Below are 57,671 nucleotides of genomic sequence, written 5' to 3'. Positions count from 1 at the left end.
CTTCTCCAGACATTTGCTTTCGCCCAAACTCAGGATTTGACTAAGCTGGCTGCCGGCGATCATGTGGGGATGAATGCCTTATTCGACGATAAAGACAATCTTTACGGTTACGTTTCATTATATTCTTACGGAAAGTCAGGGGATAAAACCAAGAAATTTGAATATGTTATCCTTGACAAAAATCTCAACCCTGTTGCCAATAAAGAGTTTGAAGGAGACATCACAGCAGCTTCTTACAGAGGCTATGTAGACTTCAAGGGGCAGATCATTCTAAAGCCTTCCTACATAGATTATTCTCTGATAAAAAGTAGAGAAGTGTTCACTCCGGTGTCAATGGTCATTGATCCCAAAACAAATACCATTAAAAGGAAAATATATTACGATTATCTGGAAGATGGCACTTTCAAGGAAATCAATGAGCCTAAAAGCTGGAAAGAACAGCGCAAGGAAAACCGTGATGAGAAAAAAGATAAAGGCTATAATTATGTTTCTGCTGTAGGAGAACTGAAGGAGGGAGGTTACTTTGCCGTGGAATACAAAGATTACGGAAAGTATGAAAACAACAACAGCCTTATGAGGTTTGATGAGAACAAAAAGGAACTGTGGAGATATAAATACAATACGGATGGCAGCAAGAAGGCATATACAACTTTATCTGTGCTGGAAAGGGATGCCAATTATATGTACTGTATCATGAAGAAAGTGAATGACAAGCAGAAACTATTCAGCCTTGTTGCCATTGATATGAAAACCGGAAAAGAAGCATCCAATAAAAAAATTGAAGGAACTTTATCTGATGAAACCCTCGATAATATTGAATCTTTTTATTCCGATTACAAAAAGCTTGATAATGATAAAACATTTGATGATAAAGTAGTTCTGCTGGGAAGAAACTATGACCGTTTCGAGTCTATAGGCTTTGCGAGAATGATGGTCAACAAATCAAACTTTACCGTAGATACCAAAGTAATTAATTATGAACCGAATATTTCAGCTTTTCTTCCAAAACTTGATAAAAAAGGGAATGTAGAAAGCGGCTATATGCTTCAGATCAAAGATATGTACTTCATGAACGACGGAAGTGTAGGTATTTTATCTGAAAAGTATAAACCGGCAGGTCAATATTCCGCTCCGAAAACCACAGACCTCGTCTATATCTATACTGATAAAGATTTTAAAGTGAAAAACGTACAGGTTTTTGAAAAAGAAAAATCAAAATGGGTCAATAGCGATTATTTGTTCTCACAATACCTCAACGGTGGAAAAGATGTGGTATTCTTCTATCGTGATTATCAAAAAGATGAAGTAACGAGACAGAAAAGATGGAACCTATTCATCAATACAGTCATTGACGGGAAATTCAAACAGGAAATCATCCCTATTTCTGAAAAAGATAACTACACTGTTATCCCTTACGTAGGAAAAGAAGGTTATATTCTTCTACGGGAATATAATGAAAAAGAGAAGTTCAATAAAATCCGTTTAGAGAAACTCAACTATTAAGTATAAACAAAGAATCCTGATGAGTCATCAGGATTCTTCTATTTTGGGGTATTAAGCAAAGTTTGGGCTTTGATTTCCCCACGGTCTTATCATGTACTGCAAATACCTTTTACTCTGTAAAACCTGCAAGTGATGAAAAAATCAATTCACTTTTGCAACAGTCTCACTTGCTTTATAATAGTCTGCAATATTTTTAATTTCATCCAGACTTAGATTCCACATAAAGTTCAGAAACTGCTGATAACTTTCACTTTGATTTTTAGGCTCTATCCTATCCAGATATCGGTTCAGGTTATAATTTTTCCTTGCTTCATATATTTTAGAGAAGCATTTTCCAAGCCAGCTTTTATAATATTTTTCTTCCTCTCCATCCTGCAGAAACTGCATCGCGGAATAGATGCCCAATCCATAATCCTCAGAGTGGAAATAGTTGGGTAAAGCTTCCATTCGTGCCGTTTTCTTTAAAGCGATAAATAAATCGGAAGGTTTCTCCGGAGTCATCGGAGTTTTAAGCTCCGGAAACGTTTTTTTTAGCATCTCCAATCTTCGGGAAACTTCAGGATGTGAGGCAAGAGAGTCTTTGTTCAGCTTTTCTTTATAAAAATTATAGTTGTAAAGTGAAAAATCTTCCTTTTTCATCCATTTATCATTAAAAGCCTGTTTAGGAAGATCAAAAAGTTTTTTATACGTTTCTGGCTTCAGCTCTCTGGGTGAAATCGTATCAAAATCCTTCAGTTTTTGAAGGGCATTTATATATTCTCCTTTCTTAAAATCACTATTCTTAAAGAGCACATATCCCAGAGAGTCCGCCTGCATTTCAGCCTGTCTTCTTTCCTCCCCTTTTTTATAAATAGTATTTTTAAATATATCAAAAGCTTTCTGATTCTGGCTCTGGCTTCTATTTTCCGTTGTAGATTTTATGTCCTGAACTCTAATTTTATCCAGATTATCCTGCTCTATGATTTTTAAAAATGTTTTCATAGAGTGCTCTTCTATTTTATGTCCCAGCTCATGTGAAATAACAGCAGCAATCTCCTCTTCATTGTTCAGCCAGCCATAGAGCCCCATATTAATCACGAAAGTTCCGTCTGCAAGACAGTATGCATTAGGTGTATTATCCTTGGCCACTAAAATTTTAAGGTCCTGGGGCACTTTTGGATTATTCTTTTTAAGGCGCTGAATCAGAGACTGTATACTCATTTCAAAATCAGACTTGAAGATAAAGTCCTTATTTTTCACCTGCTTTTCAAAATCAGCACCGAATTCTTTGTAAATTTTAGATAATTCCGAACCTGTTTTCCCGGAATATTGCGACTTTATCTTCTTAACAGTCGCTTCATTATTTCCGACAAATTTTGTCAAAAATACTTTTCTCTGTGTATAATCTGCCGTGTCCATTGGTTTATAAATCTGTGCAATTCCCATCACAGAAAGAAAAAGACACCATAATGCGATCAGTTTTCTGGTCATGTTTTTCATCAATAAAAGCAAAATTAACGTATTTGCCGATTCATTTTAATTTTTATAATCAAATTATTCTAAATTTGTTAGACACCGATTCATAAAACATGAGAATATTAAAATATATGATAGGCGGAGCTGTAGCAGGTGCAGCAGCTGCTTACTTTCTGGGATATGATTATTTGTTTAATGGTATTTCCAAAACCTATCTTAGAGGAAAATCCAGCGCCTATATTGATGATGGATATCTTTTCCCCAGCAATCCTATTGCTACAGAGGAACCTGTACTCTGGGAAGAAGATGCGGGTTACAACAAGACCGAACTACCTAAACATTTAGTTGAAGACTTAATACACTCCAAAACAGCTGCTTTTGTGGTGATAAAAAATGGTAAAATCTTGCATGAACAGTATTGGGAAGGCTATAATCAGCTTTCACAAACTAATTCTTTCTCTATGGCCAAAGCTGTAACGGTTATGCTTTTAGGAAAAGCTTTAGAAGAAGGGATTATTACATCTATTGATAAAAAACTTTCCGATTTCTATTCGGAGTTTAAAGAGAAACCTTTTGGCAATAAGACTACGCTTAAAAATCTCGCCCAAATGGAAGCCGGACTGGACTGGGATGAAAATTACAACAATCCGTTTTTACCTAACGCCAAAGCCTATTATGGTAAAAGTCTTGTAAAAGCTGTGTTCTCAAGAAGGTTTAAAGAAGAACCAGGGATACGATTTGAATACCAAAGCGGAGCAACCCAGCTTCTTGGTTTTGCTCTAAAAAAAGCGCTCAATCAGCCCTTAGCAACTTATTTATCTGAAAAATTCTGGATCCCGCTGGGAATGGAACAAAATGCAAAATGGAGCACAGATGACTACGGCATGGAAAAAACTTATTGCTGTATTCATTCCAATGCAAGAGATTTTGCCAAACTGGGACAGCTATTTTTGGATAACGGAAAATCCGGGGATCAGCAAATTCTTAATTCTGATTTTATCGAACAGATGAGAACTCCTACCGGGAAGTCTGAAAACATATATGGAATGGGACTTTGGATCAATCATGACAATCCCATCAAACATTATTATTTTCTGGGATTGCAGGGACAATATATCATTATGGTTCCGGAGTATAACATGGTCATTGTAAAAACCGGAAGTTATTCCAACAACCCTAAAAATGACAGGGGAAGACCTGATCAGGTAAAATTCCTTGTCAATGAGATTGTACAATTATTCCAATAAATACGATGGAGAAATATAGTCCAAAAATTGATGCATACATTGAAAAATCACAGGATTTTGCAAAACCTATTCTGCATTACATCCGTGAAACCGTTCATGAATTCTGTCCTGATGCCGAAGAAACCATGAAGTGGAGCTTTCCCCATTTTATCTATAAAGGAAAAAATCTTTGTGCAATGGCTTCCTTTAAGCAACATTGTACCTTTGGATTCTGGCTGGAAAGGGAGATGAAAACCATGCAGGAGATCACGCAGGATATTGAGAAAAACTCGATGTTCAGTTTAGGAAAAATTTCGCTGATCGGGGATCTTCCACCCAAACCTCAGCTGAAAAAGGCGATTAAAGAAGCCATGGAGCTTACGGATATGGGTGTCACCATGAAAAAAGCAGCTCCTTCCAAAACAGAAATGGAAATTCCTGATGATTTTCAAAATGTTTTAAATGCTAATCAGAATGCCCTTGACATATTTTTAAAGGCTTCTCCATCCTTCCGAAAAGAATATATTACCTGGATTGCAGATGCCAAAACAGAAACTACCCGAAATAAAAGAATGGATCAGGCTCTGGAATGGATCACTGAGGGTAAAGGAAGAAACTGGAAGTATGAAAGGAGATAAAAAAAACAACTCTGATCTATTACACTTTATTTATTTTTCTTTTTTAAAAAATGGAGAAGTAAATAAGACATTATTGAAAGAAATCCTGTAATTCCAATTTTAAAATACGTTTGAAACGGAATTGTATGGCTACTTGTCAATATCATTAACAAATAGAATAAAAAAAATAAGAAACTACTGATATAAATAGATTGTAAAACATTCAATAGAATCTTCATATTCTTATTTCTCATATTAATTTTTCAAAAGTACCAACAAAAAAATTCATTTCAATAATGCGGAAAACATATACTCTATCATAAACTCATCAAATCATTCTTAGCCTTTCCTCTTCCAAATCAATCTGATACAATTGATGACGTATAATCTCTTCATTAATCGAAATATCTTTATTGAGTTCTGATAGAAACTGCCTCTGGCTTTCCAGCATTTCGAAAAGAACAGTTCGTACATTTTCATCCATCCAATCCGTGTTATTGGCATCGTTCTTTTCTTCCCAGTGTTTCAGGATTCTCTCAATGCCGGCATGACTGTGGAGTGCGTTTTCATGTTTGTTTTTAAGAAAATGATAAACATGCTGCTTTAATTTCTGCTTGACCTCCTGTTTAGCCAGCCTTTCTTTTTCATCATCTATAAAATCATCAAATGCATGTCCGTATTTTATAAAATAAGGTAATGTAAGCCCCTGTACCAAAAGAGTGAGCAGAATGACCACAAAAGTAATAAACAGGATCAGGTTTCTATTCGGGAAAGGGGTACCGTTCTCCAGAGTAATCGGAATAGCCAAAGCAGCAGCCAACGAAACAACACCTCTCATCCCTGTCCATCCCAGTAAAAGAGGCATCATCAAACTTCTTCTCATCGAAGATGCCCTTGGCGCCACACTGCGCCGGAAAATCAAAGTAGCGACCATTGCAGCATATGAACTTATGATCCGGGCAGCAATAAGAATCACCGTTACCAATACTCCATATTGAATTGCAGTGCCCAGTGGAATTCCTTCTTCCCGTAACCCTCCTACAATCTCAGGAAGTTCCAGGCCAATAAGTAAAAATACGATCCCGTTCAGAATAAATACAAAACTTTCCCACACACTGTAGCCCCTTATACGGCTGGTACTGTTTAAAAAAAACATCCGCTTATTAGACATATATAACCCACCGCAAACAACCGCCAGAACACCGGAACAATGAATTTGTTCTGCAATCCAATACATCAGGTAAGGCTCAATAAGTGTTAGGGCAATATCTGACGATGCATCTGTAGGAAGACGCTTGTGTGCCTGTACAAAAATCCAGGCTAGCAGCAGCCCTACTCCTGCACCACCGATAACCATCCATAAAAACTCCAATGAAGCTTCCTGCCATATGAATTGCCCTGTTCCCACTGCAATCAGTGCAAAACGGAAAATAATCAGCGAAGAAGCATCATTTAGTAAACTTTCTCCTTCGAGAATAGCAGAAGTGGTGGCCGGTATTTTAACAAACTTCATGATTGCCCCTGTACTCACAGCATCAGGCGGGGATACAATCCCTCCCAAAAGAAACCCCAGCGCAAGAGTAAACCCGGGAATAAAATAATTAGCCGCTACTGCAACCGTAAGTGCGGTAAAAAAGACAACCAGAAAAGCAAAGCTTCCAATAATACGCCACCATTTTTTCATTTCTTTAAAAGAAATAGACCATGCAGCTTCAAATAACAAAGGCGGTAAGAAAATAAAAAAGATAAGATCCGGATTTATCTTCACAACTGGTAAGCCGGGTACAAAACTTACAAGCAGTCCAAATACAACCAGTAAAATCGGATAGGCAATTTTCAATCTGGCAGCCCACATATTCAATAAGACGATGGCCGCAATCATCGCCAGAAAGAAGGGTAAAATCGTATGCATACAGAATTGTGTTTTCTATTAGTCATATTTACTACTTCTATTTGATTTTAAAAAGTTAAAAATCATCTTTTATTATTTTTTGATCGAATACAATAGAATAAACTTTAAAATTTTAATTAAAACACGTCAAGTTTCGTCGCTTTTCAGCCTTACTTTTGTTTTATAAAAATAACATCATGGATAAAGTAACATCAGAACGAATTCAGAAGCTTCACCCCATTGTAAGAGATGAAGTGATACAAATTATTAAAGAATGTAATGAAGCACTCACCGGAAGAGCAAAAGTCAGAATCACTCAGGGATTGAGATCTTTTGAGGAACAGGAAAAGTTATATGCTATAGGAAGAATTACTTCCGGGAAAAAAGTAACGAATGCTAAAGCCGGGCAAAGTATACACAATTATGGTCTGGCAGTAGATATCTGCCTGATGATTGACGGAAAAACAGCAAGCTGGGACACCGCAAAAGACTGGGATAATGATAAGGTTGCAGACTGGTACGAATGCGTGAAGATTTTCGCAAAACACGGATGGGACTGGGGCGGCAACTGGAAAACCTTCAAAGATCTGCCCCACTTTGAAAAAAAGAATATCCCATCCAAAAAAGGACTTATAAAAACAAGCTGGAGAATGCTTTTGAAAATGCCTCGTGATAAACAGAATTATGTCATTTTTTAATGCTCTTTTATTTTAAAATAATTAAAACACGTCAAGTTCTGTCGCTTACGCCATCTATCTTTGCTTTATAAAAGAAACACCACTAGCACTCATTATAACCAGCTAAAACCAATAGCCATTTTTACGGAAATCTATTGGTTTTACTTGTCTAAAGCTGTTACAATATTTCTTTTGAAAAAACAAAACAACATGAAAAAGATAACCATTCTTTCTTTGGACGGGGGTGGAATAAGAGGGATTATTACCTGCATTATTCTACGCTACATAGAAGAGCAGCTTCAGGTTTATGATAAACCAAGTGCCAAACTTGGTGATTATTTTGATCTGGTAGCGGGCAGCAGTACAGGAGGCCTGATTGCATCTATTATTCTATGCCCCGATGAAACCCGAAAAGCAAAATATTCTATCCAGAAAGGATTAGAATTGTATGCAGAAAAGGGCGGCGACATCTTCCAGGTTTCCTTTTGGGAAAAACTGGTTAATCCATTCGGATTATTGAATGAAAGAATTCCCCAGGAAGCCCTTGAAAAAAATTTAAATGACTTTTTTGGGAATTTAGAATTAAAAGAATTAATAAAACCATGTTTAATCACAAGTTACGATATAGGGAACAGAAGAGCAAAACTTTTCAATTCCTGGACAGCCAACCTCAGCACAGATAATTTTTTTGTGAAAGATGTCTGCAGAGCAACTTCAGCAGCACCTACCTACTTCAGTCCTGTACAGGTCAAATCTATGTATGGGCAGATCTTCAGTCTGATAGATGGCGGAATGTTCGCCAATAATCCATCGCTTTGCGCTTATGCAGAAGCCAGAAAAATTCCTTTTGCAGAGGTTTTAAAAACCCATCAGAAGGCCAATCGCCCCAGTGTCAATGATATGATTATTATTTCTATCGGAACCGGAATTGAAGCCAGGCCATATTCTTTCAAAAGATTGGAAAAGGCGGGAAAGATAGGTTGGGTAAGCCCCATTATCGATATCCTGATGTCTGCCAATGCAGAAACAGTGGATTATCAGTTGGGACAAATGTTTCATACCCTGGGATTAAGAAATCAGAAAAATTATTTCCGGTTGAATCCTTCACTGAAAAATGCCTCTCCGGCAATGGATAATGTAAGAAGGTCCAATATTGAAAATCTGATACAGGCCGGATTAAGTTATATTGATGACAACAGGGAAACACTGAATCAAATTGTGCAGAAGCTCATCAAAAACAAAGTATAAGCTTTTCACCTTATAAATAGCAATTATAAGCGCTGAAGATTATATTAAAAAAATAAAAAATATTTTTTTAACACGTCAAGTTTTGACGCATCACTCCACTATCTTTGGAGTATCAAAAAGACACAAAATAACAATCAATAAAAACTTTTAAAAAGCCTTTGAATTCAACATTCACCAATGCTGAACAGCCTAAAATATGTTCAAACTCTAACCAAAACCTCACGACACAAAACATGGAAACACCAGATTACGATACAAATACATTATTCGATAAAGATCTTTATACCATACAATGGAGTGATATCGAAAATGCTGAGATGGATTATGAAAACGATCTCAATGACATAGAAAACTTCTTCAGAGAAGATTTTGAAAAGGATATTCTTGAAGAAGATCAATTATAAAATAATACTTTAAACACGACAAGTTCTGACGCTGTTCATCATTACTTTTGAAGTCTCTATACTTCTATACGATACGTTCAGCAGTCTCATTAAACTTTCCCAACTCCTTTGAATTCACCATTCACAAAAATGCTGAACAGCCAGAACTATGTCTTAAAATTTACATAGAAAATAATAAAATATGATTTTGAAAATCAAGAATAACGGTGGAAATCTTTGTCTGAAACCACCTAAAAAAATAAGGCTAAATCCTGAAGATAATCTAGTAAAAAGACACTTCAAATCTTACCCTTTATAAAACCAACCAAAATTACAAAATGAGCAATTCTGAAAATAAAGCAGCTGGTTCATCAGCTGATAATACACCATCACAAACACTCTTCAGGTTTATAAACCTGAGAAGTCCGCAATTATCTGATGAAACAACAGATGACAAAAGGTTTATTACTTTTCCAAAGGATATGAAAAAAGATAATAACTTTTATGTCCCGGTTGCCACTGGAACAGGTCCTAAAAAAAGACTTTTACAGGCTTGTGCTGCCAACTATGTTAACAATTCAGAGTATATTTCAAAAAAAGCTAATACTCCCAACAACTTAGATTATTTTAAATCTGCTTATAAAGCAATCTATGAATTTGGAACGTGGTTAGCAATAAATAAAAATACATGTACATATAAAGAAGTTGTTGATAAAAAAGAACAGTTATTTGCGACTGGTTTTAATCCTTTCCCTTCAGAAAATCTTCTTTGGAATAATCTAATTTATCAGATTGTAACCCAAAAAGATTTTTACATTAAAGAGATGATTATGCAGTTGTTGTTGGCAAATCATATTCTTTCGGCAGGAACTATTTCAAATCCTACACCTAGTAAAGAAGAAATGAAAGTCTTGCTTAATGCAAGAATAGTTATACCAAAAGAAATTATGTTAGATGAGCCTAATAACCACCCCATTGGTATTGCTTCAAAAATGGCAGAAAAAGAGCTAGGGGAAGAAACCGCACCTTCGGCTTATATGGAAAAGCAACAAAAAATCCAGGAAGCCCAAGCCCTATTGAGCAGATACAATGCATTAACAAAAGAACTTTCTCTTATTGAAACCCAATACAAGAAAGAATATGCAAAACAATATAAATCCGAAGAAAAAGAGTACAATAACGCCAACCAGAATATTATTGATGATTATTATGCTCGTGTAGAAGAAGCAAGAAGAAAATTCTGCGAAATCAGAAAACCTGATCAACCCTATAATCCAGCAGACCCTTGCCAGAGGCCAGAAGAAATTCCTTATCCAAAACTTGATAAATTCGACTTCTCATTCCGTTCTGAAATTGAAGGAAAAACACTGGCAAACACTTTAAAACCAGACAGTGTTGATACCATGCTATCTCTTTTAGAATATGATTTTTCAGGGAGAGATAAAGGAAGAATTGATAATAGCGGAATGATCGACAGCTTATTGGCAGGCAGAAATACCTTCAATGAGGTAAAAGATCTTATCTCAAATGCCTCTGAAAAGGCCAATAGAATCATCCTGGACAATATGATGGATAATTCTGAAACCTACACCAGCATTGGCGGAGTTCTTCTTCCTGTTTCAAGAGTAGAAACCATTCCTTTTACTTATCAGCTATGTCCGAAATTTATCATGAGATTCACCTCTCTGGATTTATCCATTGACGTCCCTGATGCTTCCTGGAATGTAGCCAGCATGAGTTATACTTTTTACACCAATGCAGGCCCTATTTCCGGAACATATTTTGAAAAAAGCCGTGTCGGAAATAAGATCTTTTTAAGTAAACTATTAGCAAGTCCTACAACAGATGGAGTATACATCACTCAGACAGAAAACTTTACAATGGATGTTAAAATTACATTCACCAATGGTAAAGTAACCGCTTTCCAACCAAGGATTATCACCATGAAGTCCTGCTACTCTTCATCTTTTGAATTAGTAAATGAAGTTAAAGACCCTGTTGAGCAGCAGCCAGATGATTCTTACATCCCTTCAGGATTCGGATTCAAGCAGATTGGTATTGCAGATTATCTTAAGGTGGAGCAAACTACCCACGCCTATGTAGAAGGAGAAGTTGCCCACATTGAAAATGTAATGGCACGTGAATATCGTGAAAAAGCGACAAGAAGGCTAAGAAGAAGCGAAAATACAAGCACGACTTCCTCTGATACTGAAAGAGAAAAGCTTACCGATACAACGACTGCAACAAGATTTGAAATGCAGAGTGAAATCGCCAAAATGCTTCAGGAATCCAGAGATACCAATGTACAGGCACACTTTGATGCCAAATGGGAAATGACTGGCGGAGCTTCATTTAGTACTGGAGTTGCGGGAGGATACGCCAATCATTCTTCTAAAGAGGAAAGTACAAGACAGGCAGTAACTCAGGCACAGGATATTACCGCAAGAGCACTAGACAGAGTAGTGACTAAAGTTCATGAAGAAAGAATTGAAAAAATCATTGAAGAATTTGAAGAAAACAATAAACACGGCTTTGACAATACCAAAGGAGACAAACATGTAGTGGGTGTTTTCCGCTGGGTAGACAAGCTTATGAAAAATCAGATCTATAATTACGGAAAACGTCTGATGTTTGAATTTATGATTCCTCAGCCGGCAAAGCTTCATACATTGGGGATGACCCTGGATAATTCAGCTACAAAAAGCGATCTTGTAAAACCTGAAGACCCAAGAAAAGCAAGTACTTTACCTTTGGAAAATTATGCTTCCCTAAGTAATGAAGCTTCACTAAAGTACTGGGTAAGTAAATACAATGCTGAAATTGATGAAAAACCTTCCGAATCTTTTGCGATCAGTAAGTCCTTCAGTGGGCGTGATGGAAACTTTGGAGGAAAAGATGATGACAAGGTTCAGATCGTCAACGGAAACGGAGAAGTAGAAATTCCGGAGGGATATTTATTAAAAACGGTTGATTACACTTTCCAGACCTATCCACATGGTTTCAAGGGGGCTCACCAAGCTTTCATGACTATTGGAGGGCAAGGTACCAGCTGGATTACTTCACCGAACAGCACACAGATGGGCGGAACGACTTCAACACTCAATCTTAAAAACAAACTGGAATTTAGTTTTGCCACCGGGGAAAGTCCAATTATGCAGGGAACCTTAAAACTAAACTTAGAACTTACTGCTGAAGCAAGAAATGCGTGGTTCCAGAAAACATTTAAAGCCATCATTGACAGTTATGAAAAAGCGTTAGCCATTTATGAACAGAAAATAGCTGAAGAAAAAGCTACCGGTATACAGATCAAAGGTTTCAACCCTGGATTCTATCGTCAGATTGAGAATACGGTTCTTCGTAAAAACTGTATCTCCTATATGATCAACAGAGCAGCCAATTCTACCCATGGATATGGTATGGCAGGATTAACTACAGGAAGTACCTTTACAGACTACGAAACGGACCTGTCTTCAACACTTGATAAATATACAGCCTTCCTGAAATTTATGGAACAGGCCTTCGAATGGGAGAACCTTTCTTACTATCTGTATCCTTACTATTGGGCAAACAAAACAGAATGGGCCAACCTTTATCAGGCTGAAGATGTAGATCCTCTGTTCAGAGCCTTCCTTCAAAGTGGAATGGCAAGAGTTGTAGCTACTGTTCGTCCAGGATTTGAAGATGCAGTGCAGTTCTATATGGCCACCGGAAAAATCTGGAATGGCGGAGAAGTTCCTGTAATTGGAGATTCACTTTATCTGTCTATTGTAGATGAAATGAAACAGCCAAAAGGAGAAAAACAAGGGAAAGCATGGATTACAAGACTTCCAACTCCATTAAACATTTTACAGGCAGAGAGCATCGGCTTAAAAGTAGGTCACGCTTTACCTTTCACTGCTGAAGATCCTAACGAATTTGAAGTTCCGGGAGATGTGATCACTGAAAGTAATTTCGTAAAAGATAATTCTTTAATGGGAACTAAATCAAGTACTAAGCAGATCCAGTTTTCACTAAAACAGTTAGATAGTACGGCTTCTTATAAAACCGTTGGTGATCTTGATGATGCAGGTGAATTCCCCAGAAAATATGAATGTATGGGACAAACCATTGAAGTCGTCAGAGATGCAAAATGGTCTAAAACAGATTCTTTGGTGAAGCTTTATGGCGATTTGGCTGGTGGCCTTTCCAGAATAGAGGGTATTGAAGCATTTGCCAATCCTGAAAATGGAGTTACCATTCGAGTGGATATAGACAAAATCAAAAACTTCAAATTTGTAAAACCACCTTATTCTGAAATGTCAGATATATTAGCGTTTACTACCGATGGAACTAATTATCTGAAATTCGCTGATGACTTTTTCACCGGTTCTTCAAACAGACTGTTTGACAAAGACGACAAACTTATTGATTTTCAGGAATATCACGAAAAACTAACTCTATCAAGATTCTTAATTTAATTCTCTAAAAACATAAAACCATGAGTCGAGTAAAACTCGAGGCTATTTGGCAGCACGAAAAAGTGCTGCCTTATATCCTCACAACCTTAAAGGAAAAGATTGATGACATTACTGCTGTTGAAAAGATATTTCTTTTCGGAAGCAGAGGCCGGGTTCCTTTTGAAGAATGGGATACTCTGGAAGGAAAAGATTGGGATGTTCTGGTTCAGGCTAAATGTAAGCTGAAAAACGCTTACGTATTAATAGATGAAGGTTATTATTTAGACCTTCTGGTTTTAGATGAAGCAGCAATAAAAGAGCATTATTCCAAAAATAAACTTACGACGATCTTTCCGGAGAATGACCTCATCAGTAAGCAAAGAACCTTTGAATAAAGCAATCAATTAGGAGCAAGGAGTAAAATCCTTGTCTTTTTTTAACCTAAAAATCACAAAATGAGTTTAGATATATTAAACAATAAAGGGAGCAGCGATCTATCCATATCTAAGCTACTTTCAGAAGAGAATATTCAAAATGGATTACTTGAACAAAACTTCTTTAACAATAAAAAAAATACTTTTGAGGAAATAAGCGCATTTCAAAATAGTCCATTTGGACAATATTGGGAAAAACAATTACCCTCCTGGGCTATTGCAGATTATGGCCCGGCAAGAATTTTAAATGAATCCAATTTCAGTATTATAGACCTTTCCAAAAAATTTAATTATTCAGCAGCAGCACTTCACAACAACACAATCAGCGAGGATTGGGGGGATATAAAATTTAAAGTCTATGCCAACCCTGACGGTCAGGAAGTTTTAAAGCAATATGCAAATCCTGAAGTTAAACCAGATAATAATGAAATTATATTTTTTATTGAAACCGATGATGGAAAATTTGATTTTGGAAAAATTGTCCGGGTGAAACTAGGAGCAGAAGCAATAAAAAAACTTCACTTTCAATATCCTTTTTTCGGGCAAACAGACGAGGAAGAATTAGCTGAAGAATTTCTAAAACGGCCTTTTGAAGTGAAAAGCAACCCAAATCTTGAATTTGTTCAGGCCAGTAAAGAAGTAAAACTTGATACAAAAGAACTAAAAAATCTTTTAGTAAAAGCTATCAAATATGATTTTAATCAAAAGAAATTTGATGATATGTCATGGTTTTTACTCTTTTTACAAGGAGACAAATATTTAGGCTTGAATATTCCTAAAAAAATATTGGAAGTATCTCACTGGATGAGAACTAAAAAATATGAAGAGGAAAAATACTGGAATGCTTTATTGGATAAAGGCTTTACTCCTGCTTTTTTACCCACCGTAATCGTTCCTCAAAATAGAGAAGAAATACTGGAATCTATAAAAAATAAGTTTAAGCAACAGATTGACAACATTTCAAAATTCAATCAAAACGATGCCGTCGTAGAAAAAATATTTAAGGAAATTCTGAACAATGTTTTATTATATTTGTTTGAAAAATTTTCTTCTTTATTAGATGATGGCCTAAAGAAACTAGATGAGTTTTTGCCCGAAGGAGAAATTCTTAACGAGATTTACAATCTCAATGCTTTTTTAGTAGGTCTTTGGAATGGATGTTTAGAATTTGTAGCGGGGCTTATAGATTTGGTCTCTTTAGTCATGATCATCGCAAGAGATGGTATCGGCTTTGTACTTACTGATGCCCTAGGGGAAGCTTTTGAGAACCTTTTAAATGAACTTGTTTTTAACTTTGAAGATTTTATAAAGAAGCTTTGGACAAAGATTATTACAGCATTAAAAGAATTCCCCGATTGGTATTTAAAATATGGCACTAATCAATATTATTGGTATAAAAAATTAGGAGAACTTACCCCTGATATACTTACTTTTCTTGTTCCTGCTTTAAAAGCTGGTAGAGCAGCGAAAGCTACAGAAATAGCAACTAATGTAACAAAAGAAGTATCGGAAGAGGTATCAGAGAAGGTCTTAAAAGAATCAACACAAGAACTCTCTCTAAAGCTAGAACAACAAACCGTTGGAAATGAGATTAAAGAAGTTTTTGATGTCGCAGAAAAAGAACTTAAAGATAAAATACCGGATGTAGAAAAAATTGAAGAGCAAATTGCTAAAAGAAAAAGAATTCCAAAAGAGGAAAAAGTTTTTCTGAAAAAGATTAATTTGGATATTTTCCTCAAGCAATATGCTGATGATGCTCTTATAAAATGGAAAACCCCATACAGCAGACCAGGTGCTGTTGGTGTCCTAGAAGGAGAAATAAACGGTAAAATGTATCAGGTAATTAGTTATAGTTCTAAAGGCTTAACAAAAGAACAGATTATTGGTAGAAGACATACATTAGTACAAGAATGGCTTACAGAAATCGCAGATATAAAGCTTAGAAAAAGACCAACTCATGGAAAATGTGCAGAACCTATTTGCATTTCAGAGTTTTTATTTGAAATTGAAAGACAGCTTGGAATGAAAGCTAATTCCTTAAAAATTGATGAAGCAAGAAAAATATTAAGTAAGTCTAAAAGTAAAGCTCTTAGAATTGATAATGTTAAAGAGCCATTAATCCAAGGATTACGTAAAGAAGCATGTGCCACATGCAATCCGATGCTAAAATATTTTAATATTACAGAAATCCGTTAAAACATATGAAATTTAAAGCAAACATTCAAACCCAATTTGAGAAGGCCGGCTGGGCTGATAACAGAAATATAGAGACGAATCTTAACAAAAAGATCGATAATTTTAATAGTCTACCTAATCACCTTAAAGAGTTTTTAATTTCTTATGGAGATTTAATTATTGAAGATTGTAAACCTTATAAATCAGACGTAATAAATACTTTAAATACGAAATTAGATTTGTTAAAGAATATTATAAATACAGACTTACCCTTTCCTGGAACATATTACAAAGTAGGTTATTTTTATCCTGATCACTATATGGTTTATACAGATTTAAAAGGTAGTATTTATCTTGTTGGAGACGGTTATTTTAAAATAAATACTGTTTTCAGTAATGGAATTGAAAACCTGATTGAAGATAATTGGGACAATTATTTAGAGTGGAATCCTAAAACTGAAAAATGGGTAAAGGACTACTAATCGAATTTTAACAAAAAAAATCTTACGGAAATATTTATCATTTTAATTCTAAGAAATATATTTTAACTGGAGTTTTTAAATATGCATTAATGGGAGGAGGTCCGTTCCTTGTTGAAAAAAAGGTGTAGAGTTGTCAATTTTTGGAACCTCAGGTGAACTGGAAGATCAACTAGAAGCTTATAAAAATAATTCCTTGAGACTATGTATGACAAATTATTGGTATCAAGACAAAGATTGTTTTGATTACGAATAATCACAATGCTTTCAAATATAAAAAATAAAATACGACACCTTTTGTCGCATTAAGCACATATATTTGTCTTACAAAACTTTACTATGAAGAAAGACTTTTATCTGACAAGATATGCCTTAATAATTAAAAGATTAGAAAGTTCTCCGGCTACCTATTCTCAGCTGGAGGACTATCTTTTAAACTCTTTTGAATTCCAGGATGCGGACATCAAGAGCTACTCTATCCGTACTCTGCAAAGGGATATTCGTGAAATTTCTGATCTTTTCAATCTTTCTATTCATAATAAAAAAAAGGGGGACAACAGGTATTATATAGAAAGCCGTCCAATCATGGAGGTGGATGAATACAACCAGAAATTACTGGAATCATTCCAGGTGAGCAATGCCATGAATACCCATCCCAATTTTTCCGATTTTATCTTTTTCGAAAGCCGCAAACCTACTGGTGTGGAAAATTTTTATGACCTCTTTTTCGCCATCCGAAATAAAAGGGTTGTGACTTTTGAACACTATAATTACAAAAACAAACTGATGACCTCCAGAAAGGTACATCCTTTGGCATTGAAAGAATCCAAAGACCGCTGGTACCTCATTGCTATTGATACCAAAGACAAAATTCTGAAGTCATTCGGGCTTGACAGAATCAATTATCTGGATGTGGCTAAGAATCAGTTTAGAGAAAAGTACAAATACAACTTCAGAGAGCATTTCAAAAATGCATTTGGTGTTATGAACCTGACGGAACAAAAACCGGAGAAAATTGTATTAAAATGCAGCCGCCATCAGGGAGAGTATATCAAAAGTTTCCCTCTTCATCAGTCGCAGAAAGAAACCAAAGAAACTCCTGAAGAGATCTATTTTGAGTTCTTCCTCCACCCTACCTATGACTTTATGCAGGAAATTTTATCTTATGGAAAAGAAGTTACCGTACTGGAACCTAAATGTTTAGTTGATGATATTCGTAATCATCTGCAGGAGTCGCTGAACCGATATCTGGAAAGTTGATATATACGATCACATCTCATTTTTTTTGTTATATTTACATAAATATAGCCTATTGAGAACTTTATTCATCTTCCTTGCCTGTTTTATTTCTTCCTTTTGTCTGTCACAGCAAAAAGAAGAATTCCGGCTTGTGAAAAACTATTATAATCAGCATAGAAGTATGCTGAATAAAGAGTTTAAGAAAAAATTTGATGAAGAATCCAATACCTTAAAAAAATCTGCTATAAAAGGTGATTTTCTTTTTTTTATGAAAAAAATGGACAGTATTGAAAACAATGCATTAATCGGAGCGTTGGTGAAAGTCCGAAACTTAGAAGATCTTCGTTCCATTAATAGTCTCAAAGCAATCTCATCTGAAAAGCTTCCCGATATAGAAAAAGTTGCCGATTATCCAGGAGGGCTCAATTCTTTGAGACAGGAAGTCGCCAATCTGCTGTATGTTGACGGAGTATATTCTCAGGAAAAAACAATAAAGACAGATGTTGCTTTTATGGTAGAAAAAGATGGAAGCGTCAGCAATGTTCATGCGCAGGGTGATAACTTCACGTTCAACAGACAAGCGGAAATTGCATTATATTCTCTCGCAGAAAAATTTTCTCCTGCAGTCATAAAAGGTGATCCTGCCATTTATCGCTTTACACTTCCCTTAACTTTAACAGTAACAGATTAAATGTTTACCGACGAATATTATATGAAAATGGCCCTGCAGGAAGCAGAAGCTGCTTTAGAAAAAGATGAGGTCCCTATCGGATGTGTAGTTGTCTCTAACAACCGCATTATTGCAAGAGCCCACAACCTTACCGAAACATTAAATGACGTGACCGCCCATGCAGAAATGCAGGCTATCACTGCTGCTGCCAATTTCCTTGGAGGCAAATACCTAAAAGACTGCACTCTATATGTAACAATGGAACCCTGTGTAATGTGTTCCGGAGCTTTATCCTGGTCTCAAATTTCAAAAGTAGTGATTGGAGCGAGAGATGAACAAAGAGGGTTTATCAACAAACATCTTACTTTACATCCAAAGACCGAAATGATAACCGGAATCATGGAAAAAGAATGTTCCGCGATCGTTAAAGATTTTTTTAAAAGTAAGAGATAAAACGACTCTCATTAGTGGGAATTATTTTTCATAAAAACTTGAAAAATCAATGAAACAAATATGATTTATTGAATAATTAAGTATATTTGATCACAATCAAATTAAAATATTATGAAAAAATTATCAAGAAAAGAAACAGCAAAAATTAACGGAGGTATCCGCCCTGACCAATGTTTTTACACAGACAGCAATGGCGTAAGAAAAATCGGATGCAGAAATCAGCCTTTCCAGGATTCTAATGGTACATGGGTTTATCCATTGGTAGAATGCGATTCTTGTACAGGAGATCTTTAAGAATACATAAAGTCATTTAGATAATAAAAGAGTCAGAGAATGTAGAAATATTCTCTGACTTTTATTTTTATCGCATTGAAATATTTAACGTACTCAGTCTCTATGATTAAAAATAGCATACATGACAAGATCATGATATTCTCCGTCCTTTTTGACATGCTGTCTTAAAACAGCTTCCTGTTCCATTCCTATTTTCTCCATGATTTTTCCAGAGGCAGGATTGTGTGGAAAATGAGTAGCAAAAATTTTATTGATTCCCATCTCTTTAAAACCAAAATCCACAATTGCTTTTGCTGCTTCCGTTACATATCCTTTATTCCAGTAAGGAATTGCCATCCAGTATCCTAATTCCGCTTTATCATCTTCCCTGTCATGAAGGCCGATAGCCCCTATAATCTGACCTTCTTTATTACGGATAGCAAAAGTATATCCTATCTGCTCATCAAAAGCTTCCTGAGATATTGTCAGCCAAAATCTGGCATCATTCTCTGTGTAAGGATAAGGGATATTAGACGTAAGATCGGAATAAATTCTATGCTGAAGATATTCAACAATAAAAGGAATATCTTTCTCCTCCAATTGTGAGAGAATGAGCCTTTCTGTTTCTAAGGTCGGAAATCTGTTCATTATATTACAGTTGAAACTAAGACAACGGATCTGCTTATGCTCAACCCGGATCTTAATATGATAAATTTATAAATCTTTTCCCAGGAAATAAAGTCCTTTTAACGTATGGAGCCTGTCCATTAAATGAATTTTATTCGTCAAAGGCTTATAGACATGAGATACACCCCCTGTTGCAATGACAAAACAATCGTCATTTACCTCATCATTTATTCTGTCAATAAAGCCCTCTACCATTCCTAAAAATCCGTATACCATACCGCTTTGCATACAGCTTACCGTATCCAATCCTAAAACAGTTTTAGGCTTCTTCAGTTCAATTTCCGGAAGCTGGGCAGTCTGGCTGATTAAAGAATTCAGAGAAGTAATAATGCCCGGGGCAATAATAACACCCAAAGATTCTCCGGTTTCCGAAATACAACTTGCCGTAAGTGCTGTTCCGAAGTCTAAAACAATCTTCTTTCTTCCAGGATAAAGCATATGAGCCGCTACAAGATTGGCATAAATATCCGTTCCTCTTGATTTAGATTTTGCCTGAACAATTGAAGGCGTTGTACTGTCAACAATTACAGGACTTACTTTGTGAATCTTTTTTATGGCAGCACTCATCACTTTGGTAAGCTGGGGTACCACAGAACCAATAATTACTTTTTGGATTTCTTTTGGTTCTATTTTATACGTCTGGTAAAGCATCAGCATCTGAACGTATAATTCGTCCGCCGTTCTGTATGGTTTTGTATTGATTACCCAAGAAATATCACAATTATCATCATCAAAAAGACCAAATCTGATATTACTGTTTCCTACGTTGATTACGATTGAATTCATTGACATATTTTTCAAAAGAAATTTCTGGTCATTCTGTAATAGAAAGAGAAGAAATCCTATGTTAATTTTGCAGCCCTAAAATTAATCATTTTAGGAAAAACAACCTTTGGATTATCCACTAAATTATGATGCCCTTCTTATTTCTTTTTTTCAGTTCTGGAACAAATGAGTATATTTAAGCGGAAAACATTTGAACCGCTCTATGAAAAATCTGATTCTGGCTATTTTGTTATGCTTCAGCTTCACCGCTTTTGCACAATCAAGTCTACAAATAAAAGAAACATTTCAGAAAATAAAAAGTCAGTCAAATATTGACTCTAATGATCAAACAGTCTATGATCTTATGGATGAGTTTTATCAGAAGAGCCTTCAGGCTGATGATGATGAGATCACCCCCGAAACCATACATAAGATTGAAAAAGCGGCTTCTGATCCCAATACCAAAAACCTTCATTTGCTTTTTCTTTTCCTGATGTATCAACAGCATATCAGCCAGACTGTAATGGCAGGAAAAGCAGCTAATCCTGAATTCCAGATGGAAACAATGAACCTGCTGGAAAATGAAACCAAAAATGTTTATGGAAAAATCCCGGCTATCATTTATATCTATAAAGCTGAGGCTCTGGACAGCGGTCAAAAGAAAGAAGAAGCAAAAATTACGGTAGCTAACGGATTAAAGGAGTATCCTGATTCCATTCCTTTAAAAGTATACAGCTACTTAAATACCAAAGATGAGGTTCTGAAAAAAGACCTTATTAAAAACCATGCTAATCACTGGATGGTACAGCAGTTTGGTATTCAGTAATCTTTACAAAAAATCATAGAAAAGCCCTTTATATTTCTTCCTTATTCAAAACAACATTGCACGGAACCAGACGAGCTTTATTTCTATTAATCTCACCTCAATAAATCAATACAAATTATTTAAACCTTTTTAATCAGGTGCAATTTTAGAAAATGATGTAGGAAAATCCATCATTAGACTTGTGCCGGAATGGCCAAGTGAATGGAAATATTCTTGAAACAACAAATCCCGCGGAATCATCTGCGGGATTTATTTTTATATGTTGTTATACGTTATTTCACTTCTACAAAGTTGTCTTCCATATTTACATCAGCAAGTCTCTGGCTAAAGTCTATTCCCAGCACAGATAATTGCGATTTTGTGTAAGGAACCGTAATGGTATACTCTTTCTGAGTCCATGGCCAGTAAGGCATTGTTTTGAACTCACCATACGCATCTTTTTCTTTCCAGGTGTGTGTCATATTCAACGGAATCTGGTAAGTAACCACCTTCTTATCTTTTGTCATCACACTAAAGTCTATCGGCATAGGAACCTGACCGTTATTAACTAAGGTAATGGTAGTAGATTTTGCTTCATACTTTACATCCTTAATTCCATAATCAATGGTTTTCGTTGTATTGATCCAATAATTGTGAAACCACTTCAGATCCATTCCGGAAACTTTTTGTGCAATATGAAGGAAGTCCCTGTCTGAAGGATGCTTCATGCTCCACTGATCATAATATTGCTTTAAGGTTTCAGCAAGATTTTGCTCTCCCATAATGTAAGCTAGTTCTACCAGATAAAGCTCGCCTTTCACATAAGAAGCATAGGTATACGCCGTTCCGTTGTCATGATGATCTCCCAGCCATACTGCAGGTTCTTCAATCCCTTTTTTAACAAATTTTCTGTACGCATCCAATCTTTCCACAAAAGGATTAGGCAATTGTTCAGGGAACAGCTGATACATAGTATAGCCTTCTGCATAACTTGTAAATCCTTCGTCCATCCATGGTCTTACAGACTCATTGGTAGCCAGCATCTGCTGATACCAAGAGTGAGATCCTTCGTGAGCCATTAAGCCCATCAGGTCTTTAATACTTTTAGCTTCACCCAGAATCATCGTACACATCCCGTACTCCATTCCACCATCGCCTCCCTGAATGAATGCATAGCTTGGATATACATATTTTCCGAAATGGGAATTCATGATCTGGAAATATTTTGTAAGGTAAGGCTGTGCTTCACCCCATGCTTTCGTTTTATCATTTTTCTGATAAACTAAATAAACTTTTGGACCTTCCGGAACGTTAAAGCTCTCTACTGAATAATCTCTGTCTGCACTCCATGCGAAGTCTAGAATATTCTTAGCAGTCCACCTCCAGCTTACTTTTTTATCTTTTTCTGCTTTTATTTTAGCATTTGCATCATACCCCTTCACATCTGCAGGGTTCTCCAGAATACCTCCTGCCCCGATAACGTAGTCTTTATTGATTTTAATTGTAACATCAAAATCTGAGAACGGTGCATGGAACTCTCTTCCCATATAATCAAATGTTGCCCAGCCGTCATAATCGTACTCTGCAATCTTTGGATACCATTGCGTCATGGTCATATCTACGCCTTCTCTGTTGTTTCTTCCGCTTCTTCTGATCTGCTGAGGAATCACCGAATCCCAATCCATTGTAAAGACTGTTGTAGTATTAGGCTTGATCGGCTCTGCCAGATAGACCTTCATAATGGTTTCCTGAACTTCAAATTTCAGGTCTTTACCATTTTGCTTGATCCAGTGAATATTTTGAACACCTTCCTGATCTTTCGGAATAGAGGCCAGCCTTGAAATTCCATCTTTCTGCAACCTTGAGTCACCGTTTTTACCCTGGGAAGCTACTCTCTGATCCATCATAGAACCAGGCTTAAAAGCATTCCAGTACAGATGAAAATAAACCACATTCAGCTCATCCGGTGAATTGTTGGTATATTCTAACGTCTGTTTTCCCTGATAGGTAAATTTTTCAGCATTGACATCAATATCCATCTTGTACTTTGCAGCCTGCTGATAATAAGCTCCTTGCTGAGCTTGAAATTGTGAAATGATAAACGCAAAAATGATTGCAGCCGATTTTCTCATTTAAAATTTATTTTTTTTTAAAGGTAGGTAATTTAAATAATACCCTCAAAATAGGAGTTATCCGGAGGTTTTATTCTGTTTAATATGGTTTTAGATGAATGGTAATTCAATTTGTTAAAACACTAATATAATCTGACAATTACTTTATTTTAAATTCTTGCAGATTGTGATTTATCATAAAGTACCGGCTTGCTTTGCTAACCTGTGAAAAATAGTATTTGCGACTAGAAAAAAGCCTCAAATGCAAAACACATTTGAGGCTGGTATTATCATTTAAGATTACAATTATTTTTTAGAAGAAGCTTCTTTCTTTCCGCTTCTTAAGATCTTTTCAAGGATTCTTAAAGTGATCAGATAAGTTGGTTTTACTCCTGTAAGACCTAACCCTCCTGAAGATAATGTACTTCCTGTTTCCAAAGGATTATCAGAAGCATAATACGCATAGCATACAAAGAGATCCGGTGAAATGTGATGTCTGATTTTAGAAGCAACCTGAATAGCCTTCTGATAATGTGCCCCTTCCATTTCAAGACCAATAGCCCTCCATGAAGTATTCATAAAATAAGAAAGAATATCTCTGTTTTGAAGCGAAGTTCCTAAAACAGTGATCATCGGGCCTTCAAAAGCTTTTAATTCATCATCTTTAAAATCATCAAGTTTCAATGCATTTTCAAAAGGATAGTTATCTGCTGTTCCTTCAAAAATATGAGAGGTAGGAATCATAATATCCCCTTTCTCTCCTGTAAGAATTCCTGCTTTCCCCATAATGGAAACAGATTTCACATGCATCATATATACTTCTCCCTTATGCTCAAAAGGTTTTAGTAATTCATCCATTACTTCAAAAGCCTGCTCTCCGAATGCATAATCGAATACCATTACCACATCATCTCCGGAAAACTTAATATCACTGAAAGGAGTATTTTTCAAATCTGTTTTGCTCAAATCAATGATCTGAACATCAATATTACTTCCACTCTTATCAGCAATATGAATCATTCCTCCATCTAAAGCATATTTTGATACTTTATCACGAAGTTCCTTTTTATTTGAAATCTCTTCATACAACTTGTAGTCTACTTCATGATGCTGCTTCTTTTTAAGCGCCTCATTCGCATAAAGCATATTCTTAACAGAGTGCATATTGGCAGAGATAATATGCAGCGGACGCATATGAAGATTGTTTTCAAATAAAACCTCCTTTACCTTATCCGCCCACTTTTCTCCAAAGTAATGGTGTCCTACTCTTTCCTTTAATATTGCACTGAAATGAATTTCTCTTTCTGTGGTTTCTTTAGCATCTTCAAGACTTACTTTTCCTAAGTTATAGATGATTTTAAATAATCGGTCCGGATTGTCATCATCTCCAAAAGTGTTATAAGCTCTTAAAGTTTCTTCAAAAGTTCTTCCTATTAAAGATGAAAGATGAATAAGAGCAACCTCTTTTTCTTTTCTGCTGTATTTCTTTTCACCCTTCACGACCTCTTCAATAATTTTAAAGGCGCGTGTCGGCTTCCAGTTTTCATCCCGAATGAAAGCCTGGTTACGAATTTTATCAGCTTCTATAAATAGAAATGTAAGGTGGGTAAGAATGTCATAAATTTCGGAACGACCCAAAAGAACCTCAATATTCATCTGGTGTTCATCAATTCTATAACAGTTTCTTCTTCTTTTCTTAGGAACAATGGGTTCGAAACTTCCTTTATCAAAACCTTCATCAGATGTAAGATGAATAAAAGCACACTCCTCAATCCCTTCCGGAAGTCTGTCCAAAACATACATCAAGCCGTCAAGCTCCAATTTGTTCGGAATATTCATGGTCCCATAAATTTCCGGATTGATGGTTTTCAACAAACTTCTTATACTTTCTCCTGAAACCCCTCCTGGCTTGAAAAATCCTCTATAAAATAAGTGTCTCATAGAGATGTATAGTCTTTCGATAGCCTCGGTGGTTTCTCTTGCTCTAGAATTTGTCATAAAATAAATTTCACACAAATATACAAAATCTCCTCTCAACTTATTTTAACTATCTTTTAATAAGTTGTTTAAAACCCATAGATAAGCCGCTTTATTTTGATAATATACTGGTCTTCTTATCTATTTTAACAGGAAATGAATATTTATATTTAATGTTATATTTATACTGGCATAAATTTTTAAAGGTTGAGACTAAAGCTCCCCTTAGTAAACGTTGTCCATTCTAAAATCTGAAACGTTATATTCTAAATGTTAACACCCCCTGTTAAAAAACAAAACCATTGTTTAAATTTTAGTTAAAATTAAACAACACCCCTTATTTTTTTAGGGTTAAATTATTTTTGATTCATTTTTTTTGTAAATTTGCCCTGTAAAAAATCACCTAAATATGTCAACCTTAAGATTCAAAGCATTAGAAACACTTCCGTTTAAGGATTTCAGAAAAGATAATTCTGTTGAAATCCCTGCAAAATTATCAGAACTCTTCTGTAAAAATGTTTTCTCTGAAGAAACGATGAGAGAGTATTTAACAAAAGAAGCATTCGGTTCTATTATGGATGCCATTAAAAAAGGCACTAAAATCCAGAGGCATATTGCAGATCAGGTAGCAGTAGCGATGAAAGACTGGGCAATGAGCAAAGGAGCAACTCACTACACGCACTGGTTTCAGCCTTTGACAGGTACTACAGCGGAAAAGCACGATTCTTTCTTTACCCCTATTGAAGGAGGCAGAGCAATCGAAAGATTCAGTGGAAGCATGCTGATTCAGCAGGAGCCTGATGCATCTTCTTTCCCAAACGGAGGGATCAGAAATACTTTTGAAGCAAGAGGTTATACAGCCTGGGATCCTACATCTCCGGCATTTATCATGGGAACTACATTATGTATTCCTTCTATCTTTATTTCTTACACAGGAGAAACTTTAGATTATAAAGCGCCACTTTTAAGAGCTTTGAACGCTGTGGATGAGGCTGCAACGAATGTAATGCAGTATTTTGACAAAAATGTAACGAAAGTAACTCCTACTTTGGGTTGGGAGCAGGAATATTTCCTTGTAGATTCGGCACTATACCAATCACGTCCGGACCTTGTTTTAACAGGTAAAACGTTATTAGGGCATTCTCCTGCAAAAGGACAGCAGCTGGATGACCACTATTTCGGTTCTATTCCTACGAGGGTAATGAACTTCATGAAGGAGCTGGAAATTGAATGTATGAAACTTGGTATTCCTGCAACAACAAGACATAATGAAGTAGCTCCAAACCAATTTGAACTAGCGCCAATGTTTGAAGAGGTAAACGTCGCTGTAGACCACAACTCTTTATTGATGGACATCATGGCAAGGGTAGCCCACAAGCACCACTTCCACATTCTATTCCATGAAAAACCTTTCGCAGGAGTAAACGGAAGCGGAAAACACAACAACTGGTCTTTAGCTACAGACACTGGAGAAAACTTATTAAGTCCAGGAAAAAATCCAAAGAAAAACTTACAGTTCTTAACATTCTTCGTTAACGCAATAAAAGCGGTTCATGAGTATGCGGATCTTCTGAGAGCAAGTATTGCTTCTGCAAGCAATGACCACAGACTTGGAGCGAACGAAGCTCCTCCTGCAATTATCTCCGTATTTATCGGAAGCCAATTGTTCAGTGTTTTGGAAGAACTTGAAAAAGTAACAAGCGGAAAATTATCTCCGGAAGAAAAAACAGAATTAAAATTAAATGTAGTTGGAAAAATTCCTGAAATCCTGTTAGACAATACAGACCGAAACAGAACTTCTCCATTTGCATTTACAGGAAATAAATTTGAAATCAGAGCCGTAGGTTCTTCTGCTAACTGTGCAGAGTCTATGACGGTAATGAATACTATTGCAGCAAAGCAGCTTAACGACTTCAAAAAAGAAGTGGACAGCCTTATAGAAGGAGGTCTGAAGAAAGACGAAGCCATCTTCAACGTATTAAGAGAATACATCAAGCAATCCAAGAGCATCATGTTCGAAGGCGACGGATACTCTGATGACTGGGCAAAAGAAGCTGAGAAAAGAGGGTTAAACAACCTTAAAACAACTCCTGAAGCTCTTAAGCAGGAAATGGACAAAAAATTCTTAGATCTATATGAGGAGATGGGAATTTTCAACCACAGAGAAGTTGAGGCAAGAAACGAAATCAAACTGGAGAAATACTCTACAGTAATCGATATTGAAGCTAGAGTATTGAGTGATATCGCAAGAAACCACATTATTCCTTCTGCTTTAAATTATCAGAACAGATTAATTGAAAACGTAAAAGGTCTTAAAGAAATTTTTGGAGACAAAGACTTCAAGCCATTGGCAAAAGAACAAATGAGTTTGATTACAGACATTTCCGAAAATGTCTCTAAAATCAAACTTGGAGTTGAAGCCCTTCTTAAAGCCAGAGAAGTTGCAAAAGATGTTTCAGACAGCCAAAAACAGGCAGAAGAATACTGTAACAAAGTAAAACCTTTATTTGACCCTATTCGTGACGCATCTGATGCACTAGAAATGATGGTAGACGATGAGCTTTGGCCTATGACAAAATACAGAGAAATGTTGTTTACCAAATAACAGCTGTACAGTTCCATATTAGTTTAAATTCCTCGGTTTTCCGGGGAATTTTTTTGATTTATTAACAGCCTTGAAAATTAGAGTTTTAAATCAAAGAATCCGATTTATAGAAGAAAATCGATATTGTTTGTTAAAGAATCTTAATAAAAAAAACCGCATACTCGCCAAAAATAGGCGGTTGCGGTTTATTTTTCTTTAACATATGTAAACAATATGTTAAATAGTGTTAAAATAAGATCCTGATAATTATCATAAGAGGAGTCTTTTGCTCGGAATCTCTACTTTTGTAATGCTTTTGAAAATAAATATCCCTTTTTAACACGGTTAATCAAATATATATGAAGAAAAGAGTTTTGTCTTATTTAGTCGCTATAGTTACTACAGTCTCATTGCAATCGTGTGCTACTAATTATGTAGTTTCAAAACCAGCAACTTACACAAAAGAATACAAAACAGATGCCAAACTAGCTTCTATAGATAACAAAAAAATGGAGCAGGATAAGCAGAAATTGATAGATTCATTTCTAGCTGAAAAGGCAGCATCTATAGCTAATGCTAAAAAAACAATTAAGAATTCTGAGATTGCAAAAGCAATCAAACATAATAAAACCATTGACGGTATCCTTACTGAAGCTGAAACATACCTTGGAACTCCTTACAGATATGGAGGAACTACAAGAAACGGTATAGATTGTTCAGCTTTTGTTCTTTCTGTATTCGGAGCGGCAGCAGGTCTTAGCTTACCAAGAGTAGCAGCATCTCAGGCTCAGGAAGGTGAAAAAATTGAAAAAGGAGACCTTCAGAAAGGAGATTTAATCTTCTTTTCTCATGGAAGAAGAATTTCTCACGTAGGTATTGTAGAAAGTGTTAGTGAAGAAGGTGAGATCAAGTTTATCCACGCAGCAACATCCAAAGGAGTAATGATATCTTCTCTGAATGATTCTTACTGGGGACCTAAGTTCAGATTCGCAAAAAGAGTAATCAATGAAGAAGGAGAATCTTATAATAACTTAGCGGCTATTACTCCAGCTACACCAGCAAATTTTTAGTTTTATAAATAATTGATTTAAATAATGAAGCCATCAGAATTCTGATGGCTTTTTTATTGGTATTGTTTTAATATGTTTTTGGTAAGCCAACGGAATATATCCTTAAAGAGAAAGCGGATCTAAAGCCCGCTCCTATTAATGATAAACAGTATCAATTTTCTTTTTTATATATTAAACTTTTGACTTCTAACTCTTATCAATTTCAATATCCAGCTTGTACAGTAAGCCATAGATTTCAGAAAGCGAGAATTTAGCCTTTCTAAGCCTGTTTAAAGAAGGATCTATTGAATAGTGGAACGAAGTCCTGAAATCTGCTTTTTCAAGGTTTGTACTGTCAAAAACAGCACCTGACAGGTCACAGTTACCAAAGACAGCATTTGACAGATCAGCCTCAGTAAAATCAACCTCTATCAGCTTAGAATTTTTGAAAACCGTTTTCTTTATTGAGGTTTGATAGAATACAGAATTGTTCAAAGCGCTATCTTCAAATTTAAGAGATAATCCAAAGCCGTTACAATCATTAAACTGAAGTCCGAACATTTTACATTCTCTGAACACCACATCACGGAAGGCTGTTTTCATAAGCTTTGCCATGCTGAGGTTACATCCTATAAACTCGCAGTCTGTAAAACTAAAGCCCGACAGATCTACATATTCAAAATTACAGTTTCTGAACGTGCAGTTTTCGTACTCTCCTTTTTCCAGCTGTGAAAAATCTATGTTTTCAAAATTTTGATCTACAATATAAGCTTCTTTCATAAAGATGATATTTGATAACAGTAATTCTCCCGCAGATTTCACGGGCTATAAACATTGTTGAATAAAATAAGCGGTTAAATATTAACTTCAGGGAATAATCTTTAAGCTTATACCAAACTATTCTTGTCTGAATAATTAAGTTTAAAGAAGATAAAAGTCATCATAGAGAATGCCAGCAAAGAACTTCCTCCATAACTAAAGTATGGCAAAGGAATACCTACTGTTGGGAAAAGCCCCATAACCATCCCTAAATTGATTGAAAAGTGCATCAGCAAAATAGAGGCAAAACAATATCCAAATACGCGGTTAAAGGTAGACTTCTGCTTTTCTGCCAGATAGTAAATACGGCCAATATAAACCATGTAACATAAAATCAGAATAGCACTTCCTAAGAATCCCCACTCCTCTCCTACAGTACAGAAAATATAATCGGTTTCCTGCTCAGGAACAAATTTCCCCTGAGTAACGGATCCTTCACGATATCCTTTCCCCAAAAGCCCACCTGATCCGATGGCTGTTTTTGAATAGAGCAAGTTATAACCAGAGGTATCTCTAAACGCTTTTTCTCCTTTATAAAGAACTTCAACTCTCTCTCTCTGGTGCTTTGGAAGCTTTTCTAAGATATAGGGAGATCCAAATGCAAGTCCGCATAATAAAAGAATAGATCCTGCAATTCCTGATATAGAGATGACGTCCCAGGACATTCTATGATAATTCATGGCAATAAGAACACCGGCAATCACCAAAACAGCTACAGCAACATATACCGGAGGTACAGCCAGCGCAACTAAAAAGACTCCTGCAAAAATAAATCCTATTCCAAACAAAAGTCCACTCAATCCCTCTCTATATAAAGCGATGAAAAACGCAATAAATACAAGCATGGAACCCACATCCGGAATTGCCAGAACTACTGCTGCCGGAATACCTATAATAGCTAAAGTAGTCCACAGAGATTTCCTGTTTTTCAGATTAAAATCAGGCCCGGAAACATAATTGGCCAGCATCAGTGCTGTTCCTATTTTTGCAAACTCTACAGGCTGCATGGTAAAACTTCCGAATTTATACCAGTTCTTCTGGCCCAGAATCTCCTTTCCAAAGGGAAAAAGTCCAATCAGTAAAAGAACTCCCCCAATGTAAATGATCCCCGCCATATTCTCAAAGAACTTGCTTCGGCTAAAGAAAATCATAAGTCCTACGAACAAAGAAATACAGAAAAACATCAATTGCTTTTCACCCAGCTTCTGATCCACACTGTAAATATTTGCAATAGCAAAGATGCAAAGCAGGAAATACAGCCCAAGGCCCAGTTTATCTATTCCTTCAGTCCATTTCATTGCTTCACGGGTTTTTTAGCAGGGTTATTATTTTTCGTTTCCTCTCCTATATTCTTTTGCAGCCTGGCTTTTTGTTGCTTTACAAATTCCAGACTATCTTTTATTCTTTTTCGTCTGATGGAGTCAGGTTTAGGGTCTATATACCAACCTTTACGTTTAAGATCTGCTATCCACTGCCTTTTATATTCAGGCATAAAACTGGCACCGATCATTTTTTTATAGAGATTTTCTCTCTTAAGATCACCGGTAATATATTTTTCAGCGATCACAGTGCAAGCCGGACCTGCCCACGTTGCCCCGAATCCGGCATGTTCCATTACTGCAACTACCACAATTTTAGGTTTATCAGCAGGAGCAATCAGTACAAAAATAGAGTTATCTTTTCCTTGCGGAACCTGAGCTGTACCTGTTTTGGCCAGCTGAGTGAAATCATTTGATTTCAGACTTCTCGCAGTTCCTCTTAAGACCACAGCTTCCATTCCCTTTAAAACAGGCTCAAAATGCTTGGGATCTACAAGAGTTTTATGTTTTACCTTAAATCTAGGATCCGGATTGGCTTTGCCGTCAATTGCTTTTACAATATGTGGAGTATAGTACCATCCTTTATTGGCAATAGCAGAAACATAGTTAGCTAACTGAATAGGAGTTACCAGAACATCTCCCTGCCCCATCCCGTTGTAAATAGCCCCAGTTGACATCTCATCCCAGTTTTTAAAATCAGTTCTCTTAGAGCCGCTCGCTTTCATGATGGCTTTAAATCTTTTCTCATAAAAATCTCCGGAAGGGATTCTTCCTTTTGCCCCTACGGCAAAATCATTATTTAAAAATTCACCTACTCCAAAGCTGCTCATGATTTTTTTCCATTCATCAACACCTTTTGAGGGATTTCCCGGATATTTCTTGATGATCGCTATAAATGCATAGGTAAAAAAGCAGTTACTGGAAACCTGAATAGAAGGAATCAACGGCTCGGCTCCCCCGTGGCCTTTAATTCTCTTACCTTTATAGAAAAATCCACCACCACAAGGGAAAATTGTATTTTCATCCATTACTCCCATCTGCATTGCGGCCAAAGCAGTCAATAGTTTAAAAGTAGATCCCGGAGGATACCCCGCCTGTAATGATCTATCGAATGTAGGTTTATTTTCGTAAAGTGTATCTTTAGATAAAGCGTATAAATTTTTTGATTTATTAGGTCCGGTGAAAAGGTTAGGATCAATGTCCGGTCCGGTAGCAGCAACTAATACTTCCCCATTATTAGGATCGATTGCAACAATTGCTCCGTGTTTATTCACCAGCATTTCTTCAGCCGTTCTCTGAAGGTCATAATCAATAGTTAATGTAATATCTTTACCGGTAATAACATCTCTATCCAGAGAACCGTTTTTATAAGAACCAATATTTCGGAGTCTGATATCTTTTTGGATGTATTTTATTCCTTTTATTCCTCGAAGTTCTTTTTCGTAAGATTTTTCAACCCCTGTTTTTCCGATAAAATCCCCCGGTAAGTAATAAGTAGAATCTTTTTTAATCTCTCTCTCGTTTACTTCACTGGTATATCCCAGAAGGTTTCCTGATGTGGATACTTCATATTGACGCTGTGGTCTTTGCACAATAGTAAAGGCCGGATATTTAAAAATAATCTCCTGAACTCTTGCAATATCTTCCCTGCTCAGATCCTTCAGAAAGGTCATCGGGGTCAGTTTAGAGTAGTATTTTTCTTTTTTAATCAGATTAATCCTGTTAATAAAATCGGGCTTACTGATTTTCATCAGGCTACAGAACCCAAGAGTATCAAAGTCTGATTTCATTAAAGCCTGCGTAAAAGAAACTTCATATGCCGGCTGGTTTCCTACCATGATCTTTCCATTTCTGTCGAAAATTACCCCTCGCTGCGGAATAACATATTCTGTTTTGATGGATGTATTGGCTGCGTTTAGTGCATAACGGTCGGTAAACAACTGTAAATATGCAAGCCTCGCCACAAAAATAATGGCGATAGCAACAAGAATGGAAAAGATTTTTAAATAACGTGTGTTCAAACTTTTTGTTTGATTTTAAATATTAATGCGTAAACAACGATAAATATAAAGGAAATTACACTTGTTACCAACACATTAAATAATATTTCAAAAAATCTGCTAAACTTAAAGAACTCGATATACTGTACTAAAAGCTGATGCAGAAAGATACTTGAAAATAAAAACAGCAAAAACTGCGCCCATTGAAGGGACTGAAAAGAGAAAAAGTCCGTAGATGTGTCTGTGGAGGTTCTGAAAATCAACGTTCTGAAATAAGCAATCAACGTTGTAGCAAATGCATTAATCCCCCATGAATAAAGAAAACCGTCAATAGACAGTCCTATTAAAAAGCTCAATGCCAGGAACTGAAATTTATTCCTGAAAAAAGGATAGAACATGACAAATACAGGATATAATACCGGAGTATATTTCCCGAAAAGCGTAATCCTGTTCAATACAAATATCTGTAATGCAACAAGAAAAATCATGATCAATATATCTGTAAATAAAGTTCTGCTAATCATTTTCCTTTTTTATTACAGCCTGCATAGTATCCTGAATCTTCTGCACTTCTGCTTTCTTAAGATTCTTTACTACATACACTTTATTCAACGCTCCCATTTTTTCACTCAGCTCAACGGTGATATCCCAAAAGCCGGTTTTATTGTCTACAGAATAACCTGCGATAGTACCAATCGTTAGTCCTTTAGGGAAAATTGCAGATTTCCCGTCTGTCACAACGGTGTCTCCAACTTTTAATGCGACATATTTTGGAATATCCGCAAGATGCATTACCCTGGAGTTATCTCCATTCCATGTTAAAGTACCAAAGTATCCTGAATTTTTAAGTGCGGCATTAATTCTGATCTTATTTACACTTAAGACTGACTGAACCAATGCATAACTGTCTGTAGAGTTTATAACAATCCCCGCAATACCTCTTGGCGCCATCACTCCCATTTGAGGAAAGACTCCATCTCTACGGCCACGGTTGATTGTGAAATAATTATTTCTTCGGTTGATACTGTTGAAGACGATTTCACCATCTACAAAAGTATAGATCTGCCCTCCGCCAATGGTATCATGAACTCTTTTGAAAACAGGATTCTTAGATCCGTCTTTTCCGTAAAGTTCAGCCATAAGGGCCTTGTTCTGAACTACAAGATCATCATTGATCTGTTTTAACTTCAGATAAGAAACTCCTTCATCAATATATCCGGACACCCAGGAATTGAACGCAGCCGTTTGGCCTGCCACCCAGGATCTCTGCATTGCATTTCTAGAGAATATCAAAACCAGAGCAATAATTTGCAGGAATATAAAGAAGACAAAAAGAGTATTCTTCGAAAATAATCTCAGCAAAAATCCCATTCAGATATATAGTCGTAAAAAGTTAAAATTATTTAATTAAGAAATTGAATTTATCCATATTCTTAAGGGCAATACCAGTTCCGCGAACAACAGCTCTCAACGGATCTTCAGCAACAAATACAGGAAGACCTGTTTTTTTGTGAATTCTGTCTGCAAGACCTCTTAACAAAGCCCCTCCTCCAGCAAGATAAATACCTGTTTTGTAAATATCAGCTGCCAATTCCGGCGGAGTAAGAGAAAGAGTTTCCATTACGGCATCTTCGATTCTGATAATCGATTTATCCAATGCACGTGCAATCTCTTTATATCCAACCATAATTTCTTTAGGCTTCCCTGTAATAAGGTCTCTACCTTGTACCGGAATATCCTCGATATCTACATCCAGATCTTCTACTGCAGAACCTACTTCAATTTTGATTCGCTCAGCTGTTCTTTCTCCGATATAAAGGTTATGGTGAGTTCTTAAGTAATACGCAATATCATTAGTAAATACATCTCCAGCAATTTTCACAGATTTATCACATACGATACCTCCTAAAGCTACTACAGCAATTTCAGTAGTTCCTCCGCCTATATCGATAATCATATTCCCTTCAGGTTTCTGAACGTCAATCCCAACCCCAATTGCTGCTGCCATTGGCTCATAGATTAACCTTACTTCTTTTGCGTTGACTTTCTGAGCAGAGTCTCTTACCGCTCTTTTTTCAACTTCAGTAATACCAGAAGGAATACAGATTACAATACGTAATGCCGGTTGTATGAATTTACCTTTGATCCCAGGAATTTTTTTGATAAATTCTTTGATCATATGTTCAGAAGCGTGGAAATCTGCAATAACTCCATCCTTCAAAGGACGGATTGTTTTGATATCCTCATGAGTTTTACCTTGCATATGTTTAGCCTGCTCACCTACAGCAATGGGTTTACCCGAAGAACGTTCAATTGCAACAATTGATGGTTGATCTATAACAATTTTATTATTATGGATGATAAGGGTATTAGCAGTTCCTAGGTCTATCGCAATTTCTTGCGTAAACATATCAAATAAACTCATATTTTTCTTCTGATTTTAAGATTACAAAGATATAAATTTAACACTACTAAAGAAATTTCCCGCCAACTTAATTTGGTTAAAATTTTATTAAAATTTATAATTCTTTATTAACTTTCAGTCTAGATGTTTACAGAGTTTGAGTTCAACTAAAATTAACGGGGAAAATAAAGCCGTGAAAAGGTAAAATTATGAAAGGGCAAAAACACGAAAAAACAGAAAAACAAATACATCAACAATACTTGCATTGATTAAACCTCAATCTTCTTCCTCCGCTCCTAATGCCTTGCAAAGCCAACCCATTTACGAAAACCGAAACTTTAAGTAATAAATTCCGATCTGCACTATAGTTTTTTACGATAATTATCATATACACTATCAGAGAATGATTAATTAAAAAAAACGTAAATTTGCGACTGCTTATGTTACAGTATTCCCACATCCATCAAACATCAAATTTTGCCGTGCTTTCCATAAGCTACGAGAAAGCCGATGTAGAAACGAGAGGAAAATTTGCATTTTTTGATGAGAACATCAAAAATTTTGTTTCCAGGGTCCATCAGGAAGATCTTGGTGATGCATTTGTGGTTTCCACCTGTAACAGGACAGAAATTTATACTACTTCGTCCAATTATCTGCTGGTAGCAGAAGAGTATTGCAAAACTATTGGAGTACATCTTACTGATTTTCTTCAGTTTGCTAATATCCTTACAAAAGAGGAAGCTTTAATTCATCTTTTCAGAGTAGCAGCAGGTCTTGAAAGTCAGATTATCGGAGATTTTGAAATTATCGGACAGATTAAAAAAGCATATAACCGCTTCAAAAAAGAGAGACAAAATTCTAACCCGTATCTGGAAAGAGCAATCAATGCTGCCATTCAGATTTCCAAGAAGATTAAAAATGAGACAGGTATTTCCAATGGAGCTGCCTCAGTTTCTTATGCTGCAGTTCATTATATCCTAAACAGCCAAAAGAGAATCACCGAAAAAAACATCCTTCTTTTGGGAGTAGGTGAAATAGGGCAAAATACGGTTGAAAACCTGGTAAAGCATGTTTATCAGCCTAAAATAAAAATTGCCAACAGGACTCAGGAGAAAGCTGAAAAAATTTCACAAAAATATAATATTCCGCATGTTGATTATTCTGATTTTGACAAGGAATTAAAAAATACAGACATTCTTATTGTAGCAACGGGAGCCAAGCATCCTATTGTGAACCAGTCTCACTTTCCGAATGGAAAAGAAACATTGGTTATTGACCTTTCCATTCCGCATAACGTTGAAAAGAACGTCACTGAGAACGAAAATGTGACGCTGATTGATGTGGATGAACTTTCAAAACAAATCCAGGAGACTATCCAACAGCGGGAAAAGGAAATCCCAAAAGCTGAAAAGATCATCAAAGAAATGATGAAGGATTTCATTGAATGGGAGAAAAAGAGAAAAATGGCACCCAATATTCATCATTTCAAAGCCGTTTTAAAGAATATGGAACGCAATGAGATGCATAATTTTTATAAAAAGAATAAATACATAAACATCACGGACATGGAACTTTCTGATAAAATGATCCAGAAAATCACCAACCGTTTTGCAAAATATATCATCGACAATCCTTTAAAAGCCGAAGAAATCAGTAAATTAATGCACGAAATATTAGTTGAACAACCAAACAACGAATTCAATGAAAAGCATTAGAATTGGAACCAGAAATTCCGCACTTGCACTTTGGCAGGCTAGAGAGGTTGCGAGGCACCTTCAAAACAATAATTATTTAACGGAGATTGTTCCTATCGTCTCTTCCGGCGATAAGAATCTTAATCAGCCTTTATATTCTTTAGGAATCACAGGGGTTTTCACAAGAGACCTTGATATTGCCCTATTGAATGATGAAATTGATATTGCGGTGCATTCTTTAAAAGACGTACCTACTCAATTGCCTCATAATATTGAGATGATTGCCTATCTTGAAAGAGATTATCCACAAGACATCCTGATCAGAAAAGAAGCTTCAAGAAATAAAGAATTTCATGAACTGAAACTGGCAACAAGCAGTTTAAGAAGAAGGGCATTCTGGCTAAGAAATTATCCAACCGCGGAATTCTCGGATATCCGTGGAAATATCCAAACCAGACTTCAAAAGCTGGAAGACGGAAACTTTGATGCCACCATCTTATCTTTGGCAGGAATCAAAAGAATGAAAATGGAGATCGATTATGAGATGCTCCCAGTAATGATTTCAGCTCCTTCTCAGGGAGTGATTTCTGTAGCAGGACATTCTGAAAAACCGGAAATCAATGAAATTATAAGTCAGATCAACCACCAGCCTACGCAGATCTGTGTAGAAATTGAAAGAAATTTCTTAAGCACTTTAGAAGGAGGCTGCACTGCGCCTATCGGAGCTTTTGCAGAAATCATCGGAGACCAAATCCGATTCAAAGCAGCACTGTGCTCTTTGGATGGCAAAAACTGCATTGCTGTTGATGAAAACTTCGAATACAATTCTACAGAAAACTTTGGAGAAAAATTCGCAAAAGTAATTCTGGAAAACGGAGGAAAGGAATTAATGGCAGAAATCAAAAGCCAGATCTAAATTTTAGGTTTTAAATTCTTTTAACGATCCTTTTTTCATCTTCTTAACTTATACAGGCATGAAAATCTTATTTACCAAAAATATAGACCAGAATATTATATCCAAAGAATTAGGAGAGGATATGCTGGTTGACTGTATTGAGGTAATTAAGACTAAACCTATTATCATCAATCCTTTTGATCTGAAAAACTATTCTCTGATTTTCACCAGTGTAAATGGAGTGGCTTCTTTTTTTAAAAACAGATTTAAGCCCAACGAAAATTTTACAGCAAAGAATTACAATAAAATTTATTGTGTAGGTGAAAAGACAAAGAGGGCATTGAGAAAGTTTGGATTCGGGACATTCAAGGTTTTGAAAAATGCTGATACACTTTCCAGATTTATCATCGGAAGCTGCCAGCACGAGCAATTTCTTCACTTCTGTGGCAATCTTGCCATTAATGTTCTGGATAAGGATCTTCCTTTACAAAACATAAAATATAAAAAGATCACGATATATAATACAGAGGAAATCAACCCTTTAATACCTGAAAAATATCATGCTGCAGTATTTTTTAGTCCGAGCGGAGTTCGTAGTTTTGCAAGGCGAAATTCTATGGAGGGCATGAAGATTTTTTCAATTGGGGAAACCACATCCTCCGAGTTGAGAAATTATACTCAGGAAAGGATTTTTACTTCCGAAGAAAATACACTTACTTCCATCTTTGAATTGATAAGAAGGGAAACCGGAAGAACCAAATAGAATATTTTTTACCGAATTGGAACGGTAATATTAGTTTAAAATAGATTATGATTAAAAACGACCTATATTTAAAAGCACTTCGCGGAGAAACCGTTGAAAGACCTCCTGTCTGGATGATGAGGCAGGCTGGAAGATATCTGCCGGAATTCATTGCTCTAAGAGACCAGTATGATTTCTTCACAAGATGTCAGACCCCTGAACTTGCTGCTGAAATTACATTACAGCCTATCCGCAGATTTCCACTGGATGCCGCGATTCTGTTTTCTGATATTCTGGTAGTTCCTCAGGCAATGGGAATTGATTTCAAAATGAAGGAATCCGTTGGACCATGGTTAGATACTCCTATCAGAACAATGGAACAGGTTCAAAATATTGAAACTCCGGATGTGAATGATACTTTAGGCTACGTTTTTGATGCTATTGAACTGACACTTCAGAAACTGGACAACGATATTCCATTGATCGGTTTCGCTGGCTCTCCTTGGACAATCCTATGTTATTGCGTAGAAGGAAAAGGAAGCAAAGCGTTTGATATTGCAAAATCTTTCTGCTTCCAACAGCCTGAAGCTGCACACTTATTACTACAGAAAATTACAGATACTACGATTGCTTATTTAAAGAGAAAAGTAGAAAAGGGAGTTTCTGCTGTGCAGGTATTCGATTCTTGGGGAGGAATGCTTTCTCCTACTGATTATCAGGAATTCTCATGGCAGTATATCAATCAGATTGTTGAAGCACTGAGCCCTCTTACTCATGTAGTAGTATTTGGAAAAGGATGCTGGTTTGCACTGGAAGACATGACGATGTCTAAGGCTTCCGCTCTTGGGGTAGACTGGACAATCAAACCGGAATTCGCAAGAACATTGACCAATCATACAATGACGTTACAGGGGAATTTTGATCCTGCAAGACTTCATTCAACACCTGAAACAATTAAGAAAATGGTGAATGAAATGATCAACCGTTTTGGAAAAGACAGATACATTGCCAACTTGGGACATGGAATTTTACCTAATGTTCCTGTAGAGAATGCTGAAGCATTCATCAGAGCGGTGGTAGACTGGAAACCAAACCTTTAAACAATATAGGATTTTAAATCCTTCAGTTTTACAATATAGCAAAAACCCTGACCGCCAAGGTCAGGGCTTTTCATTTTTATATCATTATACTTAAAAGCGTAATTGATTCGTCCTTTAAAATATATTCTTATCTCAGCACTTTGTTTTAGATTTATCTTTACCTTTGATTATTAACACTTTAAATCATTATCATGAAAAAATTAAACAAAGATGCCCTGAAAAGCATAATGGGCGGAAGAGAGATCTGCCTTGAATGTGCTGACGATTATCATCAGGTTATTATTAACGGACGATGCTATTGTGTTCCGTGGAACTCATAAAAAAAGCAGCTTAAAAGCTGCTTTTTCTCTATTTTTTAGCCAAGCATTTTCTTGGCTTTCTTTACTCCTTCTACCAGAATATCAATTTCTTCAAAAGTGTTATAAACTGCAAAACTTGCTCTTACCGTTCCTGCAATATTAAAGAAGTTCATAATAGGCTGTGTACAGTGATGTCCTGTTCTTACAGCAACTCCCATTTTATCAAGGATCATTCCTACATCTGAAGAAATACCTACTCCCTCAAGGTTAAAAGAAACAACACCTGTTCTATGAGCTTTTTCGCCATAGATTTTAATGCCTTCTATTTCTAAAAGCTGTCTCTGAGCATATTCCAATAAAGCATTCTCATGTTTTTGAATATTTCCGTGTCCTATTCTGTTCATAAAATCAACAGCTGCACCTAAGGCAATATTTCCTCCCACATTTGGCGTTCCTGCTTCATATTTAAACGGAAGCCCGGCGTAGGTAGTTCCGTCGAAAGAACACGTTGCAATCATCTCCCCTCCTCCATGAAACGGCTGTAAAGCTTCTAATATTTCACGCTTACCATATAAAACACCTGTTCCCATAGGAGCATACATTTTATGACCCGAGAAAACAAAGAAATCACAATCCATCTTCTGAACGTCTATATTGAAATGCGGTGCAGACTGAGCGCCGTCAATAATGATATAGGCCTCTGTATTTTTTCTTGTTTTTGCGATGATCTCTTCAATAGGATTTACAATTCCTAATGCATTGGAAACCTGATTAACAGAAACTACCTTCGTTTTCTCACTTAATAGCTTATCAAACTGGTCTAACTGAAGAATACCGTTTTCATCAATAGGAATAACACGAAGTTTTGCACCTGTTCTTTCACATAGCATCTGCCAAGGAACGATATTGGAGTGGTGCTCAAGATATGAGATAATGATCTCATCATCCTTCTGCAGTTTCTGTGTTAAAATATAAGCGATAAGGTTTAACCCTTCTGTAGTTCCTTTAGTAAAAATAACTTCAAAGTCATGTTCAGCATTAATGAATTTCTGGATCTTTCTTCTTGAAAGTTCCATTTCTTCCGTTGCTAATTGGCTCAAAGTATGAATTCCTCTGTGTACATTAGCATTAAGCTCTGTATAATATGCGTGACAGACTTCTAAAACCGAATTTGGCTTTTGCGACGTTGCGGCATTGTCCAGGTAAACCAGAGGCTTACCATTCACTTCTCTGTCCAATATAGAAAACTGGCTTCTTATTTCCTGAATGTCAAACATTTATTTTATTTTTAATTAAAACGTTCTTATTTAGAACTCTTCAAATTTACGGCTTTTTTTCCGAAAGGATGCATGAGGATGAAGCCTGATAGTTATCAGCTGATAGAAATATTCAATACTGTATGTTGAAAATATACAATAAGTTTCAAAGCTCATCTCAATATCCATGAAACATGACCAGGCTTTTTGGTTTCTTTACTTCCATGATTCTCCGAGCTTTTTTCTACCATTATTTAATAAAAAAACCTGTCAAAAAATTGACAGGTTTCATATTATTGTTTAAATAAGCAATCTTATTCTGCTGCAGTTTCAGCTGCGTCAGTAGCTGCTCCTTCTTCAGTTGCAACTTCTTCATCCTCATCATCATCCTGTGCCGCTGCACCTTTAATTGCATTTCTAGACATTTTAACAGCAACTACTACTGCATTGTCCGGGTGCACGAAAGAATATCCTTCTGTTTTGATGCTACCGATGTAAAGTTTGTTACCAATTCTTAATGGAGTAACATCTACAACGATCTCATCAGGTAAGTTAGCAGGAATAGCTTTTACTTTTAGCTTTCTGAAAGACTGACGTAAAACACCACCAGCAACAACACCTTTTGAACGTCCAGTAATTCTTACAGGAACTTCCATAACAACTGGCTTATCATCAGATAATTGATAGAAGTCAATGTGAAGAATTTTGTCTGTGATCGGGTGAAACTGAATATCCTGAAGAACTGCTGGAATTGTTTGACCATCAACTTCAATAGATACCGTGTGTGCTTCAGGAGTGTATACTAACCCTTTGAAAGCTCTCTCTTCAGCAGAGAAGTTCAAAGGTGCGCCACCTCCATAAACAACACAAGGAACTAATTCAGCATCACGTAAAGCTTTTGTAGACTTTTTGCCCACGCTTTCTCTTTTTGTACCTTGAATTGTAATAGATTTCATTTATAAAAATTTAAAAAATTGTTCTAATTTAATTTTGCAAACTGCTAAAAATCACTTAAATAATAAACTTACTGCTAATTGATTTGTGCTCATGAACCATTGCCATAACATCTGCAAATAATGGGGCGCAAGATAGCACTTTTATTTTAGATGACAAATTATTTTTAACAGGAATTGAGTCAGTTACAATAACTTCCAAGAGTTGTGACTTCTCAATATTCTCGTAAGCTTTTCCTGAAAGCACTCCGTGAGTCGCCATCGCTCTTACTGTTTTTGCTCCTTTTTCAATTAAGATATCTGCAGCTTTGCAAAGAGTTCCTGCAGTATCAATCATATCATCGATAAGAACAACATTCTTTCCTGTAACATCACCAATAAGGAACATTTCTTCTACAACGTTTGCTTTTTTTCTTTCTTTGTAAGCAATTACTACTTCAGCACCTAAGTGACCTGCATAGTTTTTAGCTCTTTTTGCACCTCCCATATCCGGAGAAGCAATGGTAAGATTATCAAGATTCAGAGATCTGATATAATCTACGAAAATAGAAGATGCATACAAATGATCAACCGGGATTTCGAAGAATCCCTGAATCTGATCTGCATGAAGATCCATTGTCATTACTCTTGTTGCTCCCGCTGCAGTCAGAAGGTTTGCAACTAACTTGGCACCGATCGGCGCTCTTGGCTTGTCTTTTCTGTCCTGTCTGGCAAGTCCGAAGTAAGGAATTACTACGGTAATGCTCTTTGCAGAAGCTCTTTTCGCTGCATCAATCATTAGAAGAAGTTCTAAAAGATTGTCTGCAGGCGGGAATGTAGATCCGATTAGGAAAACTCTCCCTCCTCTTACAGATTCATCCAAAACAGGCTCAAATTCCCCGTCGCTGAATTCCTGAAAGTTGATTTTTCCTAATTCTTTCCCATAATTGTGGGCAATTTTCTCTGCCAAGTCCCTGCTGGTTCTTGTACAAAATAGATAACTTAACTGATCGGCCATTTTTACTTTTTAAAAGATTCTGCAAATTTAAAAAAAAACCACAAGATATACTCTTGTGGTTTCTAAGTTTTTATTTTATCAATTATTAAGGGAATTTAACTCCTGAATATTTATTAGGATCTACCTGCGGTAACGTAGAGCCATATCTAGCATTAATTGTCTTGATAAATTCATTGGCAACGATACCATATCCTCTACCTGTAAGGTGAACACCATCAAGAGAGAAAGCTCCTCCCGTAACGAATGTTGCAGTGTATCTCACACCATCCCAAAGAATTCCTGATGTAGAGCTCAACTCTTTCATTTTAGCATCCATATCTACATATGCCAGACCTTTATCTGTTGCTGCTTTTTTAATAGCGGTATTATATCCTGTTGTAGCAGCTATTACTTTTGCTGTTTCAGCTTCCGTAAGCACCAATTTATCTTCTAAAGGAACTGAAGTACCACCTCCTGCATCCGGAGTAAGAACTTTACTTGCCGGTAAAAGAATTAAATCTTTAGCTGTAGTTTGTCTGTATTTTGGAAGTCCTGGAACTGTAGACAAATCCTTGTCAACAATAACAGCACCATTAGCAACCGCACCTGCAGTGAATTTGATTAATCTTCTCTGATATTCAGCATCGTTGATTGCTCCTAATGTTTTAGCCTGAAGTAATCCTGCATTGTACTGAGCATATCCTGTATTCAGCTGAGTTACCTGAGCTCCTGTAAGTCCTGTAAGCGGCATAGCCGGAACTCTTGTAAAATAAGGAACATTAGTAACCGACGGAATATTGGCAATGATTCCTTTTCTTTTTGTTCCTGCCGGGAATAATTGATCTACTAAATAAGCATAGGTATTGCTGAAACCTATTCCTACTGCACCATCTACCGGTGTAATCGGAACGTTTGGATCTGCACCTCCTGAAGTTGCATATAATAAAACATCATTATTTCCTATCCATAAAGAGATAAAAGTAGGATCCTGCTTCAGCGCATCTCCCACTACAGAAGCTGATACCGAAGAGGCAAATCTTACGAAATATGGATTAGCAGTGGCGGGTGCAGAAACTAACCCCGCTGGGTTTCCATATCCTGGTGCTAATAAATGAGCTACTCTTGCACCCGGAACTCCCATATTCTGGTAAGGCCCACCTGCTGAGATATTATCCAAAGGTCCACCGGGAGCCGTTGGGCCCGGAGTTAATGCTCCATTCACAAGACTTAGCACATATTTACCAGCAAAATCTCCTGTAGCAGGATTAAACAAGTTTGTAAATCCACCGATATCATTAGGCATCATAGGTTGTTTAAATGCTCCTCCTCCTGCTAACTGCATTTGGCCCGCAATCATGCTTGGATAAGATTCACTCTGTCCGCTGCTGTAAAGTGCACCGTCTCTGTAGCCGGAAGTAAGGGAGTTTCCTAAAGAAATATATCTTGTAAAGTCTGCGTCTCCTTTTGTTACCTGGATATCTTTCACATCAGTATCGAAATCCGTCTTACAGCTTGTTACTGTAAAAAGAAGTGCAGAAACAGCAATTGTCGATATTATAATTTTTTTCATAGTTTTCTAAAGTTAAAAAGGATTATAAGTTACTCCTAGACCAAAGTAGAATGCTTTTGCTTTTGCCTGTCCGTAGAATCCAAGAGCCGCATTATTCACATTTCTGTATTGAGGCATTGCATATCCTCCAGCAAGATCAACTCCAAATTTCTTCAGCTTGAATCCTACCCCACCTGTAACTACAAAGGTATCAAATGAAGGCGTTTCCGCGATAAAGTTTTCATTACTATAAGGAGATTCATCATAATAAGCTCCTAAACGCCCGTAAATCATATTTGTGAACGCATATTGAGTTCCCAATCTGAATGTTTTTGAGTTTCTAAAATTCTTAGGACTTACAAGAACTGTTGGATCTGCCTGATTTCCAATAGGTGCATTCTGGAAATCCAATACAAGTTTACTGTATCTTTCCCACCCATGGTAGTTAAAGTCTGCAGAAACCTGCCATTTTGGGGTCACTTTATAGGTTAAACCAATGGTATATTCTTCAACCAGCGGAAGCGTTGCTGAAAAGCCATCCTGTCCTGCTGCGTTAAGTTTCAACTGAGAATAAATAGATTGTGATGGGAACTGAAATGTAGCTGTTCCGTTTTTAGCCTTCATATCCACCGGTGAACGATAAGCAATACTCACATCCAACTTAGGATCAGGTCTGAAATAGAAACCAAAACCATATCCGTGTCCACTCGCTTTTGTATCTTTAATATTAACCTGTCCTCCGAATTGTGTTACACCTTTATCCCAGTCCACGATTCCTCTTGCGTAGATGTAGCTGGCACCAAAAGCCAACCAAGGAGCAAGTTTCACAGAAACCATTGGCTGGAAGTAAAAACTCTTCAGTTCCAGCTTCTGTACCATTTCCTTACCTTCCCAGTTATCCGGCCATTGAATTGTGCTTCCAAAAGGTGTTGTTACACTAAGACCTACGGACAGTTTTTCTATTGGTCTATAAGTAATAGCAGCATAGAAAGGAGTTCCCAAAGGGTTATCCGTAGATGTACTTTGTAAAGTATTAAGGTTTTGGAAAGTCACCTTATTACTTGCACCAAACCCTCCTGCCGCTATACTCAGCTTGGAAGGGATAAATGACATACCCGCAGGGTTAAAGAATGCCACACTCGCATCTTCGGCATGAGCACTAGTATGCGCCATTGCCAATTGTTTTACCCCTTGCAGGGAAACTCTGAAGCCTCCTGCGTAAGATAGAACTCCCGCCAATAAAGCAGTTGATACTAATATTTTTTTCATAGACTGTTATTATATAACCCAAATATAAAATTATTTTACATAGGTCTGTTAATATTTGCTAATATTTTAAACAATATCCTAAAAGAAAATTATGTTTAAAATAACACTTTAAATAAAAAGAACCACAAAACAAAGATTATTAAACATTTAAATTCATTTTAAAACAAATACAAATCAAGCGTTTAATATTAAACAAATGTTTAACGAAATAATTACAATAGGTATAAAAAGGAAGATTCACCACTCAAAAATGTTAATTTTTGGTATTTTATTTAATAAAAATTATCACAACAAAATCCATTAAAGAAAAAGAAGGACTACTGTGCTCCCCACCTCCTTTCTGAGTTAAAATGCAAAATGTTTTATTCTGAATTCAGGTTATTTAAGTATTTTAGAATTGGATAAAGATAAAAATACATAAATTTGCAAGATTATAAATAATAGTAATATGAGTTGTGGATGCAAAACATCCGGCGATTCTGCACATTCTTGTGGTCCTAAAAAAACCGCAAATGGCTGTGAAAATGTAAATACCTGCGGGAATAGTTATAAATTAAGTGTTTTTGACTGGCTTTCTGACATCAACAATCCATCTGCCAACAGGTGTGATTATGTAGAAGTTAGATTCAAAAATGACAGAAAATCGTTTTATAAGAATGTAAATAATATTCCTTTACATATCGGTAGTGTAGTTACAGTAGAATCTAGTCCGGGACACGATGTAGGCGTTATAAGCCTTACGGGAGAATTAGTAAAAATTCAGATGAAAAAGAAAAAGTTTTCTGAAGAATTAGCACTTAAAATATACAGACAGGCCAACCAAAAAGATCTTGAGGTATGGCAGGAAGTTAGAAAAAAAGAAGACGGAGTAAAACTTGAAGCAAGAAAAATTGCACAGCGATTAGGCCTTGAAATGAAAGTAACTGATGTAGAATATCAGGGAGACTCTTCAAAAATCACTTTTTACTATACTGCTGAGACCCGTGTGGATTTCAGACAGTTAATCAAAGATTATGCTGGCGCTTTCAGAACAAAAATCGACATGAAACAGATCGGTTTCAGACAGGAAGCTGCAAAAGTAGGTGGAATTGGATCATGCGGGCGTGAGCTTTGCTGTTCAACCTGGCTTACAGATTTCAGATCGGTAAATACCAACGTAGCAAGATATCAGCAACTGAGTATCAACCCACAAAAGCTTGCAGGACAATGCGGAAAGCTTAAATGTTGTCTTAACTATGAGCTGGACAGTTATCTGGATGCATTAAGCAACTTCCCTTCTTCTTCAACAACATTAGACACAGAGAGAGGAAAAGCATTCTGTATTAAAATTGATGTTTTCAAAAAGAAAATGTGGTTTGCTTATGTAGACAGTTCTATTGCATGGTACGATTTTGATATTGATCTAGTAAAAAAACTTATTTCAAAAAATAAAAGAGGTGAGAAAATACTTCCTTTAGAGGATCTGAAAGAGCCTGATACCCCTGTTCAAAGCATTGATCTTATTCAGGAGAACAGCGTAGACCGTTTCGAAAAGAAAAACAGAGGAAACAGAAACAACAGACCTAATCAGAATCAGAACAGGCAAAATCAAAACAACAGCCAACAGACACAAGGGCAAGGAGCGAAAAAGAACAGACCGGAAAGACAAGAAAAACCGGAAAGATCTGAAAACTCTAATGCTCAGTCCGCCAATCAGCCTAGACCACAGAAACAAAATCCACAGCAGAAAGCTCCTGTAGAAAAAGTCGAGGTAACTTCTGATGCTGAACAAAAGCCACAAAGCAATCCGAACAAGAAGAAATTTAAAAAGAAATTTCCTCCAAAAAAAGATAAAAATGCGTAAAATTTTAGGATTATTTTCCCTTATTCTTTTCTTTAGCTGCAACTCTTCCCCAGGTGAAGATGTTATCATGAATTCCGTTGATAATAAATGGAATAAGAAAAGTGAACAAAAATTTAATCTTGAAATTTCAGATCCGCAGAATCCTAAAAATATTATATTTGTTGTAAGAAACAATAACGATTATCCTTATAGCAACATAAGGTTTATTGTTAATTTCACCAATCTTCAAAATAAGAAAAAGGAAACCGATACGCTGAATTATGTATTGGCAAAACCAAATGGAGAATGGCTTGGTACGGGCTTTGGTGACACAAAAGAAACATTGTTTCAATATAAATTAAATTACAAATTTCCAGGGAAGGGTAAATATGAAATAGGTCTTACTCAGGCAATGAGAAATGACAATCTTCCCGGAATTGAGGATGTTGGGGTAAAAATAGAAACGGCTAAACCGTAACCATAAATGGAAGAAAACAAAAAAAATGCAGGAAATAGAGGAAAAACATTTCCTCTGCCTCCCAAAAAAAAGAAAGACACCTCCTGGAGAAAATGGGTTTCATTTATTTGGATCGGACTCATTGCGGTAGTACTTGGTATTTCAGGTCTGTTCTTTGCTGTTTCTCAAGGATTCCTTGGGGAAATGCCGGATGTAAAAGAACTTGAAAACCCGGATATATTTGTCGCTTCTGAGATCATTTCTTCAGATGGAGTTACTTTAGGTAAATTTGAAAAAGAAAAAACGCAGCCTATTGTTTATAAGGACCTTCCTCCTTATCTCATCTATGCCCTTCAGGCTAAAGAAGACGAGCGATTCAAAGAACACTCCGGGATCGACCTATACTCTATCGCCAGAGCAGTAGCTTATGGTGGTAAACGTGGTGGTGGTTCTACAATCACCCAGCAGCTTGCTAAACTTCTTTTCACCGGAAATGCCTCCCAGAATAAGTTTGAAAGGGGGTTCCAAAAGTTAAAAGAATGGGTTGTAGCGGTAAGTCTTGAGAAAAGATATACTAAAGAAGAGATTATTACTCTTTACTTCAACAAATTTGATTTCCTTTTCAATGCCAATGGTATAGAAATGGCTTCACGAGTTTATTTCAACAAAAAAACTTCGGAACTTACTTTGCCTGAAGCTGCAACATTTGTGGCAATGCTTGAAAATCCAAGAAAAAACAACCCTTACAGATATCCTGAAAAAGCAAAAGAAAGAAGAAATGTTGTATTGGATCAGATGCAGAAAACCGGATATATTGATGCCGCAACTTATGAAAAAGCAGCCAATACCCCTATAGAAGTAGACTTCCACCCTATCAAAAGCATTACGGATGGATATTCTGCATATTACAAATTTTATCTTAGAAAAGAGATCGACAAATATCTTGAAGCTAATGAAAAAGAAACGGGCAAGAAGCTTAACCTCTACAAAGACGGTTTAAAAATATATGTTACTCTTGATTCTAAAATGCAGAAATACGCAGAAGAAGCAATCAAAGAACACTTAACTGACCTTCAGAAGAGATTTGATGCTGAACAGAGAGGAAGAAAGAACAGACCTTTCTACTATCTTACAGACAAACAAATCAATAGTGTAATGGTTCAGGCAATGAAAAGAACCGGCCGGTACAAACTGCTAAAAGCGGACGGAATGCCTGAAGATTCCATCATGATGGAATTCAAGAAGCCTATTAAGACTTCACGATTTACCTGGGGAGGTGAAGAAGAGGTTGAAATGTCCCCTTGGGATTCTATCAGATACCACAAGCAGATTGCACAGGCAGGTTTAATGTCTATGGTTCCCGGAACCGGAGAGATCAAAGCCTGGGTAGGTGGTATAGATTGGCAGCACTTCCAGTATGACCACATCAAGCAAGGAAAGAGACAGGTAGGATCTACCTTCAAACCTTTTGTATACGCAACAGCTATTATGAAACTGGGAATGACTCCTTGTTCCACAGTATCTAACGGAACTTATGATCATAACGGATGGCATGTACCTGGACGAGGGGGAATGCTTACATTAAAAGATGCCTTAGCCAATTCTCAAAACCCTGTAGCAGCCAGACTTATTGAAATGACTGGTGTAGATGCGGTTATTCAGACAGCAAGAGACCTGGGGGTAACGGAAGATATTCCTAGAAACAATACGATTGCATTAGGTTCATCAGATATTACCATTTATGAAATGCTAGGTGCCTACAGTACTTTTGCTAATTATGGAAACTACAACAAACCGGAAATGATCTGGAGAATTGAAGATGCCAACGGAAGAGTTATCAAGGAAGTAAATGTAGAGCCTAAAGAAGTAATGAATCCAATGTACGCTTACACCATGATTGAACTCATGAAAGGTGTTGCTCAATATGGAACTGCTTCCGGTGAGCTTGGAAGAAGAGGAATCTCAAAAGCAGTAGAAATTGCCGCTAAAACGGGTACTACTCAGAACAACTCCGATGGTTGGTTTATGGGAATCACACCAAAACTGGCGACAGGAGCATGGGTTGGATGGGAAGACAGAGCAACTCACTTTCTTGGAACAGGAGAAGGTCAGGGTGCAAGAATGGCATTACCTATCTGGGCAATCTTCATGAAGAAAGTATGGGCAGACAAGAGTTTAGGAGTTACTCCTGACGACAAGTTTGTTAAACCTTCAGACTGGAAAGACGGCTGTTCAAACCTTAAAGGACTAAGCGGAGGATATGGAGATGACGGAAGTCTTCAGACGATTGATGAAATCAAGAATCCAAGACCTGCGGATCCTAATCCTAAGAAGCCTACAGAGAAGAAAGAGGATAATATCAATGAAAACCTTCATTCTAACGATGAGGTAGATTTTAATAAATAATTTCTCTTTTAGAAATACATAAGACCTTTCAATTATTTGGAAGGTCTTTTCTTTTATAATTTATACCTTTGAAGGATGAATATTGAACGTATAAGCCAGCCTTTTATTGAGAAATTTCCAGGTGACTTTTCTAATAATCCTATGCAGAGAAATACACCAAAGGTTTTATTTTCCACCATTCAGCCAGCAGGTTTTGACAAGCCTAAACTGATCGCTTTCAACGAAGCTCTTTCGGAAGAAATAGGCCTTGGAAAATTTGAAGATAAAGATCTGGACTTCCTGGTAGGAAGTAATCTTCCCAAGAACGTTCGAACTTATGCCACCGCTTATGCAGGACATCAATTTGGAAACTGGGCAGGGCAGCTGGGAGACGGAAGAGCTATTCTGGCAGGAGAAATTGTGGATGCTAACGGGAAAAAGACCGAAATCCAATGGAAAGGCCCGGGAGCAACTCCTTACTCCAGACATGCAGATGGAAGAGCTGTATTACGATCCTCTTTAAGAGAATATCTGATGAGCGAAGCAATGCATCACTTAGGAATTCCTACAACAAGAGCATTAAGCCTCGCCTTTACCGGTGAAGATGTGGTTCGTGATATCATGTATAGCGGAAATCCACAGCTTGAAAAAGGAGCCGTTATTATAAGAACGGCCGAAAGCTTCATTCGTTTCGGACATTTTGAACTGATATCATCCCAAAGAGAATACAATACCCTACAGGAGCTTGCAGATTTTACGATTGAAAACTATTTCCCAGAAATTACATCTTCAGAACCTCAGAAATATAAAGATTTTTTTGAAAATATCTGCACCCGTACCGCAGACCTTATGGTAGAATGGTTTAGGGTTGGCTTTGTACATGGCGTTATGAACACCGATAACATGTCTGTTCTGGGACTTACCATTGACTATGGTCCTTATTCTATGATGGATGAATATGATCTCAATTTCACCCCAAATACTACTGATCTTCCCGGCAGAAGATATGCTTTCGGAAAACAGGGACAGATCTCCCAATGGAATCTTTGGCAGCTGGCTAATGCACTTCACCCGTTAATCAAAGATGAAAAGTTCTTAGAGGATACCCTCAACCGCTATGGAACCTATTTCTGGGAAGCTCATGATACGATGCTATGCAAAAAATTCGGATTTGATCAATTGTTAAAAACCGATGAAGACTTTTTTACCAATTGGCAGGGCTTAATGCAGGAGCTAGAGTTTGATTACACTTTATTTTTTAATCAACTTGAAAGACTAACCCCGGAATCGGATGCACAAGAACATTTTAAAGATGTTTCATATGGTCTTTTAAATGACGAAAAAGTAACTAAGCTTAAAGACTTCATCAAAAAATATGAGTCCAGGTTAAGCTTAAACTCCATTTCAAGAGAAACCTCTTTAAAAATGATGGAAGAAACAAATCCAAAATTCATCCTAAGAAACTATCTCCTTTACGAATGCATTGAAGAGATCAATAATGGCGGATCAGAAATGCTGGATAAGCTAACCCAAGCTTTAAAATCACCCTATCAGGAACTGTTTCCAGAGTTTTCAGCCAAACGCCCGTCCAGCTATGACGACACTGCGGGATGTTCTACACTTTCCTGCAGTTCTTGATAAAACAAATAAAAAATTAAACATTTGATTGAATAATTCATATTATATTAATTATTTTCACTAATTTTAGAAAAATCTTTAACATGAAAAGAATTATACTCTCTTTAAGTTTATTACTGGGAACAATTGCACACTCCCAAACAGTTTTGCTTGATGAAGGCTTTGAGTCGTACACAAACTTTGCCATAACAGGTTTTGGCAGCTGGTTAACGCTTGACCTGGATGGATTAAGCACTTTCTACGGTGGTGGCCCGTCATTAGGGGGCGTACCATCTGCCACCTGGAATCCAAACTGGCTTAATGCCGGCTCTCCTATGGCTTTTCAGATTTTCAACCCTTCTGCTACTAATGCCACTAACAACTTAACAGTGACAGCTACTGATGATGAGATAAGAAACTTCACCCCTCACGGAGGCCAAAAATATGCAGCAGCATGGGCAGGATCCCCAACACCTTCAGTACCCGGCAACAATGACTGGTTAATTACTCCGGCAGTAACTTTGGGCGCAACGTCCAACAGTTTAACATTTTGGGTAAAAGCACTTTCTCCTGATTACGTAGAAAGCTACAAAGTAGGGGTTTATACGGGAAGTGGTACTCCAACAGCTGCCAGTAATTTCACTATCATTTCAGGAGCAAGTGCCAGAACGGCTCCTTATGCTGGATGGCAGCAGGTTACTTTAAGTCTGGATGCCTATGCAGGGCAGACTGTAAGAGTAGGATTCCAGTATATGTCTTCAAACGAATATATGTTTATGCTGGATGATGTAAAGATTACTACAGCAGCAGTACTTTCTACAAACGAGATTTCAAAAACAAAATCTAATGTAGCTCTTTATCCTAATCCTACCCAAGGAGAAGTATCTATTAAAACCGATAAAAAGATAAAGTCTACCTCTATTGTTGACATGACAGGAAAAACAGTTAACAGCACCAATTCAGAAAAAGCAGATCTTTCCTCACTGCCAAAAGGAAACTATTTATTGAAAGTAGATTTCTCTGACGGAACTACTACTACTGAAAAAGTGATAAAACAATAACACCCATTTATACAATCTTCACAAAAACCACCTCCTTTGGTGGTTTTTTTATTTTACTTTTGCAAAAAAAAAGGAACGTGTCTTTTATCAAAACTAAATTGATCGATTTTTTAAGGTTGGTATTTCCTTCATCCTATACTGAACTGGCAGTTTTTCTGTTTTTCATTATTTGTTACGGAATACTGGGGTCCTATATCGCTGTTAATTATAGAATAATATTCGACAGCAGGATTCCCTGGGATGCTTACTTCAGTTTTGACAACAAATCTATTCTTATGACTGGAGGAAGTTTTGAAAGACACCCTCTCTCCTATTATTTTTTTAACTGGGTCAGAGAGTTTTCTTTATTAATCTCAGGTGGAAAAATGGATGCCAATTTCAGGCTGACATTAGCATGGCTCAGCAATATTGTTATTTCACTGAATATTCTTCAGGTTTTTAAATATCTAAAGAATATTATCAGACTTCCGTTCAGGTTCAGCTTTTTCACTGTATTATTTTTCGGTTTGTTTTCCACCAATATCTTACTGTCTTTTACGCCCGAGAATTTCACTTACACTTTATTCCTTCTTACGTTATACAATCATTACGCAGCCATAAAGCTAAGAAAACAAGAAAAAATACCTGCCTTAGCATTATCATTGGCAGGAATTACTATTGGCGGCCTTACAATCACCAATTTTGTAAAAGTCTTTATACCCGTCCTTTTTGAAAAAAATCTTTTTAAAAGCTGGAAAAAGTTTGGAAACGCAGCACTAAGAGTCTTAATTGCAGCAATATGTTTCATCCTGCTCTATCTGAACAGAATTGATTTTAACTATCAGAATATTTTTTCCAAAACCAATCAACAGTATGAAAAATTCTCAAATGTAGAATCTATGCCTACATGGGATATGATCAGCTCATTCTTTTTCGGAGGTAACATCCTTTTCCCGGGATTCATTCTTTCAGACAAACACAATATGAAGGGTTTCGAGTTTAAAGGGCTTTATATGGATTTGTATTCATCTGCCTTCTCTTATCTATTTGTAGCAGCCTTACTCCTATTAATTAGTTGGAGTTATGTTAAAAATTTTAAAAATAAATGGGTTCAGGTTATTATGATTTCATTTCTCTTTGATATCATCATCCACTGTATCATGAGATTTGGGCTGCATACTTCGTACATTTATGGCGGACATTTCGTCTTTGTCTATCCATTGTTTATAGGATGGCTTTTTCAAGCTTACAGATCATCACCAAAAATGATATTTTTTCTAAGCTTAGTAACGTCTTTATTACTATTTTATCTATTATGTAATAATATATTCCGTATGTCAGAATTCTTCTGGTTTATGGATAGTTATTATCAATAAAAAAAGCTGAGATTTCTCTCAGCTTTTTGCTTATGTTTAAAAATAATATGTACTATTTTGCTTCTGAACAGAAGATTCTATACTGCACGGGCATTGCAGATTTGAAATATTCTCTAATTTTTGCAACGTCACCTGCAGCACTTTGTTTAGTGAAATAACTTCCGGCTAAAATCTTATAATTAGGCCTTAAGGACGCATCCGTTTCCACCTTTAGATTAGGAAATCTTTTTCTGAAATAAGCTTTTACTTCGTTAGCTTCTTCGTTACTTTTCACTGTTGTAATTTGAATTTTAAATCCTAAAATTCTAGGATTTTTATTACAAATTTCAGCGTTGGTAAGTGCCCTGTTTGGCACATAAATTTTAGACGGTTTTGTTCCTGTACCAGAAGATACACCACTATCATTATTATTACTGAAATCCTTAGACGAATTATTAGCAATAACTTTAGAACATTTATCTTCAACTCCTTCCAAAGCAGTATTTATTTTGGAATCCATTGAGATAACAAGCTCTGTTCCTGAAAGCGTATCTCTTTTAACAACCTGCTGTGCTTCAATATTATAAAAACCAAATAATGACAATATCGAAAATATTTTTATCAAATTTCTCATTTAAACTTGTTTGTGCAAATTTATACAAATTAAAAAACTATACCAAACAGGTTATTTAGAATCAATACAAATTAAACGTAAATGATATTTTCCCCTTTCCATATACCGTTAAATTCCTGTTAAAAATATTATTTTTGCGGAATTGATATGTTCAATATTTTACTAACATAAGATAATTTAAATGATTAGTTGGAGAAAGCATTATAAAAAAACGTTGATCGCAATAGGCTTATTGCTATCAACCAGTGCTTCATTTTACGGGCAAGACGGCGATCCTAAAAACGGAGAGAAACTTTTCAAAGCGAATTGTACTGCATGTCACGCGCTGGACAAACAAGTTGTAGGACCACCGTTAAAGGGGGTTGTAGATCGTGTAAAGACAGAAGGCGGTGTAGACAAAGATTGGCTTCACAAGTGGATCAAAGACAACAAAGCTCTGAGGGCTTCTGGGGATAAATACGCTAATGAGATTTTTGAGAAGTTTAACAAGACTGAAATGCAGGTCTTTCCAAATCTTACAGATAAGGATATAGACGACATTTTAGCTTTCACTACTAATCCTCCGGCTCCGGAAGAGAAAAAACCGGAAGCAACTCCTGTACCTGGCGCTGAGGCGGCAGCTCCTGCAGACAAAACCACTACAAACATTGTTATTATTTCCCTTTTAGCGATTGCAGGTTTACTAGTTTGGATCTTGGTTAAACTAAGACAATTGGTAACCTTAGGTCAGTCTGAAGAGTTAGCAGGACTTAATGAAACAAGAGTTCGTTCCTTCAGGGAAATGTATGAGAAGTTCCACTATGTAGGCAAAGCAGTACTGGCCATCTTGGCTATTCTGGCGGCGTACGGAGTATGGAACTGGTTGATGTGGATTGGGGTTTACAAAGGTTACAAACCAGAGCAGCCTATCTACTTCTCTCATAAAATCCACGCTGGGGAGCAGAAAATTGACTGTCAGCTATGTCACTCTAGTGCTAAATATGGAAAAGTATCTGAGATTCCTTCTATGAACGTTTGTATGAACTGTCACAGAACAATTTCTGAATACAACCAGGATCACTACATGGAGCCAGGAAAAGACAAGGCATTCTATGATGGAGAAATCCAGAAGATCTATGCTGCAACAGGTTGGGATCCTGCAAAACAACAGTACACAGGGAAAACACAGCCGGTTGAATGGACGAGAATCCACAACATGCCAGATTTCGTTTACTTCAACCACTCTCAGCACGTAATTGCTGGTGAACAAGCGATCATCAATTCTTTCAACAAAAAGAATCCTAACAACAAAATTGATGTTGTATGTAAAGCCTGCCACGGAAAAATTGATACAATGAATGTTGTACAGATGGCTAACGACTTTACTATGGGATGGTGTATCGAGTGCCACAGAACGACTGAGGTTGATATGAACAACGGTTATAATAAAGAGTACTTCAAAAATCTACATGACAAGTTGAAAAAACAATATCCACAAGATGGAGGTAAGATCACTGTAGATGCAATTGGAGGTCTTGAGTGTGGTAAATGTCATTATTAATAACTAAAAAATTAGAAGTATAAATGGCTTCAAACAAAATACAATTCAGAAGTATTCATGAACTTAAAGATCCAGCTTTGAATAATAAGCTGGCTCAGAAAGAGTTTCTGGAAGAAATTCCGGTAGAAGATTTCCTTGGAGATGCTGAGAAAAACGGATCAAGTACTTCAAGAAGAGATTTCCTGAAATTACTAGGATTCTCAACTGCAGCAGTTACATTAGCTGCCTGCGAAGCTCCGGTAATCAAAACGATTCCTTATGTGGTAAAGCCACATGACATTATTCCGGGAGTCCCTAATTATTACGCTTCAACATATTTTGATGGTTTCGACTTTGCTAGTGTTTTAGTAAAAACCCGTGAAGGTAGACCAATCAAAATTGAACCGAACCCGGCTGGTGGTGATTTAGG

Annotated in this window: 48 protein-coding genes (2 of these 48 running past the window's edge); 30 read left to right on the top strand and 18 right to left on the bottom strand. The window is 36.6% G+C overall.

The features are described from left to right. Positions 1–1,503, top strand: the 3' portion of a protein-coding gene (locus AC27VX_RS01870; RefSeq protein WP_488693593.1) for a hypothetical protein. The gene continues 30 nt to the left of window position 1, outside the view; the window shows 1,503 of its 1,533 coding nt (coding positions 31–1,533); its start codon lies beyond the left edge, outside the window; the stop codon is at positions 1,501–1,503. A 141-nt stretch (positions 1,504–1,644) separates the two neighbouring features. Here the strand turns inward: AC27VX_RS01870 and AC27VX_RS01865 are convergent, their stop codons facing one another. Then, positions 1,645–2,973 carry a M48 family metalloprotease gene (locus tag AC27VX_RS01865; RefSeq protein WP_488693591.1) on the bottom strand — a complete coding sequence of 443 codons (1,329 nt, stop codon included), beginning with the start codon at positions 2,971–2,973 and terminating at the stop codon, positions 1,645–1,647. 98 nt (positions 2,974–3,071) lie between these two features. Here AC27VX_RS01865 and AC27VX_RS01860 point away from each other — a divergent pair, with 98 nt between their 5' ends. Both AC27VX_RS01860 and AC27VX_RS01855 read left to right on the top strand, forming a co-directional pair. Further along, entirely contained in the window at positions 3,072–4,205 is a 1,134-nt protein-coding gene (locus tag AC27VX_RS01860) for a serine hydrolase domain-containing protein (protein ID WP_488693589.1), read from the top strand. A 5-nt stretch (positions 4,206–4,210) separates the two neighbouring features. Continuing rightward, positions 4,211–4,822: a YdeI/OmpD-associated family protein gene (locus tag AC27VX_RS01855; RefSeq protein WP_488693587.1), complete on the top strand. Its 612-nt coding sequence runs from the start codon at positions 4,211–4,213 to the stop codon at positions 4,820–4,822. A gap of 307 nt (positions 4,823–5,129) precedes the next feature. Here the strand turns inward: AC27VX_RS01855 and AC27VX_RS01850 are convergent, their stop codons facing one another. Further along, positions 5,130–6,713 (bottom strand): Na+/H+ antiporter, encoded by a 1,584-nt coding sequence (locus AC27VX_RS01850; protein ID WP_488693585.1) that lies wholly within the window; start codon positions 6,711–6,713, stop codon positions 5,130–5,132. A gap of 176 nt (positions 6,714–6,889) precedes the next feature. Here AC27VX_RS01850 and AC27VX_RS01845 point away from each other — a divergent pair, with 176 nt between their 5' ends. The 11 genes from AC27VX_RS01845 (at position 6,890) to AC27VX_RS01795 (ending at position 19,180) form a co-directional block, all read left to right on the top strand. Beyond that, entirely contained in the window at positions 6,890–7,390 is a 501-nt protein-coding gene (locus AC27VX_RS01845) for a M15 family metallopeptidase (RefSeq protein ID WP_236856903.1), read from the top strand. Between the two features lie 189 nt (positions 7,391–7,579). Beyond that, on the top strand, positions 7,580–8,617 hold the full coding sequence (locus AC27VX_RS01840; protein ID WP_236856902.1) for a patatin-like phospholipase family protein: 1,038 nt from the start codon (positions 7,580–7,582) through the stop codon (positions 8,615–8,617). Between the two features lie 158 nt (positions 8,618–8,775). Then, positions 8,776–9,021 (top strand): hypothetical protein, encoded by a 246-nt coding sequence (locus AC27VX_RS01835; RefSeq protein WP_488693583.1) that lies wholly within the window; start codon positions 8,776–8,778, stop codon positions 9,019–9,021. A gap of 317 nt (positions 9,022–9,338) precedes the next feature. Further along, positions 9,339–13,457, top strand: coding sequence for a hypothetical protein (locus AC27VX_RS01830; RefSeq protein ID WP_488693581.1), 4,119 nt, complete (start codon positions 9,339–9,341; stop codon positions 13,455–13,457). Between the two features lie 20 nt (positions 13,458–13,477). Beyond that, positions 13,478–13,831 (top strand): hypothetical protein, encoded by a 354-nt coding sequence (locus tag AC27VX_RS01825; protein ID WP_488693579.1) that lies wholly within the window; start codon positions 13,478–13,480, stop codon positions 13,829–13,831. 60 nt (positions 13,832–13,891) lie between these two features. After that, the gene (locus AC27VX_RS01820) at positions 13,892–16,066 is read left to right on the top strand and encodes a hypothetical protein (protein ID WP_488693577.1); all 2,175 of its coding nucleotides are present in this window, start codon (positions 13,892–13,894) and stop codon (positions 16,064–16,066) included. Between the two features lie 5 nt (positions 16,067–16,071). Beyond that, positions 16,072–16,527 carry a hypothetical protein gene (locus AC27VX_RS01815; RefSeq protein ID WP_488693575.1) on the top strand — a complete coding sequence of 152 codons (456 nt, stop codon included), beginning with the start codon at positions 16,072–16,074 and terminating at the stop codon, positions 16,525–16,527. A 336-nt stretch (positions 16,528–16,863) separates the two neighbouring features. Further along, complete coding sequence (locus AC27VX_RS01810; protein ID WP_488693573.1) at positions 16,864–17,784, top strand: helix-turn-helix transcriptional regulator; 921 nt, start codon at positions 16,864–16,866, stop codon at positions 17,782–17,784. 52 nt (positions 17,785–17,836) lie between these two features. Next, complete coding sequence (locus AC27VX_RS01805) at positions 17,837–18,454, top strand: hypothetical protein (protein WP_488693571.1); 618 nt, start codon at positions 17,837–17,839, stop codon at positions 18,452–18,454. Beyond that, positions 18,455–18,886, top strand: coding sequence for a nucleoside deaminase (locus tag AC27VX_RS01800; protein WP_488693569.1), 432 nt, complete (start codon positions 18,455–18,457; stop codon positions 18,884–18,886). It begins immediately after the preceding gene. Between the two features lie 111 nt (positions 18,887–18,997). Then, complete coding sequence (locus AC27VX_RS01795; protein WP_236856890.1) at positions 18,998–19,180, top strand: hypothetical protein; 183 nt, start codon at positions 18,998–19,000, stop codon at positions 19,178–19,180. 93 nt (positions 19,181–19,273) lie between these two features. Here the strand turns inward: AC27VX_RS01795 and AC27VX_RS01790 are convergent, their stop codons facing one another. Both AC27VX_RS01790 and AC27VX_RS01785 read right to left on the bottom strand, forming a co-directional pair. Next, positions 19,274–19,807: a GNAT family N-acetyltransferase gene (locus AC27VX_RS01790; protein ID WP_488693566.1), complete on the bottom strand. Its 534-nt coding sequence runs from the start codon at positions 19,805–19,807 to the stop codon at positions 19,274–19,276. 66 nt (positions 19,808–19,873) lie between these two features. Next, positions 19,874–20,632, bottom strand: a complete 759-nt coding sequence (locus AC27VX_RS01785) for a type III pantothenate kinase (RefSeq protein WP_236856888.1) — start codon at positions 20,630–20,632, stop codon at positions 19,874–19,876. A gap of 202 nt (positions 20,633–20,834) precedes the next feature. On the opposite strand from AC27VX_RS01785, the gene AC27VX_RS01780 reads away from it, so the two are divergent. Next, entirely contained in the window at positions 20,835–21,437 is a 603-nt protein-coding gene (locus AC27VX_RS01780) for a hypothetical protein (protein ID WP_488693564.1), read from the top strand. Positions 21,438–21,709: 272 nt separating this feature from the next. Here AC27VX_RS01780 and AC27VX_RS01775 read toward each other — a convergent pair whose 3' ends face one another. Continuing rightward, on the bottom strand, positions 21,710–23,548 hold the full coding sequence (locus tag AC27VX_RS01775; RefSeq protein WP_488693562.1) for a M1 family metallopeptidase: 1,839 nt from the start codon (positions 23,546–23,548) through the stop codon (positions 21,710–21,712). 285 nt (positions 23,549–23,833) lie between these two features. Next, positions 23,834–25,525, bottom strand: a complete 1,692-nt coding sequence (locus AC27VX_RS01770; RefSeq protein ID WP_236856885.1) for a DUF6909 family protein — start codon at positions 25,523–25,525, stop codon at positions 23,834–23,836. A gap of 388 nt (positions 25,526–25,913) precedes the next feature. Here AC27VX_RS01770 and AC27VX_RS01765 point away from each other — a divergent pair, with 388 nt between their 5' ends. Then, the gene (locus AC27VX_RS01765) at positions 25,914–28,109 is read left to right on the top strand and encodes a glutamine synthetase III family protein (protein ID WP_300687721.1); all 2,196 of its coding nucleotides are present in this window, start codon (positions 25,914–25,916) and stop codon (positions 28,107–28,109) included. 338 nt (positions 28,110–28,447) lie between these two features. Then, a complete protein-coding gene (locus AC27VX_RS01760; protein WP_300687723.1) occupies positions 28,448–29,158 on the top strand; it encodes a C40 family peptidase in 711 nt (236 codons plus the stop codon). A 186-nt stretch (positions 29,159–29,344) separates the two neighbouring features. Here AC27VX_RS01760 and AC27VX_RS01755 read toward each other — a convergent pair whose 3' ends face one another. The 6 genes from AC27VX_RS01755 to AC27VX_RS01730 form a co-directional block, all read right to left on the bottom strand. Continuing rightward, positions 29,345–29,917: a pentapeptide repeat-containing protein gene (locus AC27VX_RS01755; protein WP_488693559.1), complete on the bottom strand. Its 573-nt coding sequence runs from the start codon at positions 29,915–29,917 to the stop codon at positions 29,345–29,347. Between the two features lie 107 nt (positions 29,918–30,024). Next, on the bottom strand, positions 30,025–31,254 hold the full coding sequence (gene rodA, locus AC27VX_RS01750; protein WP_236856881.1) for a rod shape-determining protein RodA: 1,230 nt from the start codon (positions 31,252–31,254) through the stop codon (positions 30,025–30,027). Beyond that, positions 31,251–33,296 (bottom strand): peptidoglycan D,D-transpeptidase FtsI family protein, encoded by a 2,046-nt coding sequence (locus AC27VX_RS01745; protein WP_300686500.1) that lies wholly within the window; start codon positions 33,294–33,296, stop codon positions 31,251–31,253. Before AC27VX_RS01745 ends, rodA begins: the two co-directional genes overlap by 4 nt. Next, positions 33,293–33,799 carry a rod shape-determining protein MreD gene (locus AC27VX_RS01740; RefSeq protein ID WP_236856879.1) on the bottom strand — a complete coding sequence of 169 codons (507 nt, stop codon included), beginning with the start codon at positions 33,797–33,799 and terminating at the stop codon, positions 33,293–33,295. The genes AC27VX_RS01745 and AC27VX_RS01740 overlap by 4 nt, the downstream gene beginning before the upstream one ends. After that, positions 33,792–34,646, bottom strand: coding sequence for a rod shape-determining protein MreC (gene mreC, locus AC27VX_RS01735; RefSeq protein WP_236856878.1), 855 nt, complete (start codon positions 34,644–34,646; stop codon positions 33,792–33,794). Before mreC ends, AC27VX_RS01740 begins: the two co-directional genes overlap by 8 nt. A gap of 28 nt (positions 34,647–34,674) precedes the next feature. Continuing rightward, entirely contained in the window at positions 34,675–35,700 is a 1,026-nt protein-coding gene (locus tag AC27VX_RS01730; RefSeq protein ID WP_002982450.1) for a rod shape-determining protein, read from the bottom strand. 419 nt (positions 35,701–36,119) lie between these two features. Here AC27VX_RS01730 and hemA point away from each other — a divergent pair, with 419 nt between their 5' ends. The 5 genes from hemA to AC27VX_RS01705 all read left to right on the top strand — a co-directional run bounded on the left by hemA (position 36,120) and on the right by AC27VX_RS01705 (position 40,430). Then, positions 36,120–37,394: a glutamyl-tRNA reductase gene (hemA, locus tag AC27VX_RS01725; protein ID WP_236856877.1), complete on the top strand. Its 1,275-nt coding sequence runs from the start codon at positions 36,120–36,122 to the stop codon at positions 37,392–37,394. After that, on the top strand, positions 37,381–38,289 hold the full coding sequence (hemC, locus tag AC27VX_RS01720) for a hydroxymethylbilane synthase (RefSeq protein WP_488693555.1): 909 nt from the start codon (positions 37,381–37,383) through the stop codon (positions 38,287–38,289). The genes hemA and hemC overlap by 14 nt, the downstream gene beginning before the upstream one ends. A 58-nt stretch (positions 38,290–38,347) precedes the next feature. Next, a complete protein-coding gene (locus AC27VX_RS01715; RefSeq protein ID WP_488693553.1) occupies positions 38,348–39,031 on the top strand; it encodes a uroporphyrinogen-III synthase in 684 nt (227 codons plus the stop codon). Between the two features lie 47 nt (positions 39,032–39,078). Continuing rightward, entirely contained in the window at positions 39,079–40,110 is a 1,032-nt protein-coding gene (hemE, locus tag AC27VX_RS01710) for a uroporphyrinogen decarboxylase (RefSeq protein ID WP_047376227.1), read from the top strand. A 191-nt stretch (positions 40,111–40,301) separates the two neighbouring features. Continuing rightward, positions 40,302–40,430, top strand: a complete 129-nt coding sequence (locus tag AC27VX_RS01705) for a bacteriocin (RefSeq protein WP_236856874.1) — start codon at positions 40,302–40,304, stop codon at positions 40,428–40,430. Positions 40,431–40,465: 35 nt separating this feature from the next. On the opposite strand, the gene AC27VX_RS01700 is transcribed toward AC27VX_RS01705, so the two are convergent. The 5 genes from AC27VX_RS01700 to AC27VX_RS01680 form a co-directional block, all read right to left on the bottom strand. Beyond that, positions 40,466–41,686: an aminotransferase class V-fold PLP-dependent enzyme gene (locus AC27VX_RS01700; protein ID WP_488693550.1), complete on the bottom strand. Its 1,221-nt coding sequence runs from the start codon at positions 41,684–41,686 to the stop codon at positions 40,466–40,468. A gap of 293 nt (positions 41,687–41,979) precedes the next feature. After that, entirely contained in the window at positions 41,980–42,621 is a 642-nt protein-coding gene (locus tag AC27VX_RS01695; RefSeq protein WP_236856872.1) for a 50S ribosomal protein L25/general stress protein Ctc, read from the bottom strand. A 55-nt stretch (positions 42,622–42,676) separates the two neighbouring features. Continuing rightward, complete coding sequence (locus AC27VX_RS01690; protein ID WP_236856871.1) at positions 42,677–43,615, bottom strand: ribose-phosphate pyrophosphokinase; 939 nt, start codon at positions 43,613–43,615, stop codon at positions 42,677–42,679. Positions 43,616–43,700: 85 nt separating this feature from the next. Further along, the gene (locus tag AC27VX_RS01685) at positions 43,701–45,164 is read right to left on the bottom strand and encodes an SGNH/GDSL hydrolase family protein (RefSeq protein ID WP_300685777.1); all 1,464 of its coding nucleotides are present in this window, start codon (positions 45,162–45,164) and stop codon (positions 43,701–43,703) included. Positions 45,165–45,176: 12 nt separating this feature from the next. Next, positions 45,177–46,412, bottom strand: a complete 1,236-nt coding sequence (locus AC27VX_RS01680; protein WP_236856869.1) for an OmpP1/FadL family transporter — start codon at positions 46,410–46,412, stop codon at positions 45,177–45,179. Between the two features lie 448 nt (positions 46,413–46,860). On the opposite strand from AC27VX_RS01680, the gene AC27VX_RS01675 reads away from it, so the two are divergent. The 6 genes from AC27VX_RS01675 to AC27VX_RS01650 all read left to right on the top strand — a co-directional run bounded on the left by AC27VX_RS01675 (position 46,861) and on the right by AC27VX_RS01650 (position 55,109). Next, positions 46,861–48,255, top strand: a complete 1,395-nt coding sequence (locus tag AC27VX_RS01675; RefSeq protein ID WP_488693547.1) for a PSP1 domain-containing protein — start codon at positions 46,861–46,863, stop codon at positions 48,253–48,255. Continuing rightward, the gene (locus AC27VX_RS01670; protein WP_236856867.1) at positions 48,248–48,712 is read left to right on the top strand and encodes a gliding motility lipoprotein GldH; all 465 of its coding nucleotides are present in this window, start codon (positions 48,248–48,250) and stop codon (positions 48,710–48,712) included. Before AC27VX_RS01675 ends, AC27VX_RS01670 begins: the two co-directional genes overlap by 8 nt. Positions 48,713–48,718: 6 nt before the next feature. Beyond that, complete coding sequence (locus AC27VX_RS01665; RefSeq protein WP_300685784.1) at positions 48,719–51,097, top strand: penicillin-binding protein 1A; 2,379 nt, start codon at positions 48,719–48,721, stop codon at positions 51,095–51,097. 75 nt (positions 51,098–51,172) lie between these two features. After that, positions 51,173–52,714 carry a protein adenylyltransferase SelO gene (locus AC27VX_RS01660; protein WP_236856865.1) on the top strand — a complete coding sequence of 514 codons (1,542 nt, stop codon included), beginning with the start codon at positions 51,173–51,175 and terminating at the stop codon, positions 52,712–52,714. A gap of 83 nt (positions 52,715–52,797) precedes the next feature. Then, positions 52,798–53,754: a T9SS-dependent choice-of-anchor J family protein gene (locus tag AC27VX_RS01655; protein WP_236856864.1), complete on the top strand. Its 957-nt coding sequence runs from the start codon at positions 52,798–52,800 to the stop codon at positions 53,752–53,754. 77 nt (positions 53,755–53,831) lie between these two features. Beyond that, positions 53,832–55,109 (top strand): DUF6080 domain-containing protein, encoded by a 1,278-nt coding sequence (locus AC27VX_RS01650; RefSeq protein ID WP_488693544.1) that lies wholly within the window; start codon positions 53,832–53,834, stop codon positions 55,107–55,109. Positions 55,110–55,161: 52 nt separating this feature from the next. On the opposite strand, the gene AC27VX_RS01645 is transcribed toward AC27VX_RS01650, so the two are convergent. Continuing rightward, a complete protein-coding gene (locus AC27VX_RS01645; RefSeq protein WP_488693542.1) occupies positions 55,162–55,722 on the bottom strand; it encodes an SPOR domain-containing protein in 561 nt (186 codons plus the stop codon). 181 nt (positions 55,723–55,903) lie between these two features. On the opposite strand from AC27VX_RS01645, the gene AC27VX_RS01640 reads away from it, so the two are divergent. Together AC27VX_RS01640 and AC27VX_RS01635 are read left to right on the top strand one after the other, a co-directional pair. Next, the gene (locus tag AC27VX_RS01640) at positions 55,904–57,262 is read left to right on the top strand and encodes a c-type cytochrome (RefSeq protein WP_236856861.1); all 1,359 of its coding nucleotides are present in this window, start codon (positions 55,904–55,906) and stop codon (positions 57,260–57,262) included. A gap of 23 nt (positions 57,263–57,285) precedes the next feature. Beyond that, positions 57,286–57,671, top strand: partial view of a TAT-variant-translocated molybdopterin oxidoreductase gene (locus AC27VX_RS01635; protein WP_488693540.1) — the beginning only. 2,677 nt of this gene lie beyond the right edge of the window; the window shows 386 of its 3,063 coding nt (coding positions 1–386); the start codon lies at positions 57,286–57,288; the stop codon falls past the right edge of the window.

The sequence above is a fragment of the Chryseobacterium sp. 14P4.3.2 genome, assembly GCF_057799275.1.
This window is presented reverse-complemented; position numbering and strand designations above follow the sequence as displayed.

Excerpts from the sequence above, each read along its gene's own strand:
- AC27VX_RS01865 (WP_488693591.1), bottom strand. The coding sequence starts at position 2,973 with ATGACCAGAAAACTGATCGCATTATGGTGTCTTTTTCTTTCTGTGATG.
- AC27VX_RS01860 (WP_488693589.1), top strand. The coding sequence starts at position 3,072 with ATGAGAATATTAAAATATATGATAGGCGGAGCTGTAGCAGGTGCAGCA.
- AC27VX_RS01855 (WP_488693587.1), top strand. The coding sequence starts at position 4,211 with ATGGAGAAATATAGTCCAAAAATTGATGCATACATTGAAAAATCACAG.
- AC27VX_RS01850 (WP_488693585.1), bottom strand. The coding sequence starts at position 6,713 with ATGCATACGATTTTACCCTTCTTTCTGGCGATGATTGCGGCCATCGTC.
- AC27VX_RS01845 (WP_236856903.1), top strand. The coding sequence starts at position 6,890 with ATGGATAAAGTAACATCAGAACGAATTCAGAAGCTTCACCCCATTGTA.
- AC27VX_RS01840 (WP_236856902.1), top strand. The coding sequence starts at position 7,580 with ATGAAAAAGATAACCATTCTTTCTTTGGACGGGGGTGGAATAAGAGGG.
- AC27VX_RS01830 (WP_488693581.1), top strand. The coding sequence starts at position 9,339 with ATGAGCAATTCTGAAAATAAAGCAGCTGGTTCATCAGCTGATAATACA.
- AC27VX_RS01825 (WP_488693579.1), top strand. The coding sequence starts at position 13,478 with ATGAGTCGAGTAAAACTCGAGGCTATTTGGCAGCACGAAAAAGTGCTG.
- AC27VX_RS01820 (WP_488693577.1), top strand. The coding sequence starts at position 13,892 with ATGAGTTTAGATATATTAAACAATAAAGGGAGCAGCGATCTATCCATA.
- AC27VX_RS01815 (WP_488693575.1), top strand. The coding sequence starts at position 16,072 with ATGAAATTTAAAGCAAACATTCAAACCCAATTTGAGAAGGCCGGCTGG.
- AC27VX_RS01810 (WP_488693573.1), top strand. The coding sequence starts at position 16,864 with ATGAAGAAAGACTTTTATCTGACAAGATATGCCTTAATAATTAAAAGA.
- AC27VX_RS01800 (WP_488693569.1), top strand. The coding sequence starts at position 18,455 with ATGTTTACCGACGAATATTATATGAAAATGGCCCTGCAGGAAGCAGAA.
- AC27VX_RS01795 (WP_236856890.1), top strand. The coding sequence starts at position 18,998 with ATGAAAAAATTATCAAGAAAAGAAACAGCAAAAATTAACGGAGGTATC.
- AC27VX_RS01790 (WP_488693566.1), bottom strand. The coding sequence starts at position 19,807 with ATGAACAGATTTCCGACCTTAGAAACAGAAAGGCTCATTCTCTCACAA.
- AC27VX_RS01785 (WP_236856888.1), bottom strand. The coding sequence starts at position 20,632 with ATGAATTCAATCGTAATCAACGTAGGAAACAGTAATATCAGATTTGGT.
- AC27VX_RS01780 (WP_488693564.1), top strand. The coding sequence starts at position 20,835 with ATGAAAAATCTGATTCTGGCTATTTTGTTATGCTTCAGCTTCACCGCT.
- AC27VX_RS01775 (WP_488693562.1), bottom strand. The coding sequence starts at position 23,548 with ATGAGAAAATCGGCTGCAATCATTTTTGCGTTTATCATTTCACAATTT.
- AC27VX_RS01770 (WP_236856885.1), bottom strand. The coding sequence starts at position 25,525 with ATGACAAATTCTAGAGCAAGAGAAACCACCGAGGCTATCGAAAGACTA.
- AC27VX_RS01765 (WP_300687721.1), top strand. The coding sequence starts at position 25,914 with ATGTCAACCTTAAGATTCAAAGCATTAGAAACACTTCCGTTTAAGGAT.
- AC27VX_RS01760 (WP_300687723.1), top strand. The coding sequence starts at position 28,448 with ATGAAGAAAAGAGTTTTGTCTTATTTAGTCGCTATAGTTACTACAGTC.
- AC27VX_RS01755 (WP_488693559.1), bottom strand. The coding sequence starts at position 29,917 with ATGAAAGAAGCTTATATTGTAGATCAAAATTTTGAAAACATAGATTTT.
- rodA (WP_236856881.1), bottom strand. The coding sequence starts at position 31,254 with ATGAAATGGACTGAAGGAATAGATAAACTGGGCCTTGGGCTGTATTTC.
- AC27VX_RS01740 (WP_236856879.1), bottom strand. The coding sequence starts at position 33,799 with ATGATTAGCAGAACTTTATTTACAGATATATTGATCATGATTTTTCTT.
- mreC (WP_236856878.1), bottom strand. The coding sequence starts at position 34,646 with ATGGGATTTTTGCTGAGATTATTTTCGAAGAATACTCTTTTTGTCTTC.
- AC27VX_RS01730 (WP_002982450.1), bottom strand. The coding sequence starts at position 35,700 with ATGAGTTTATTTGATATGTTTACGCAAGAAATTGCGATAGACCTAGGA.
- hemA (WP_236856877.1), top strand. The coding sequence starts at position 36,120 with ATGTTACAGTATTCCCACATCCATCAAACATCAAATTTTGCCGTGCTT.
- hemC (WP_488693555.1), top strand. The coding sequence starts at position 37,381 with ATGAAAAGCATTAGAATTGGAACCAGAAATTCCGCACTTGCACTTTGG.
- AC27VX_RS01715 (WP_488693553.1), top strand. The coding sequence starts at position 38,348 with ATGAAAATCTTATTTACCAAAAATATAGACCAGAATATTATATCCAAA.
- hemE (WP_047376227.1), top strand. The coding sequence starts at position 39,079 with ATGATTAAAAACGACCTATATTTAAAAGCACTTCGCGGAGAAACCGTT.
- AC27VX_RS01705 (WP_236856874.1), top strand. The coding sequence starts at position 40,302 with ATGAAAAAATTAAACAAAGATGCCCTGAAAAGCATAATGGGCGGAAGA.
- AC27VX_RS01700 (WP_488693550.1), bottom strand. The coding sequence starts at position 41,686 with ATGTTTGACATTCAGGAAATAAGAAGCCAGTTTTCTATATTGGACAGA.
- AC27VX_RS01695 (WP_236856872.1), bottom strand. The coding sequence starts at position 42,621 with ATGAAATCTATTACAATTCAAGGTACAAAAAGAGAAAGCGTGGGCAAA.
- AC27VX_RS01690 (WP_236856871.1), bottom strand. The coding sequence starts at position 43,615 with ATGGCCGATCAGTTAAGTTATCTATTTTGTACAAGAACCAGCAGGGAC.
- AC27VX_RS01685 (WP_300685777.1), bottom strand. The coding sequence starts at position 45,164 with ATGAAAAAAATTATAATATCGACAATTGCTGTTTCTGCACTTCTTTTT.
- AC27VX_RS01680 (WP_236856869.1), bottom strand. The coding sequence starts at position 46,412 with ATGAAAAAAATATTAGTATCAACTGCTTTATTGGCGGGAGTTCTATCT.
- AC27VX_RS01675 (WP_488693547.1), top strand. The coding sequence starts at position 46,861 with ATGAGTTGTGGATGCAAAACATCCGGCGATTCTGCACATTCTTGTGGT.
- AC27VX_RS01670 (WP_236856867.1), top strand. The coding sequence starts at position 48,248 with ATGCGTAAAATTTTAGGATTATTTTCCCTTATTCTTTTCTTTAGCTGC.
- AC27VX_RS01665 (WP_300685784.1), top strand. The coding sequence starts at position 48,719 with ATGGAAGAAAACAAAAAAAATGCAGGAAATAGAGGAAAAACATTTCCT.
- AC27VX_RS01660 (WP_236856865.1), top strand. The coding sequence starts at position 51,173 with ATGAATATTGAACGTATAAGCCAGCCTTTTATTGAGAAATTTCCAGGT.
- AC27VX_RS01655 (WP_236856864.1), top strand. The coding sequence starts at position 52,798 with ATGAAAAGAATTATACTCTCTTTAAGTTTATTACTGGGAACAATTGCA.
- AC27VX_RS01645 (WP_488693542.1), bottom strand. The coding sequence starts at position 55,722 with ATGAGAAATTTGATAAAAATATTTTCGATATTGTCATTATTTGGTTTT.
- AC27VX_RS01640 (WP_236856861.1), top strand. The coding sequence starts at position 55,904 with ATGATTAGTTGGAGAAAGCATTATAAAAAAACGTTGATCGCAATAGGC.